General features: G+C 71.8%; 40 protein-coding genes, 2 pseudogenes and 1 riboswitch. Of the genes and pseudogenes, 20 read left to right on the plus strand and 22 right to left on the minus strand.

From position 1 onward, the window contains the following. The first annotated feature begins 291 nt into the window (after window positions 1-291). Window positions 292-840: a hypothetical protein gene (locus ACZ4FV_RS40305; RefSeq protein WP_402238518.1), complete on the plus strand. Its 549-nt coding sequence runs from the start codon at window positions 292-294 to the stop codon at window positions 838-840. A 92-nt stretch (window positions 841-932) separates the two neighbouring features. Here ACZ4FV_RS40305 and ACZ4FV_RS40310 read toward each other — a convergent pair whose 3' ends face one another. Then, window positions 933-1,115, minus strand: a complete 183-nt coding sequence (locus ACZ4FV_RS40310; protein WP_402238520.1) for a hypothetical protein — start codon at window positions 1,113-1,115, stop codon at window positions 933-935. Next, window positions 1,108-1,497 carry a VOC family protein gene (locus tag ACZ4FV_RS40315; RefSeq protein ID WP_465325677.1) on the minus strand — a complete coding sequence of 130 codons (390 nt, stop codon included), beginning with the start codon at window positions 1,495-1,497 and terminating at the stop codon, window positions 1,108-1,110. Before ACZ4FV_RS40315 ends, ACZ4FV_RS40310 begins: the two co-directional genes overlap by 8 nt. A 266-nt stretch (window positions 1,498-1,763) precedes the next feature. On the opposite strand from ACZ4FV_RS40315, the gene ACZ4FV_RS40320 reads away from it, so the two are divergent. Next, window positions 1,764-2,843, plus strand: a complete 1,080-nt coding sequence (locus ACZ4FV_RS40320) for an Lrp/AsnC family transcriptional regulator (RefSeq protein WP_395869838.1) — start codon at window positions 1,764-1,766, stop codon at window positions 2,841-2,843. A gap of 99 nt (window positions 2,844-2,942) precedes the next feature. On the opposite strand, the gene ACZ4FV_RS40325 is transcribed toward ACZ4FV_RS40320, so the two are convergent. The 3 genes from ACZ4FV_RS40325 to lanL all read right to left on the minus strand — a co-directional run bounded on the left by ACZ4FV_RS40325 (window position 2,943) and on the right by lanL (window position 7,184). Further along, entirely contained in the window at window positions 2,943-4,220 is a 1,278-nt protein-coding gene (locus ACZ4FV_RS40325) for a lanthionine synthetase C family protein (protein WP_465325680.1), read from the minus strand. 97 nt (window positions 4,221-4,317) lie between these two features. Next, window positions 4,318-4,467 carry a hypothetical protein gene (locus tag ACZ4FV_RS40330; protein ID WP_395869842.1) on the minus strand — a complete coding sequence of 50 codons (150 nt, stop codon included), beginning with the start codon at window positions 4,465-4,467 and terminating at the stop codon, window positions 4,318-4,320. A gap of 29 nt (window positions 4,468-4,496) precedes the next feature. Continuing rightward, a complete protein-coding gene (gene lanL, locus ACZ4FV_RS40335) occupies window positions 4,497-7,184 on the minus strand; it encodes a class IV lanthionine synthetase LanL (RefSeq protein WP_465325682.1) in 2,688 nt (895 codons plus the stop codon). Between the two features lie 453 nt (window positions 7,185-7,637). On the opposite strand from lanL, the gene ACZ4FV_RS40340 reads away from it, so the two are divergent. Continuing rightward, complete coding sequence (locus ACZ4FV_RS40340) at window positions 7,638-8,480, plus strand: lysostaphin resistance A-like protein (protein WP_465325684.1); 843 nt, start codon at window positions 7,638-7,640, stop codon at window positions 8,478-8,480. 871 nt (window positions 8,481-9,351) lie between these two features. On the opposite strand, the pseudogene ACZ4FV_RS40345 reads toward ACZ4FV_RS40340, so the two are convergent. Further along, window positions 9,352-9,615 (minus strand): annotated as a pseudogene (locus ACZ4FV_RS40345) (hypothetical protein); the annotation flags it as partial. A gap of 66 nt (window positions 9,616-9,681) precedes the next feature. On the opposite strand from ACZ4FV_RS40345, the gene ACZ4FV_RS40350 reads away from it, so the two are divergent. Then, window positions 9,682-10,146: a GNAT family N-acetyltransferase gene (locus tag ACZ4FV_RS40350; protein ID WP_395869850.1), complete on the plus strand. Its 465-nt coding sequence runs from the start codon at window positions 9,682-9,684 to the stop codon at window positions 10,144-10,146. Between the two features lie 125 nt (window positions 10,147-10,271). Beyond that, window positions 10,272-10,589 (plus strand): hypothetical protein, encoded by a 318-nt coding sequence (locus ACZ4FV_RS40355; RefSeq protein ID WP_395869852.1) that lies wholly within the window; start codon window positions 10,272-10,274, stop codon window positions 10,587-10,589. A gap of 293 nt (window positions 10,590-10,882) precedes the next feature. On the opposite strand, the gene ACZ4FV_RS40360 is transcribed toward ACZ4FV_RS40355, so the two are convergent. Together ACZ4FV_RS40360 and ACZ4FV_RS40365 are read right to left on the minus strand one after the other, a co-directional pair. After that, the gene (locus tag ACZ4FV_RS40360; protein WP_395870007.1) at window positions 10,883-11,335 is read right to left on the minus strand and encodes an iron chaperone; all 453 of its coding nucleotides are present in this window, start codon (window positions 11,333-11,335) and stop codon (window positions 10,883-10,885) included. Window positions 11,336-11,618: 283 nt separating this feature from the next. Next, on the minus strand, window positions 11,619-11,852 hold the full coding sequence (locus ACZ4FV_RS40365; protein WP_395869853.1) for a hypothetical protein: 234 nt from the start codon (window positions 11,850-11,852) through the stop codon (window positions 11,619-11,621). Window positions 11,853-11,883: 31 nt separating this feature from the next. On the opposite strand from ACZ4FV_RS40365, the gene ACZ4FV_RS40370 reads away from it, so the two are divergent. After that, window positions 11,884-12,102: an SIP domain-containing protein gene (locus ACZ4FV_RS40370; RefSeq protein WP_395870009.1), complete on the plus strand. Its 219-nt coding sequence runs from the start codon at window positions 11,884-11,886 to the stop codon at window positions 12,100-12,102. Between the two features lie 258 nt (window positions 12,103-12,360). On the opposite strand, the gene ACZ4FV_RS40375 is transcribed toward ACZ4FV_RS40370, so the two are convergent. Together ACZ4FV_RS40375 and ACZ4FV_RS40380 are read right to left on the minus strand one after the other, a co-directional pair. Beyond that, window positions 12,361-12,747: a VOC family protein gene (locus ACZ4FV_RS40375; RefSeq protein WP_395869855.1), complete on the minus strand. Its 387-nt coding sequence runs from the start codon at window positions 12,745-12,747 to the stop codon at window positions 12,361-12,363. Further along, window positions 12,744-13,037 (minus strand): ArsR/SmtB family transcription factor, encoded by a 294-nt coding sequence (locus ACZ4FV_RS40380; RefSeq protein WP_395869857.1) that lies wholly within the window; start codon window positions 13,035-13,037, stop codon window positions 12,744-12,746. The genes ACZ4FV_RS40375 and ACZ4FV_RS40380 overlap by 4 nt, the downstream gene beginning before the upstream one ends. Window positions 13,038-13,131: 94 nt before the next feature. Between ACZ4FV_RS40380 and ACZ4FV_RS40385 the strand changes: the two genes are divergently transcribed. Beyond that, window positions 13,132-13,476, plus strand: coding sequence for a hypothetical protein (locus ACZ4FV_RS40385; RefSeq protein WP_395869858.1), 345 nt, complete (start codon window positions 13,132-13,134; stop codon window positions 13,474-13,476). Window positions 13,477-13,496: 20 nt separating this feature from the next. On the opposite strand, the gene ACZ4FV_RS40390 is transcribed toward ACZ4FV_RS40385, so the two are convergent. Together ACZ4FV_RS40390 and ACZ4FV_RS40395 are read right to left on the minus strand one after the other, a co-directional pair. Then, window positions 13,497-13,844: a DUF1330 domain-containing protein gene (locus ACZ4FV_RS40390; protein ID WP_465325686.1), complete on the minus strand. Its 348-nt coding sequence runs from the start codon at window positions 13,842-13,844 to the stop codon at window positions 13,497-13,499. Window positions 13,845-14,046: 202 nt separating this feature from the next. After that, window positions 14,047-14,424, minus strand: coding sequence for a nuclear transport factor 2 family protein (locus tag ACZ4FV_RS40395; protein WP_402238185.1), 378 nt, complete (start codon window positions 14,422-14,424; stop codon window positions 14,047-14,049). Between the two features lie 267 nt (window positions 14,425-14,691). Here ACZ4FV_RS40395 and ACZ4FV_RS40400 point away from each other — a divergent pair, with 267 nt between their 5' ends. From ACZ4FV_RS40400 to ACZ4FV_RS40435, 8 genes are all read left to right on the plus strand, one after another. Continuing rightward, window positions 14,692-15,528 (plus strand): hypothetical protein, encoded by an 837-nt coding sequence (locus tag ACZ4FV_RS40400; RefSeq protein WP_402238182.1) that lies wholly within the window; start codon window positions 14,692-14,694, stop codon window positions 15,526-15,528. A gap of 197 nt (window positions 15,529-15,725) precedes the next feature. After that, window positions 15,726-15,895, plus strand: a riboswitch (cobalamin riboswitch). Window positions 15,896-16,097: 202 nt separating this feature from the next. Further along, the gene (locus tag ACZ4FV_RS40405; protein WP_395869867.1) at window positions 16,098-17,597 is read left to right on the plus strand and encodes a CoA-acylating methylmalonate-semialdehyde dehydrogenase; all 1,500 of its coding nucleotides are present in this window, start codon (window positions 16,098-16,100) and stop codon (window positions 17,595-17,597) included. A gap of 4 nt (window positions 17,598-17,601) precedes the next feature. Then, window positions 17,602-18,744, plus strand: coding sequence for an acyl-CoA dehydrogenase family protein (locus tag ACZ4FV_RS40410; RefSeq protein WP_402238178.1), 1,143 nt, complete (start codon window positions 17,602-17,604; stop codon window positions 18,742-18,744). Further along, window positions 18,741-19,820 (plus strand): enoyl-CoA hydratase/isomerase family protein, encoded by a 1,080-nt coding sequence (locus ACZ4FV_RS40415; RefSeq protein WP_465325690.1) that lies wholly within the window; start codon window positions 18,741-18,743, stop codon window positions 19,818-19,820. The genes ACZ4FV_RS40410 and ACZ4FV_RS40415 overlap by 4 nt, the downstream gene beginning before the upstream one ends. Beyond that, window positions 19,817-20,743, plus strand: coding sequence for a 3-hydroxyisobutyrate dehydrogenase (gene mmsB / locus ACZ4FV_RS40420; protein ID WP_395869871.1), 927 nt, complete (start codon window positions 19,817-19,819; stop codon window positions 20,741-20,743). Before ACZ4FV_RS40415 ends, mmsB begins: the two co-directional genes overlap by 4 nt. Next, window positions 20,740-21,516, plus strand: a complete 777-nt coding sequence (locus ACZ4FV_RS40425) for an enoyl-CoA hydratase (protein ID WP_395869874.1) — start codon at window positions 20,740-20,742, stop codon at window positions 21,514-21,516. The genes mmsB and ACZ4FV_RS40425 overlap by 4 nt, the downstream gene beginning before the upstream one ends. An 815-nt stretch (window positions 21,517-22,331) precedes the next feature. Then, the gene (locus ACZ4FV_RS40430; RefSeq protein WP_395869875.1) at window positions 22,332-22,901 is read left to right on the plus strand and encodes a hypothetical protein; all 570 of its coding nucleotides are present in this window, start codon (window positions 22,332-22,334) and stop codon (window positions 22,899-22,901) included. Beyond that, window positions 22,898-23,518: a hypothetical protein gene (locus ACZ4FV_RS40435; RefSeq protein ID WP_465325694.1), complete on the plus strand. Its 621-nt coding sequence runs from the start codon at window positions 22,898-22,900 to the stop codon at window positions 23,516-23,518. Before ACZ4FV_RS40430 ends, ACZ4FV_RS40435 begins: the two co-directional genes overlap by 4 nt. Window positions 23,519-23,916: 398 nt before the next feature. Here ACZ4FV_RS40435 and ACZ4FV_RS40440 read toward each other — a convergent pair whose 3' ends face one another. The 3 genes from ACZ4FV_RS40440 to ACZ4FV_RS40450 are packed head-to-tail and all read right to left on the minus strand — an operon-like array spanning window position 23,917 to window position 26,985. After that, window positions 23,917-25,356, minus strand: coding sequence for a hypothetical protein (locus ACZ4FV_RS40440; RefSeq protein ID WP_465325695.1), 1,440 nt, complete (start codon window positions 25,354-25,356; stop codon window positions 23,917-23,919). Then, a complete protein-coding gene (locus ACZ4FV_RS40445) occupies window positions 25,353-26,603 on the minus strand; it encodes a beta-ketoacyl-[acyl-carrier-protein] synthase family protein (RefSeq protein WP_402238173.1) in 1,251 nt (416 codons plus the stop codon). The genes ACZ4FV_RS40440 and ACZ4FV_RS40445 overlap by 4 nt, the downstream gene beginning before the upstream one ends. 1 nt (window position 26,604) lies before the next feature. Further along, window positions 26,605-26,985 (minus strand): acyl carrier protein, encoded by a 381-nt coding sequence (locus ACZ4FV_RS40450; RefSeq protein ID WP_402238200.1) that lies wholly within the window; start codon window positions 26,983-26,985, stop codon window positions 26,605-26,607. Window positions 26,986-27,329: 344 nt separating this feature from the next. Here ACZ4FV_RS40450 and ACZ4FV_RS40455 point away from each other — a divergent pair, with 344 nt between their 5' ends. After that, window positions 27,330-28,202, plus strand: a complete 873-nt coding sequence (locus ACZ4FV_RS40455) for an SDR family NAD(P)-dependent oxidoreductase (protein WP_465325698.1) — start codon at window positions 27,330-27,332, stop codon at window positions 28,200-28,202. A 137-nt stretch (window positions 28,203-28,339) separates the two neighbouring features. Here ACZ4FV_RS40455 and ACZ4FV_RS40460 read toward each other — a convergent pair whose 3' ends face one another. The 5 genes from ACZ4FV_RS40460 to ACZ4FV_RS40480 all read right to left on the minus strand — a co-directional run bounded on the left by ACZ4FV_RS40460 (window position 28,340) and on the right by ACZ4FV_RS40480 (window position 34,445). After that, window positions 28,340-29,473 carry an ABC transporter ATP-binding protein gene (locus ACZ4FV_RS40460; RefSeq protein WP_395869885.1) on the minus strand — a complete coding sequence of 378 codons (1,134 nt, stop codon included), beginning with the start codon at window positions 29,471-29,473 and terminating at the stop codon, window positions 28,340-28,342. Further along, window positions 29,470-30,510: an ABC transporter ATP-binding protein gene (locus tag ACZ4FV_RS40465; RefSeq protein ID WP_395869887.1), complete on the minus strand. Its 1,041-nt coding sequence runs from the start codon at window positions 30,508-30,510 to the stop codon at window positions 29,470-29,472. Before ACZ4FV_RS40465 ends, ACZ4FV_RS40460 begins: the two co-directional genes overlap by 4 nt. After that, a complete protein-coding gene (locus ACZ4FV_RS40470; protein ID WP_465325702.1) occupies window positions 30,510-31,484 on the minus strand; it encodes an ABC transporter permease in 975 nt (324 codons plus the stop codon). The genes ACZ4FV_RS40465 and ACZ4FV_RS40470 overlap by 1 nt, the downstream gene beginning before the upstream one ends. A gap of 118 nt (window positions 31,485-31,602) precedes the next feature. Beyond that, complete coding sequence (locus ACZ4FV_RS40475; RefSeq protein ID WP_395864734.1) at window positions 31,603-33,369, minus strand: ABC transporter substrate-binding protein; 1,767 nt, start codon at window positions 33,367-33,369, stop codon at window positions 31,603-31,605. A 71-nt stretch (window positions 33,370-33,440) separates the two neighbouring features. Then, complete coding sequence (locus tag ACZ4FV_RS40480; RefSeq protein WP_465325704.1) at window positions 33,441-34,445, minus strand: ABC transporter permease; 1,005 nt, start codon at window positions 34,443-34,445, stop codon at window positions 33,441-33,443. 380 nt (window positions 34,446-34,825) lie between these two features. Here ACZ4FV_RS40480 and ACZ4FV_RS40485 point away from each other — a divergent pair, with 380 nt between their 5' ends. The 3 genes from ACZ4FV_RS40485 (at window position 34,826) to ACZ4FV_RS40495 (ending at window position 38,189) form a co-directional block, all read left to right on the plus strand. Then, complete coding sequence (locus tag ACZ4FV_RS40485; protein ID WP_465325709.1) at window positions 34,826-35,686, plus strand: dihydrodipicolinate synthase family protein; 861 nt, start codon at window positions 34,826-34,828, stop codon at window positions 35,684-35,686. 173 nt (window positions 35,687-35,859) lie between these two features. Next, window positions 35,860-37,269, plus strand: coding sequence for an aldehyde dehydrogenase family protein (locus ACZ4FV_RS40490; RefSeq protein ID WP_395864738.1), 1,410 nt, complete (start codon window positions 35,860-35,862; stop codon window positions 37,267-37,269). 155 nt (window positions 37,270-37,424) lie between these two features. Further along, on the plus strand, window positions 37,425-38,189 hold the full coding sequence (locus ACZ4FV_RS40495) for a GntR family transcriptional regulator (RefSeq protein ID WP_402238161.1): 765 nt from the start codon (window positions 37,425-37,427) through the stop codon (window positions 38,187-38,189). Between the two features lie 79 nt (window positions 38,190-38,268). Here ACZ4FV_RS40495 and ACZ4FV_RS40500 read toward each other — a convergent pair whose 3' ends face one another. Both ACZ4FV_RS40500 and ACZ4FV_RS40505 read right to left on the minus strand, forming a co-directional pair. Further along, complete coding sequence (locus tag ACZ4FV_RS40500; protein ID WP_465325705.1) at window positions 38,269-39,390, minus strand: glycosyltransferase family 4 protein; 1,122 nt, start codon at window positions 39,388-39,390, stop codon at window positions 38,269-38,271. A 306-nt stretch (window positions 39,391-39,696) separates the two neighbouring features. Then, window positions 39,697-41,196, minus strand: a complete 1,500-nt coding sequence (locus ACZ4FV_RS40505) for a N,N-dimethylformamidase beta subunit family domain-containing protein (RefSeq protein ID WP_402238156.1) — start codon at window positions 41,194-41,196, stop codon at window positions 39,697-39,699. Between the two features lie 168 nt (window positions 41,197-41,364). Between ACZ4FV_RS40505 and ACZ4FV_RS40510 the strand changes: the two are divergent. Further along, window positions 41,365-41,971 (plus strand): annotated as a pseudogene (locus tag ACZ4FV_RS40510) (short-chain fatty acyl-CoA regulator family protein); the annotation flags it as partial. Window positions 41,972-42,113: the final 142 nt, after the last annotated feature.

The following is a 42,113-nucleotide window of genomic DNA, read 5'->3' on the forward strand; positions in this document are numbered from 1 at the left end:
CTTCCCCCCCACAAAAACACAAGAGCAACGGGGGGGGGGACCCGGGGGCCCCCCCCCCCCCCCCCCGGCCACCCGACACGAGCCGGTCCCTGCCGGGGGCCGACTCGACGACGTCGGGTTCCGCCCGCGCGGGGGCCCTGTGCGCGAGCAAGCCGCAGGTGCGTACGGATGGCACATGTGACCGACGTCGGTTGGCTCCGAGACAACCGATGGAAGCGATGGAACCGATCGCAGTCGGTGCACGTCCGATCGACGCAGGTCGTTCGAGAAGACTTGGGGGTGGGGTGCACGGTGAGGACATGGAACCGCGGGGTGTGGACGGTGCTCGTCGCGACGGTGGTGCTGATCACGGGGGCCGCGACGGGGGCGTGCTCGGACGACGGTTCCTCCGGGCCGGATGTGGTCCGGGACAACGGGGAGTTCACCCACCGTGCGGCGCGGATCTGCGGTGACGTACTGAAGCGGCGCGCCGGCGATGCCGACTACCGCAAGGACCGCGACGCGATCGTGACGGCACTGGTCACGGTAATCAAGAAGCAACGCCCTCCCGCCGAGGTGGCCCAGGCGCTGACCCGCACCATCGAGGAATACGAGCGCACCACGCGCGACCTGGGCAGGATCACCTCCGCCGACCCGAAATGGGCCGAGGCCTGGTCCCAGGTCGCCGCGGCGATCACCGGGGACGCGAAAACATACCGCGATCGGCGTGACGCGCTGGTGAGCGAGGACTCCGCGCGGTTGGCCGCACAGTTCCGCCCCGGTGGCCTCACCTCCGACATCAACGCACCCTTGACCGTCCTCGGCCTCAACGAACGCGACTGTCGTCTCCTCCTGCAATGACGACCGCCGACTCGCACACCACACCGGCCGTCCCGCCACCGGCGCACCGCACGCGCCCGACATCGCCGGAAGCGGTCCCTTCGTGAAACACGTCAGGTGAACCCGAGCCGACGAAACATGCCCACCGCGGCACCCGCCATCCCCGCCCGGCCCGCGGGTGCCGCCGCGAGCGCGGGCGACGCCGGAGTCGGTGAGACGATGCCGATGTCGACACCGCTCGCCGGCAGGCCGGGCGGGAGCACCGGCCCGCCCGATGGTGACGGTACGTCAGTCACGCTCTTTCTTCAGGGCCGCCGCCGAGCGGCGAACGGTGTCCGGGTCGATCTCCTGGATCTGTATGGTGACGCCGTCGGGGTCGACGACGCGGATGCTGCGCCCGAAGTCCTCGCCGACGAGTTCGAATTCCTGACCGGCGTCGGCCAGTCTCATGGCGACGTCCTCGAGCCTCTCGTCCGTGGCGAAACCCAGTTCGACCGTGCCGGGCGGGCGCCCCTTGGACACGGCCGCGTCGTGGATCCCCAAGGCGCCCGCGTCGGCGGACAGTTGCGCCCACACGTCGACACTGAGCTCCGGCCGGAAGGCGAGACCGAGCCCGGCGTAGAAGCGCCGTGAGGCGTCCACATCGGTCACATACCTGATCGGAAGTACGGTCAGCAAGGTTGCTCTCCTTGGATCGTCTGGAGGGTGCGGCATCCGGTCGTCGCGCGTGGTTCGCACGCTCGGGACCGCCCGTCGGTCGGCCCGTGCCGCCCCGACGCACCGCGCGGCGGTCGAGTACGCGCGCCGCGGCCCGCCGATTCCCGGGAATCGGGAGCGGTGGCCTCGTGTGCGTTCGGTGCTGCCAGTATCGTCACCGGCGATCCGGCACCGGATGCAATGGCCGTCGAGTTCATCGGAATCGGACGTTCGAGGAGGCGAAACCCATGGAATCCGTCACGTTCGACGATCTGGATCGCCGGCTGATCCACGCTCTGCAACTCGACGGACGCGCCTCCTACAGCCGCATCGCGGCGGTGCTCGGGGTCCCCGATCGCACGATCGCGCGCCGCTACCTGCGCCTGCGCTCGCGGCTGATCGTGCGTGTGGTCGGCAACATCGACAGCCGCCGCATCGGCATGCTCGACTGGTTCGTGCGCATCCGCTGCCTGCCCGCGACCGCGGAGGCCCTCGCCCAGACGCTCTCCCAGCGCGCGGACACCTCCTGGATCGCCCCGCTGGTGGGCGGAACGGAGATCACGTGCATGGTGCGCACCCCCTCGGGGGAAGACGAGGCGCGCCCTTCGAACGAGGCACGCCCCTCGTTCTTCGACCAACTGGGGCGTACCCCCGGCGTGCGGGACGTGCTGGCGTCCTGTGTGCTGCGGCCGATCGTGGGAGTCGGCGGTTGGAAGGGACGCATGCGGGCCCTCGACGCGTCCGAACAGGTTCGCCTTCGTCCTTCGACACCCCTCGAAGCACCCGAGGCACCCGAAGCGGTGGATCTCGCGCGGGGCACGATCGTGTGGAGCGACGGCGACGAGCGCCTGGCCCGGGCGCTCGCGGAGGACGGCCGTGCGGCCCTGTCCCACCTGCGGAGCGCCACCGGATGGTCGGAGTCCACCGTTCGGCAGCGCATCACCCGGTTGCGTGACGCCGGGGTTCTGGACTTCGAGGTGGAGGTGCATCCCGGGTTCTTCGGCCGCTCGGTCGAGGCGATCGTGTGGCTGGAGGTGGCGCCGGGTCAACTGATGGCCGTCACCGAGGCGTTGTCCCGCCACGACCTGGTCGCGTATGCCGCCATCACCACCGGCCAGGCGACCGTCGTCGCGATCCTGGAGTGCCGCGACACGGACGCCCTGTACGAGTACCTGGCCACCGACCTGGCCGACGTCGCCGGCATCGGCCGCGTCGAGATCTCCATCGCGCAGCGCCGCACCAAACGCGCCGGACCGGTGGCTCCCGTGGCGTCCCGGCCGCCACGCACCCGATCCGACGACTCGACGAAGTCGTCCCGTCCGGCGTGAGGGAAACCGCCGACCGCACCCGGGAGCGCTCTCCCGACCGGGAGGCGGCCCGCCGGACTGGGGTCGAGCCCAGAGGGCGTCGTCGACCGGGAGTCCGGGTCAGCTAAGCAGCAGGGTCCGGTCCCATGTGGGGGGAACATCGGTGGCGGCGGCCAGCAGGGCCAGGATGGTGCCCGCCACGCCGTCGAGGAAGCCCGGTCCCGCGGCCGGCAGGGCGTCGCGCAGGCGCAGGAGGTGTCCGGTGAGGCCGCCCGCGGCCTCGACGAACGCGGGGTCGCCGGTGTCGTGGGCGAACCGCAGGGTGATCTGCAACAGGCCGGCGACACCGTGGCACAGGCCGGGCGTGTCGTCGACGAGCCGCGCCGACGCCGGGCGGCGATACACGGCCTTCAGGGTCCGCGTCGCGAGCTCGCACAACGAGGCGTCGCCCAGTGCGGACCCGGCCAGCCACAACGCCCGCGCGATGCCCGGGCTGCCGTAGCACCACGAGGCACGCGCGACGCGGGTGTTCGCGGGAGTCGGACGCGAGGATCCGGGCGCCCCCGGGGGTTCGGGTACGGCGACCATCGCCACCCAGTTCGGCCCCCACGCGTCGTCGGTCCGGTGCTCGGTCAGCCAGCGCGCCGCGGTCGTGACGACCTCGCGTTGGCCCTCGACCCGGACACCGGCCTCCAGGGCCAGCGCCAGCAGCGCGAGCGGACCGGAAATGCCGTGCGACATACCGCAGTTGAGCGTGCCGTAGGGGAACATCGCACGCACCTGCGGGTCCTTCGCGGCCTCGACCGGCGTGTACCAGTGCGGCGTCCCTTCCCGCTCGGCGCACAGCGCCACCAGGGCGGTCAGAATCGCGCGGAGCGCCGGGCCCGAGGCCGGGTCGGCCGCCGACTCCGGGTCCGAGTCCGCGGCGCGGCGCAGCAGGTAGGCGCCGGTTCCGGTCAGGCCCGAGATGACGTCGAACTCCCGCACCGGTAGCCCGGATCGGCGCGCGCCGAGCGCCCGGGCACGGGTGACCGCGTCCGCCACGACCCGGTCGTGCGGCATCTCGCGGCCGTCGCCGTCGGGTATTCGCTCCGACGTCCAGGCCGCGAAGGCGGGGCCGGCGAGGCCGCCGAACAGGCCGGGTGCGCAGGCGCCCACCCGTTCCGCACCGGCGGTCGCCGCGGTCAGCCAGCCGTCGGCCGTGGCGCCCCAGCCCCGTCCGGGCAGGCACAGGTCGAGTTGCCGGTACGCCAAGGCGAGGCCCGTGCCGCCGCCGGCGAGGTCGTGTCGCACGGCGCGGGGAAGCTCGCGCGGCCGCCCCGCCAGGGCGACAACGTGGTCCAGCACGGCGGCCGACGTCGCGCCGGGCAACACCGTCCTCCATCGCGCGTCGCCCAAGGCGTTTCCTCCCACGACCCGGCCGGTGCCGTGCGGGCGGCGCTGCCTCGTTCGCCCGCGCCACGCCCGCACGGCACCACGTGCGTCGAACCGAGCGTCAGCCGTGGCAGCGCGGCGGTTCCGTACAGGTGTCCGTGCAATCGAAGCTGGTGTGCATCGTGTCGCAACACATCACCGGCTCCAGCAATTGCTCGTCCGTTTCCGGCAGTTCCTGCAGCTCCAGCACCAGAGTCTCCGTGGTTTCCATGGTCGGCGTCCTCCCTTCGGGGGTGATCCTCACGCGTGGTCGTTCGGCCGCGACGGCGATCGGCCGGCATCCACCAGCCACGAACGATCGCCGCCGAGTCTGAGGCGCAGCAGGAAGTCCAGGACGCCGGCCAATCCGACGTTGTAGCTCGCGCAGACCTCCCGCATCGTGTCGTCGGGGACCAGCAGCCGGCCGTTCCTGCGCGTAGCCCGCACGAACAGGCAGTGCGCCATTTCGGCCGCTTGGACTCGATGCCGGTCCTCGCCCGTCGCGTCGGCAAGGTCCAGGAGCAACTCGGCGTTTCCGGCGACCCCGTGGCAGGTGCCCGGGCCGAGCCGCCAGCGGTCCCGGTATGCCGCGAGCGCGGCCCGTTCGGCGTACTCGCGAAAGCACGGGTCGCCGGTGGCCCGCCACAGACGGACCAGGAACGTGCCCACCCCGGAGGTGCCGTTGCACCAGAGGTTCAGCCCGACGCCGTCGGTTCGGCGTGGCCCCTTCGGCCACCGGGCTCCGTCGCCGCGGCGCTCGGCGACGGCGCACAGGAGACGTCCGCCGCCGACCGCCGTCTCGGTCCACTCGGGCCGCTTCAGGTCGCGTCCGGCGGCAAGCAGGAAGGCCGCGTTGCCGGCGACGCCGTGCCCGAAGCCGTACAGGACCGAGCCGCGCAGGTCGTCGGGGTACTCGGGGCCCAGGGGCCAGTCGACACCGGTTTCGGCGTTGCGGGTGATCCGGACCAGTCCCTCGGCGCACCGTGTCACCCGGTCGGCGAAGCGTTCGTCGCCGCTCGCGTGCCACAGATGCAATTGGGCCATGCCGGCGCCGGCCAGTCCGTGGCAGATGTCGGGGTTGTTCCACTCCAGCGGGATGCGCAGTGCGTACTCGCCCGCCCGTCGGGCCAGTTGCCGGTCGCCCAAGGTGTGTGCCGCGTCGTACAGGGCCCAGGCCGTGCCGGAGCGACCGAAGTACAGGCCGGGCAGGACGCGGCTGGGCAGGGTCAGGCGTCGGTCGAGCCAGTGGGCGGCGGCGGCGAGCGCGGGCTCGGCCCTGGTGTATCCGTGTCGCACCGCCCGGTCGAGGACGGCCAGCACCCCTGCCGCGCCGACCTGCACGTTGCAGGCGTCCCCGTACGGGAGCGAGCGCGGGCGCGCCCACAGGTATTCGCCGGCCGGGTCGATCGTGTCGCCGAGGTGGGCCAGGCCGTCGTCGATCAGCCGGTCGAGGTCGGCGTCGGCCGCCGTGGGCCCCGCGCATACCGGCCCCGCGGCGGGTTCGCGCTCGAGGAACGCCGCGGCCCTGGGGAACGGCCAGCGGGCCCGGCCGTCGGCGGTCAGCCCCAACACCAGTGGGGCGAGCGCCCGCAGCGCGGGGGACGCGGGCGCCGCGGCGTGCACGATGGCCGCGATCCGGTCGCCGAACGACCTGACGGGCGTGGTATCCGCGGCCTGCACCGGGTTGATGCCGGTGGTGACGTACAGGAGTGTGGCGCCCAGGCTGTACGCGTCGACGTCCGGGCCGGGCGCGGGCGGGGCGGTGTGCGCGTCCCGGCCGGGGCCGTTGAGGTATTCCGGTGCGGTGAATCCCTGGGTGCCGGCGACGTGCGCGGGCTCGTCGAGGCGGACCGTGCATTCCATGTCGACGAGTACGGGCGCGTCGCCGGGAGCCATCACCACGTTGCTCGGCTTGAAGTCACGCACCACGAAGCCGGCGGCGTGTACCTCGCCGAGGAGTCGGACGAGTTCGCGGGCCAGGCGCCACGCGAGAGGCACCGGCAGGCGACCGTCCGCGTCGTTCAGCCGGTCCGCGGCCCACTGTTGCAGGCTCTTGCCGTCGATGAGGTCCTCGACGAGGAACACGTGGCCGGCGCTCTCGAAGACCTCCCGTACGGCGGGCGTGACCCCGCGCGGCGCCAGGCGGGTGAGGATGTCCGCCTCGTAGCGCAGCCAGTCGCGGGCGTCGCGGCCGGCGAGATCGGCTCCGACGTGCGGGCGGGCCTCCTTGAGCAGGACGTCGTCGCCGGTGTGTTCGTCGAGCGCGCGGTAGACGCCGCCGCGGTTGGAGTGCCGGATCGCCTCCTTGACGAGGTAGCGCCCGCCGATGCGCACGGGATCGCCGCGCCGCCGGCCGGGGACGGCGGGGGCGGGCGGGTCGAAGGGCGGGCGGGCCCACGCGGGCGGCGAGAACCACGGGTCGCGCCGGTCGGGTACGAGCGTCCCGTCGGGGGCTTCGAGGCGCCCTTCGTAGAAGCCCTCGTCGGTCAGCTCGCGAGGTCGGGCGAAGCAGCCGAAGCGATAGTGGACCAGGCTGTCGGGCCGGTAGCGCCGGTCGGAGAGGATGGCCGGGCCGGGCAGACCGAGTGTCACCGCGTGCAACCGCTCTGCCAGTAGCCGCAGTTGGGCGTCGTCGGCCGGGTAGGCGGTGAGGAACTTCCCGGACTGGGCGCGGTTGGCCCGAACCGAGTTGATCTCGGCGGTGAATCGCGGCGTCACCGCGAATTTGAACGCGCATTCGTGCGCCACCAGGACCCGGGCCGCGTGCTCCAATACCGCGGGCGCCGACGCGGGAGTGGCCGAGATGTGCAACTTCCAGCCCTGCGAACGGCGTTCATGGTGCGGTGGAGTCACCATGCACCAGGATTCGCCGTCCCGGATCCGCCACGCGCCGGGCGGGCTCACCGCACTCAGGATCTCTTTCGTGATCGACTGATAGCTGCGTGTCACGGCACAAGAATGGCACCGGCAAGGTTGGTCCGGGAGAGCAGCCACCGGAAAGTCCGAAAACCGACGGTCTGCGGACGGGATCCGGGAATGTGAGGGACATCCCGACCGGGCCCGGCCGACGGCGATCGCACTGTGGTCGGCTCCGATTCCCCTGCCCCGGGCAGGGGAGAGGCCCTACCTCGACCGATCGGCTCCGATTCCCCTACCCCGACAGAGGGAGAGGCCCTACCTCGACCGAGGCGTCACCGCCGTCCCGGGCGATCGGCGCAGGTCGTGTCGAGGCTGGTCGCGGGGCACGGGCGTGGACGAACTCGACGTTTTCGGCGCGCCGTTGCGCCTCGTTGCGGCGGGCGCTCCCGAATCCGGATCGGGGACCACCCGGAGAATTGATCCAGGGACGGGTCGGGGATGTCACCGATAGTGGCCCGGGGCGTGGACCGGCACGCTCGAGGCATGACAATCTCACCCGGCTCGACCCCGAACCCCTATGACATACACGGGAGTTCCACCACATCGACGACAGCGCTCAGAGGCGGCCCGCACGGCACCGCTTCCCCGCCACCACTCCCCCAGTACTCCATCGCCGCGGTGCTCACCGTCTGGGCCGCGGCCGTCGTCCCGATGGCACTGCTCGCCTGGGTGGTGACCCCGATGGTCGCCGGCGACGACGCCTCGAAGGGGCGGTTCGCCACGGTCCTGATCGCCGCCCTGACCTGTGGCCTGGTCTGGCAGACAATCCTCGTCCTGGGCTTGGTCGCCCGCGAACAGGCAAGCCTGCGTTGGTCGGTACTGCGCGACGCGTTGTGGTTGCGGGCCCCTTCGGACGACCGAGGTCGGCGGGGAGGCGGACTGTGGTGGTGGGTGGCGGTGTTCGCGCTCGGCTTCCTGCTGGTGCAACTCGTCCCCACCGGCCTGTCCGAGCCGTCCGACCGCAGCCTCGGCGCGTTCCTGGAATCGACCGAAGGACAGGACTACGTCAGCGGCGCGTGGGGGTGGCTGGCGCTGGTCGCCGTGATGATGACGTTCAACAGCGTCCTGGGCGAGGAACTCCTCTTCCGTGGTCTGCTGTTGCCGCGCATGCGCGGGGCCTTCGGCCGACACGACTGGTGGGTGAACGGTCTGCTCACCGGCCTGTATCACGTGCACCAACCGTGGTCCATGCCCGGCGCGGCGGTGGCCGGCGGCCTGTTCGCCTACCCGAGCAAACGATTTCGCAGCGCGTGGATGGGAATCGCGATCCACTCGATCCAGAACGTCGTCCTGATCGTGCTGATCCTCGCCCTGGTCGTGCGCTGAACCGGCCCTCGCCGTGTACGGTCCTCTGCACCGCCCTGCTCCTCACCGCCCTCGCGCACCGGCGACGCTCGGCCGGCACCTGCCCCCGCTGCGGCCGAACCCACGCCGCCGCCGACCACGACGTGTCGCTCGTGCATCCGTCGCCGTCGACCGCGTCCCGCCGAACCAGGAGAACCCGGCGCGGAGCGACCGGCCGGACCCCGGACTCGTAGGGGACGCGCGACCAGCCCCGTAGGAAGCCGAGCACCGGTCGGCCCGACCGGTCGCATGCCCGCTACGCGGTCACGGTCGGCCGTCCGCTACGCGCCCGGGATGCACGTCCGCTACGCGCCCGCCACCCCCACACCACCAACCCGCCCCGCAGCGCCCAGCCCGGCCCCGGCCCCGGCCCCGGCCCCGGCCGCGCAGCGGACGTGCGACCCGCCCCGTAGGGGCCGAGCAACCCGGCTCGGAGAGACCGGCCCGACCCCGAACCCGTAGGGGACGCGCAACCGGCCCCGCAGGAACCGAGCACCGGTCTGCCCGACCGGTCGCATGCCCGCTACGCGGTCACGGTCGGGCCGTCCGCTACGCGCCCGGGATGCACGTCCGCTACGCGCCCGCCACCCCCACACCACACCACCAACCCGCCCCGCAGCGCCCAGCTCGACCCCGGCCCCGGCCCCGGCCGCGCAGCGGACGCGCGACCCGCCCCGTAGGGGCCGAGCAACCCGGCTCGGAGAGACCGGCCCGACCCCGAACCCGTAGGGGACGCGCAACCGGCCCCGCAGGGACCGAGCAACCCAGCGCGGAGCGACCGGCCGGACCCCCGCCGCGCAGCGGACGCGCAACCGGCCCCGCAGGGGCCGAGCCGCCCCGCGTGCGGGGCGGCTCAGGCTCGGGCCACCGCCTTGGCCAGCACCTGTTCGGCCAACTGCTCCGGGTCGGTCACGGGGGCGTCGCAGGTGAAGTGCCGACACACGTACGCCGCCGGCAGGCCGCCCACCAACGGCCGGTCGCGCAGCAGCGGCACCGGCGACTCCTCGGCCGGGTCGCCCATCGCAACCACCGCGCCGGGGGCGGTGGACATCAGCGCGGTCAGGTAGAGCGCCCAGGTCGCGTCGTCGTCGCGAGGGCCGACACGGGCCTGCGGTCCGATTCCGGTGCGTTGAGGTGCGTTGAGGTGCGGTGCGCCTCCGGTACGCGCCGGCAATATGGGCTCGTGAACACAGGGAACGTCGGCGAGTTCGTCGTACGCCGCGCGCGGGAGTCGGACTCCGACGCACTGGTCGGAATCGACGCGGTGGCGATCGAAGGCGACGTCGCGCGTCGGGCGAGCATCCGACGGTGGTGCCGGGAGGGCCTGGCGGTCGTGGCGGAGGACGCGTCCGGCGTGCTCGGCTACTGCGTCGTCGAGTACACGTTCTTCGAACAGGGCTTCGTCACCATGCTGATGGTCGCCTCGTCGGCGCGCGCACAAGGCGTCGGGCATCGGTTGTTGGACACTGTGGCGGCCTCGTGCGCGACACCGAAGCTGTTCACCTCGACCAACGTCTCGAACCAGCCGATGCAGCGACTGCTCCAACGGGCCGGCTGGAGTCCGGTCGGTCTGGTCCACGGCCTCGACGAGGGTGACCCCGAATTGTTCTACCTCCACCGACCGCAGGCCCAGCAAACGCATTCCTGACCCGCTACTTCCGGGCGCATCGCGCGAGTTCATCCGATGGACACATAGTGTGCTCGATCGAACTCGTATCGCGACACGCGTGTTTGCGTGTGCCGAACGGCGTGCGACGGACCACACTGGCACCCATGAAGGATCACGAGGGCTCGGCAGTCGTGGTCCTGCCGAGCGGACGGCGAATCGGCGTCCACGCGATCGTGGACGCCGACGAAGAGCGCCTGTACGACCCCGGGCCGGAGGCGACACCGATCGGCTGGAGCGCGACACTGAGTCCCAGAAGCCCGGCGTCCCGCACAGACCTGCACGAGATCTACCGGGCCGGCCACGGAAGGTTGTGCCTGCCCTGTGGCACGCGCGAGAACTTCCTGGTGGTCGGCATTCGCATCGGGGCCGGCCAGGGGGATCGGGTCGACATCCAGGGCACGGGCGCGCCTCCGAGCGAGTGACGCCGCCGAGGAGCCTCACGATTCCCGCGTTCCGACCCCTGCCGGTCCGTCCCGCTCCGGACGCCGCCGGCCCTACCGTCTCGGCGGCGCGTCGGCGGCGCGCGTCGGCCCGGACCGCGGAAGTGGGGCCGTCGACGCCGCGTGCCCGACGACCCGCAGGTCGACGACCTCGGCCCCTGTACGCGGCGATCGCCCGCGCCATGGACCACGACGTCTACGGCCCGGACCCCCTCAAGGCCGCCGAGCGCCGCGCGTACGGAGGAAGTCGCCGGTGTCCGTTCGCCGGACGGGCCTCAGCCGACCGCCCGCTTCACGAGTGCGGCGATCCGCGTCTCCACCTCGGCCGTCACCTCGACCAGCGCGAACCCGGACGCCCACATGGGGCCTTCGTCCAGCTTCGCCAGGTCGCTGAACCCGAGCGTCGCGTAGCGCGCCTTGAACTTCTCCGCGCTCTGGAAGAAACAGACGACCTTGCCGTCCAGCGCGTAGGAGGGCATGCCGTACCAGAGCTTCGGCGCGAGCACCGGGGCGTTGGCTGTGATGACGGCGTGCACGCGCTCGGCCATGACCCGGTCCGAGTCCTGCATCTCGGCGATCTTCGCGAGTACGTCCCGCTCCGCCTCCGCCGCCTTGTCCGCGCGCGAGCTGCGGCGCGCGGCGGCCTTCCCCTCCTTGGCGTGCTCCTTCATCGCGGCCCGCTCCTCGGCCGTGAAGCCCTCGTACGTGCCGCTGTCGTCGTTGCCCATGACAGACCTCCCCCGTCGATGATCATGCTGTGAATGATCTTGAAATGGGACCTTATCCCGGCGCCGAGGCAGCGACCAGTACCTGACGCGCGGGCGGATCGGGCGTCGCCGACTCTCCCGTTTCCGCGGAACGTCGACCGGGCATCGGCACCGGCCGAAGCCCCGTCGGTGGTGTGGGCCGTGCCGGCCGAGGGTCTGCACGGGGGTCGCGCCCGGGCGGCTCCATGGCGGTGGTCGGCGGCTGGTCGGACCCCGGCCGCCGGCCGGGCTCATCAACGCCGCGTCAGCCGACCGGCCGAGGCGGTGCGTCGGGGAGTTCGCGGCGGACGCCGTCGAGAATCAGCCGCACGCCGTAGGCGAAGCGTTCGGCCGGGTCCGCATCGAACGCCGACGTCAGCGCAGTGCGCGCGTACTCGGAGTCCGGCCGCCCCACCACCAAGGCATCCTTCCGGTCCTTCCAGATCCCGTCCGCGGACAACTGAGCCTGGGCCTGTTCCTCGATGGTGTGGCCCAGCACGTAGTGGCCGAGGCTGAGGGCCGGATATGCGCTGGATCCACGGTCGGGCGGCGCACGAGACGCCGGGACGACGGGCTCTGCGGGCCCTGGCGGACACCGACATCCCGCCGCCGCCCCGTACGCCTGGATCGCAGGCGAAAGCGGGCTGGTCAAAGGGGCGCGGCGACTGCTCGTCCGGGAGCACGGTGTTCCCCGGACGGCCATCACCTGCACCGACTACCGGAAGGAAGGACGCGCGGCGGCGAGTTGAGAACCACCGAGCCTCCCCAAGAAGAGAAGGATGGTTATGGACACGACCGAGTACCGCTACCGGCGCCTGACGCCCGAAAACGTGCGCGCGTTGATCGGTAGCCCCAAATCCGATGGCGAAAGCCGAGAAGCCGGACCGGATCGACTCGTACTTCCACCGATTCATCGCGCCCTCGCCGCTCGACGCCGCGAGCGGCGTGGTTCGGGCGGGTCGGCGCGGGCGCGGGCGCGTGGGTGGGACCGTGCCTGCGTGGGGTTCCTACGCGCTGTGCACGATCTGGATCAGGTTGCCGCAGGTGTCGTCGAAGACCGCGGTGGTGACCGGGCCCATCTTCAGCGGGTTCTGGGTGAACCGCACGCCGAGTTCGTTCAGCCGGTGGAACTCCGCGTCCACGTCCGCCACGGCGAAGGACGCGGCCGGGATGCCGTCCTCGACCAGCGCCGACTTGTACGGCTTCACCGCGGGATGGCCGTCCGGCTCCAGCAGCAGTTCGGTCCCGTCGGGATCCTCCGGCGAGACCACGGTCAACCACCGGACCTCGCCGAGGGGGACCTCGGCCTTCTTCACGAAGCCCAGCACGTCCGTATAGAAGCGCAGGGCCTTCTCCTGATCGTCGACGAAGACGCTGGAAAGGTGAATCCTCATGGCGTGCTCCCGGATGCGTCGGGCTTGAGCCAACGGGTCACGATGCGCTCAAGGGGCTCGGTGGTCAGCTCGTGGAACTTGTAGCGGCCCTGACGCCGCGAAAGCACAAGACCCGCGGATTCGAGGACGGCCAAGTGCTGGCTGACCGCCTGGCGGGACAAGGCGAGACCGTGCTTGGTCACCAACCGGCTGCATATCTCGAACAGGGTCTGGCCGTCCCGTTCCACCAGCTCGTCGAGGATGCGCCGACGGGTGGGGTCGGCCAGGGCCTTGAAGACGTCCTCCGTCATGCCCACCACCATAGGCAAGTATCCACTTGCCTATCAAATCGAGAGGGGCGCGATCGGACCACGAGGGTTGTCGTGGTGTCGTAGGCTCCGGGACATGCACAGCAGCCTGACGGAGCACGCACGCTGCCTCTACGGCGACGAGTACCGACCCACGCCGCCGTGCGACCTCGAACACCGCGAGTCCTACTTCGTCGAGGAGTTGACCTTCGCCGACGCGGATTCGATCCTCGCCATGCTGCGCGAGTTGTCCCCGCACCTGGTCGACGGCCGCCTGCCGGTCTGGATCCGCAACCTGTCCTACCGGCTCGTGCTCCTGCAACGCCCGGACGAGCCGGCGCTGATGCGCGAGGCCGCCGAGAACCTGTGGCTGCACGGACCCGACTGGGACCACATCGCCGCGGACCTGACCAGGGCGGCGGACGCTCTGGGCACGGGCTGACCACCAGCCGAACCCGAGCGCTACTCGGCGCGCAGGGCCTCGCGCAGGGCCTGTACGGCGCCGCTCGGGTCGTACCCCTCCGGCACGCCCTCGATCAGGATGATGTCGCCCTTGATGTGCCGCGAGCGCAGTGGCGCGATCCTGCGGTACGCGGGCGAGTCCCACCAGGCCCGCGCCTCGGCGACCCCGGGGAAGCCGATCATCACGACGCTCCCGGCCCAACTGCCCTCCAGCACCTCGTGGGACGTGACGTGCACGAGGTAACGGCCGCCGTAGGGCCGGAAGGTGCCGGGGAGTTGTTCGATGTAGTCGGCGATCTCGGGGTGCGGGGCGGCGTCCTGCAGGTTGGCGATGATGTAGGCGGGCATGGCTACTCCTTCGGGGGGTCGATTCCACGAGCGGTGGGGGCATTGCGTCGGGGTCGCTGCCGGGCGACGGGCCGACGGGCAGCCGGTCCGGCAGGTGCGTTCGGGTTCCTCGGGGGACGCGGATCCGGGAAGGGAAGGGCGCCGCCCGGACCCGCGGTATGCGGGCGCGCGTCGATCGGTCCGGGCCGCGGCGGCCCGTGCGTCACAGACCGGCGGGGACCTTGTCGAGAAAGCCGTGTACGGCCTTGATCCGGCCCGTCGCATCCAGGACCGCGACGTCGAACCCGACGACCGGCGCCTCTGCGCCCTCGGGGCCGAGGTGCCACTGGAACCGGACGACGTCGTGGTGCCCGTCCACCGGGCCGCCGAGGGTGAACACCAGTCCGGCGAATTGGCCCTGGACCACGCCGATGAGGCCGGTGATCCCGTCGTGCCCGACCACGGCACCCAGCGGGTCGGTATACGTGGCGTCCTCGGTGAACGCGGACGCCACCAGCGCGCGGCGCTTGTCCGCGTCCGGCTCGTTCCAGCCGGCCAGGTAGTTCTCGACGGTGGCGGTGTAGTCGATGGCGGCGCTCATGGCGTCCGTCCTTTCCGGGTCGCTCCGCCGGGCGTGCCCGACGGGTTCCAGTGCTTTGTCCTGCGCGGTTCCAGTCCTGCTTTCCGCAGGTCAAGACGTTACGGACGATCGAGCGCCTCGGAATCAGTCACGCATCAGTACTTGCATCGGTATGCGACACCCCATGGGGCGGCGGTCCGTGCGGACAGGTCTGCCGGAAACCATCGGCACCGCATGTCGTCCGCGCCCGGTGACCCCCATACTCTCGTCGTGCGCATACTTGTTCGGGTGATTTTGCCGCTATCCCTCGCGGCCTCCTTCGCGGTCCCGTTTCTGCTGGTCCGAGGTCCCTCGGGGATCGTCGCGGGGCTGCTCTTGGGCTACCTGGCCTTCCTGGGGCTGGGAATGCACCAACGAGCCGGTGTGGGGTTGCCGCTGTTGCCTTCCAAGGCGGACCGGGTCGCGCTGAAGCGGAACGCGCAGGTGATCCGCGCGCTGCGTCGTGGTGACGTCGAGGGGGCGCACGAGCACAGCAAGGGCTTTCCCGACACGCCTGTGGGTCAGGCGCTCGGGGCCGTGTCCCAGTGCATGGTGCTCTTCGCGCGAGGACACGGCCCGGCGGGGGCGGAGGTCGTGCGCCGGTGGTCGGCGGCGCATCCTCGCGACGACGCGCTCGGCCGCATGATGTCGCACGCGCACACCGACTTCTCCGCGATGCTGCTGGTCCAGGGTTCGGCGGACGCGGCCGCGATGTTGCCCACACTGCGCCCCGCCGTGGCGGGTTCCGGGCGGGCCCATCGCCGCAGGGGCTGCGTGGCCGAGTTCGCCTTGGACCTGTACGAGGGGCGCGTGGAGCGGGCGGCGGCGCGGGCTCGCCGATGGCGTCGGCGCGCCGCACGGCAACGGAGTCGCTGGATGGGCGCCGAGTGCGAATGTCTGCTTGCGATCTGTTCGGCCGCCGCGGGCGACCCGGACGCCGCCCGCGCCGCACTGGCGAACGCGGAGCGTCTGGCGTACGCCCACCCGGCCATCGGACTTGCCCGCGCCCGAGTCGAGGCGTGCGCCGCTGCGGCGGTGCGGCTCGAACCCACCACGGCCGTCACGGAGCCGAAGCACATCCGATAGCCGCGCAGGCGGGCGCAGATCCCCCTCCGGCACGGCAAGGCACCGGCACCACACGTCGAACTTGCGCACGCGTGCACCCGCCGCCCCCGTTCCGGCGGTGACGTCCTCGCGATGCCCGGACCGCCACCTCGTCACGCTCCCGCACGCGATCAAGCTCGATCGGCGCTGGACTTACTAGGACGTCCGACTATATCGTCTTGAACTACAAGGTCCGCGGTGCAGGGAAGTCGGTGTGAATCCGGCACGGTCCCGCCACTGTGACCGGGGAGTGCGCTGCCGAGGCACCACGCCACTGGCGAAAGCCGGGAAGGCGGGCGGCGTGTGTCGATCCGGAAGTCAGGATACCGGCCGCGGGTATATCCGTGTTGTCCACGAGGATGGAGCAAACACGCATGACGCCGGTCTGCGCACTCGCCCCGGACGATCTTGCGAACGTCGAGGTCGTCGGGCTCGCCTGACCACCCTCACGTGCCACCCGACCTCGGCAACCCCGCTCCCCGAAGCGGCGGTTGCCGTGGTCGGGTCGTTGCCCCGCCTCCGGATCGCACCTGACGAGAGACAGGTCGTTCATGGTCCGCGAGCTTTCCCACTTCATCGGCGGCAAGCACGTCCAAGGCGCGTCCGGCGCGTTCGGCGACGTGTACGACCCCAACACCGGACGCGTGCAGGCGCGCGTCCCGCTGGCCGACCGCGCCGACACGCTGGCGGCGATCGCCGACGCCGAGCAGGCACAACCGGCGTGGGCCGCCTGGAACCCGCAAAAGCGCGCCCGGGTGCTCTCCCGATTCCTGCAACTGGTCGAGCCCGAACGCGATTCGCTCGCCGAGCTGTTGTCGGCCGAGCACGGCAAGACCATCGCCGACGCCCACGGTGACCTGCAACGCGGCCTGGAGGTTGTGGAGTTCGCCGTCGGCATCCCGCACCTGCTCAAGGGCGAGTTCACCGACAACGCGGGTACCGGCATCGACGTGCACTCGCTGCGCCAGCCGCTCGGTGTGGTCGCCGGCATCACCCCGTTCAACTTCCCGGCGATGATCCCGCTGTGGAAGATCGCCCCGGCCATCGCGTGCGGCAACGCGTTCGTCCTCAAGCCGTCCGAACGCGACCCCTCGGTACCGCTGCGCCTGGCCGAGCTCTTCCTCGAGGCGGGACTGCCGCCGGGTGTGCTGAACGTGGTCAACGGCGGCAAGGAGTCCGTCGACACACTACTGGAGGACCCGCGCGTCCAGGCGCTGGGCTTTGTCGGCTCGACCGCGATCGCCGAGTACGTGTACACCTCGGCCACCGCGCGCGGCAAGCGCGCCCAGTGCTTCGGCGGCGCCAAGAATCATCTGATCGTGATGCCGGACGCGGACCTCGACCAGGTCGTCGAGGCCCTGATCGGCGCCGGATACGGCTCCGCGGGCGAGCGCTGCATGGCGATCTCCGTCGCGGTTCCGGTCGGCGCGGAGACCGCGGACGCGCTGGTGGCCAAGCTCGTCGAGCGCATCGCCACGCTGCGGGTGGGCCCCTCCCACGATCGCGACGCCGACTTCGGCCCGTTGGTGGGTCGGGACGCGCTCGCTCGGGTGCACGACTACCTGGACATCGGCGTGCGCGAGGGCGCGAAGCTGCTCGTCGACGGCCGTGACGTGCGCGTCCCCGGCCACGAGGACGGCTACTTCGTCGGCGCGTCGCTGTTCGATCACGTCACGCCCTCGATGCGGGTGTACCGCGAGGAGATCTTCGGTCCGGTCCTGTCGGTGCTGCGCGCGGCCGACTACGAGGACGCGCTGCGACTGGCGAGCGAGCACGAGTACGGCAACGGCGTGGCGATCTTCACCCGCGACGGCGACACCGCCCGCGACTTCGGTCGCCGAGTGAACACCGGCATGGTCGGCGTCAATGTGCCGATCCCGGTACCGGTGGCCTACCACACGTTCGGCGGGTGGAAGCGGTCCGGATTCGGCGACCTCAACCAGCACGGACCCGACTCGATCCGCTTCTACACCCGGACCAAGACGATCACCTCGCGTTGGTTCTCCGGTGCACGCGAGGCCGCGAGTTTCACCATCCCCACGATGGGCTGACCCGATGAGCACCCTCACCGAGGATCAGCTCGCGATCGTCGAGACGACGCGGGACTTCGCCCGCGAGCACCTCGCCCCGCACGCGATCGAGTGGGACCGCACCAAGCACTTCCCCGTCGATGTCCTGCGCAAGGGCGCCGACCTCGGTCTCGGCGGCATCAACGTCCGTGAGGACGTGGGCGGTTCGGGTCTGAGCCGACTGGACGCCGCACTGATCTACGAGGCGTTGGCCGGCGGTTGCCCGAGCATCGCCGCCTACTACTCCATCCACAACATGGTCGCCTGGATGATCGACCGCCACGGCAACGCCGAGCAGCGCCACAGGTGGCTCCCGGACCTGTGCGCGATGCGCGGTCTGGCCAGCTACTGCCTGACCGAACCGGGCGCGGGGTCCGACGCCGCCGCACTGCGCACGCGCGCGGTGCGCGACGGGGACCACTATGTCCTGCACGGGGTGAAACAGTTCATCTCCGGCGCCGGGTCCTCGGCGGTGTACGCGGTGATGGCGCGGACCGGCGGGGACGGCGCCGACGGGATCTCCGCGTTCGTCGTGGAAGCCGACTCACCCGGGCTGTCCTTCGGCGCGAACGAGCTGAAGATGGGCTGGAACGCCCAGCCCACCCGCCAGGTGGTCCTGGACGGCGTGCGTGTGCCGGTCTCCCACCGGCTGGGCGCCGAGGGCGACGGCTTCCGGATGGCGATGGGCGGCCTCAACGGCGGCCGGATCGGTATCGCCGCCTGCTCGCTGGGCGGCGCGGGGGCGGCCCTCGACGCCGCCGTGGCTCACCTCACCGATCGGGAGGCATTCGGCGCCAAGCTGATCGACGCCCAGGCGTTGCGTTTCGAACTCGCTGATATGGCAACCGAGTTGGAGGCCGCGCGCACGCTGGTCCGGCACGCGGCGTCCTGCCTGGACCAGGGCGATCCCGCCGCGCCGCAACTGTGCGCGATGGCCAAGCGGTTCGCCACCGACACCGCCTTCTCGGTGGCCGACCGCGCGCTGCAACTGCACGGCGGCTACGGCTACCTCGCGGACTACGGCATCGAGAAGATCGTCCGCGACCTGCGGGTGCACCGCATCCTCGAAGGAACCAACGAGATCATGCGCGTGATCGTCGCGCGCGGACTGATCGGAGCGACCCGATGACCTCCACGACGGAGCAGGAAACGGTACTGACCCGCCGTCAGGCGGGCCTCGGCCGGATCGTGCTCAACCGGCCCCGGGCGCTCAACGCCCTCACCCACGCCATGGTTCGCGGGATCGACGCCGCGCTCACCGCGTGGGAGCACGACGAGGACGTGCGACTGGTGGTGATCACCGGCGCGGGCGAGCGTGGGCTGTGCGCGGGTGGCGACATCCGGGCCATCCACGCCGACGCCGTCGGCGGCGGCACCGGCAGTCTGGACTTCTGGCGCGACGAGTACCGGCTCAACGCCCACATCGCCCGCTATCCCAAGACCTATGTCGCGGTCATGGACGGCATCGTGATGGGTGGCGGTGTCGGTGTGTCCGCGCACGGCGGCCTGCGGATCGTCACCGAACGCTCGACGATCGCCATGCCCGAGACCGGCATCGGGTTCGTCCCCGACGTCGGCGGCACCCACCTGCTCGCCCGCGCGCCGGGCGAGTGCGGCACCCATCTGGCGCTCACCGGTTCGGCGATCGGCCCCGGCGACGCGATCGCCTGCGGGCTCGCCGACCACTTCATCCCCTCGCACCGGCTCGACGCGGCCCTGGAGGCGCTGGCCGGCCGCGACAGTGGCGAGGTCGTGGCGCGGTTCGCCGAGCCGGCGCCGGGCGGTGAACTCGTCGAGCGGCGTGGGTGGATCGACGCGTGCTATGCGGGCGACAGCGTCGAGGAGATCCTCGAACGCCTCGAGGCCGATGGGGAGCAGGCCGCGAAGCAGGCCGCCGAGCACATCCGGGCCAAGTCGCCCACCGCGCTCAAGGTCACCCTGGCGAGCCTCCGGCGGGCTCGCGAACTCGCCTCCCTGGAGGCCGTGTTGGATCAGGAGTACCGGGTCTCGACGGTGGCGCTGGGCACGCCCGACCTGGCCGAGGGCATCCGTGCCCAGGTGATCGACAAGGATCGCGCGCCGCGCTGGTCCCCCGACACGCTCGAAGCCGTACGGCCCGAGCAGGTCGCCGCATTCTTCGAACCGCTGGGCGCACGCGAGTTGGGCCTGGCGATCTCGCCCTCGACCGAGGAGGCCTGCCGATGAGCACCGCGATCGCATTCGTGGGATTGGGCAACATGGGCGGCCCCATGGCCGCCAACCTGGTCGCCGCCGGACACCGGGTCACCGGGTACGACCTGGTCCCGGAGGCGCTGGAGCGCGCGCGGGAGAGCGGTGTGCGCATCGCGGCCTCCCCCGCCGAGGCCGTCGCGGACGCGGATGTGGTGATCACGATGTTGCCGAGCGGGCCGCACGTGTTGGCCTGCTACCGGGGTTCCGCCGGCTTGTTGGCGGCGGCGCCCGCCGGTGCGGTGTTCGTCGACTGCTCCACCATCGACGTCGCGGACGCACACGCCGCGCACGAGGCGGTGGGCGCCTCCGGACGCCGGTCGCTGGACGCGCCGGTGTCCGGTGGGGTGGTCGGCGCGGTCGCCGGAACGCTCACCTTCATGGTCGGCGCCGCCGACGAGGACTTCGCCGCGGTCGAGCCGGTGTTGACCGCGATGGGCCGCCGCGTCGTGCACTGCGGCCCTCCCGGCGCCGGGCAGGCGGCGAAGATCTGCAACAACCTGATCCTGGGCGTCACGATGATCGCGGTCAGCGAGGCGTTCGTGCTGGGCGAGCAACTCGGGCTCTCCCACCAGGCGTTGTTCGACGTGGCCTCCGCGGCGTCCGGTCAGTGCTGGGCGCTGACCACGAACTGCCCGGTGCCCGGGCCGGTTCCGGGCAGCCCGGCCGACCACGATTACCGGCCCGGGTTCGCCGCGGCCCTGATGGCCAAGGATCTGCGGCTGGCGGCGAACGCGATCCGGGCCGGCGGGGTGTCCGCCGAGCTCGGGCTGCACGCGGCCGAGGTGTACACGGCGTTCGCCGAGAACGGCGGCGCCGAGCGCGACTTCTCCGCCGTCATCCACTCCATCAGAGACCACGCCGACACCGGCGCGAACGAAGGAAACCGCACCACATGAGCGACTACGAGACCATCCTGCTGGAGCGGCACGACCGCACCGCGGTGATCACCCTCAACCGCCCGAAGGCCCTGAACGCCCTGAACCTCCAGGTGATGGCCGAGGTCGTCGACGCCGCGACCACGCTCGACCGCGATTCCGACATCGGCTGTCTGGTGATCACCGGGTCCGCCAAGGCGTTCGCCGCCGGCGCCGACATCAAGGAGATGCAGCCCAACGACTACATGGACGTCTACCTCGCCGACTGGTTCTCCGCGTGGGACCGACTCGGCGAGGTCCGCAAGCCCACCATCGCCGCGGTTTCCGGCTACGCGCTCGGCGGCGGATGCGAACTCGCCATGCTGTGCGACATCCTCCTCGCCGCCGACACCGCCGTGTTCGGCCAGCCGGAGATCAAGCTCGGCGTCATCCCCGGCATCGGCGGCTCGCAACGCCTGACCCGGGCGGTCGGCAAGGCCAAGGCCATGGACCTGTGTTTGACGGGCCGCACCATGAACGCCGAGGAGGCCGAACGCGCCGGCCTGGTCTCGCGGGTCGTGCCCGCCGCCGACCTGCTCACCGAGGCCCTGGCCACCGCCGAGATCATCGCGGGCATGTCCGCGCCGATCGCGATGATGGCCAAGGAGAGCGTCAACCGCGCCTTCGAGACCACTCTGGCCGAGGGTGTGCGCTTCGAACGCCGCCTCTTCCACGCCACGTTCGCCACCGCCGACCAGAAGGAGGGCATGGCGGCCTTCACCGAAAAGCGCCCGCCTTCGTTCATCCACCGCTGATCCAAGGAGGTGGAGCGCGCTCGGCCCCGGATCAGGGGCCGAGCGGCCGGGCGGCCGTCGAGGACGCCCCGGACATCACCCCGCGGCCGTACCCGGTCACGACGGACAGCCCAGGAGCGGTTCTCGCGCCACCGCGATCCGGCCGAACCTGTCGGGTGCCGCCAAGCGGCATGACCGATGGTCCACTCTTTTGCGCGGTCCACGTCCGGTGTGTCGCCGGGCCATCCGGATGCGATGCCCGCGGTCCCATGTTTGCCTGAACGGGAGTCGTTCCGGTGCGTCGTGCGCGCCGGAACGCGCTTCGCCACGGCTCCGATCGAGTCGCGAGCCTGCTCTCCGGTCGGGGATACGCGGAAGGATCAGCGGTGGAAGAGTCCGAGGGTCCCACCCGGCGCCCGGCGCCCGGGCGGAGCCGGCGACTGATCGCGGTCTCGGGGTTGCTGGGTGCGCTGCTCTGCGTCGGAGCCGGCGTCATGGCGCCGATGGGCATCGCGCACACCCAGGTTGCACCGCCACCCCCGCCGCCTCCACCCCCGCCACCCCCGCCGCCTCCGCCTCCGCCGCCTCCGCCTCCGCCTCCGCCACCGCCGCCACCTCTGGCACCGGAGCCTCCCCCACCACCGAAACCGCCACCGGTCACCTATCCACCGGACGGTCCCTCCCCCGTGGTTCCGACCCCGCCCCCTCGCCCTCGGGGAACGACGGCTCCACCACCCTCCCAGAGCAAGCGGCCTCCCTCCCCGGGGACGACGCCTGCGCCTGATCCTCGATCCCGCCCCGCTCTGGTCCTGGCCCCCGTGAGGGGCAGTGCCGGCATGACGGTGGCGATCTCCGGTTCGGCCTTCTCCGCGTGCCGTCCCGGATCCCGGATCGACATTCGTTGGGACGGTGCCGGCGTCGCCTCCCTCGATGCGCCGGTTACCCCGAACGGGGGCAGTTTCAGCGTCCGGTTCGTGGTCCCCAAGGGCGCGTCGAAGGGGAGCCACCAGGTTTCGGCGCGATGTGCGGAAGCGGACGCCTCCGCCTCCTTCGAAGTCACCACGGGCACCGGACCGGGTTCTTCTCGGCAGCCGACCGCAACCCGCTCTCCGTCGTCGTCTGCGGTGCCCGGCACCGGAGCCGGCTCGAGCTCGGGCTCGGGCTGGGTGATCGGGGCGGTGGTGATTGGCGGTCTCCTGGTGGCCGCGCTCGCGGGCTACTTGGGCTTCTCCCACCAACGGCGGGGACCGCGATGGACCCGTCGACACGTCCGTGCGGTGCTGCGACCGGGTTTCGCGTCGGATGGGGTGCAGGACGTCAGGGACACGCGCGGAGCGAGCCGGACGGTACGGCTCGAACCTCGTTCGGACCCCGGTGAACAGACCATCAAGGAGGTGGACCCATGACCGACGCCGTGCCGCATCCCACGTCCGTGCGCGAACTGTTGTTCGGCGACGACGTCGAAGCCGCCACGGAAACGCTCGTCGACGCGGCTCGCGAACACGAGGTCGCCACGATCCTCGAGCGCGGAGCCCAAGGTCTCACGGACAACGCGAGCCGGACCGTCGAGCGTGAGGTCGCCTCGGTGGTCAACGGCTTCCTGAGCCTGGATCTCCTCGATCTCGTGGCCGCCGGATGGGCCAAGCACGGCGCGATGGTCGAGGCCGCGCGACGCACCCGTGCCGCCCCGGACACCGAGGAGGTCGTCGCTCTGGCAACCCACCAGGTCACGTCCACCCATCGCCCCTGCGTCGACCTGAGGGTCGACGGTGTCCGGGTCGGCACCCTGGAGATCGGCCTCACTGTCGCCTTCGACGTCGAGGGGATGCTGGCGGTCGTCCGCCAAGCCCACCTGACGTCGCTGCGCTGTGGCACCTGCACGACCACCGGCACGTTGGCGATGCAGGAAAGAGTCGTCGCCAGTCGCCACTGCAATCTGGACCTACCGGGCGCCATGCGCTTCAGGTCGGGTATCGCCCTGCTCCCGGCGCGGGATCAGGCGCCGCACGGCGACCCGGCATAGCCCCGACGCGCCTGCGACGCGCGCCGAGGTAGGCACGGCAGCTCGAAGCGCTCGGTTCCGACGACCTCGAACGGTTCACCGCGACCCTGACCACGGCGACACCCCCGGCCGAGGTCGGAATCGACCCCGCCCCGAAACGCCCGGGGGATTCGCCGCCTCGATGTGCCCATGGGCCGACACCCGCGGGGCAGATTCCGTCTATCGCCGCTGTTCGCGCGCAAGCGTCGCACCAACGCGCCGGTCGCCCGAGCGACCGTCGCGGCCGATTCCGGGAGTCGGCACGCCGCGGGCAGGACGGCAATCGCGCCCGTCCTGCCCGCCGGCGGAACACCCGCCCCGTTCGCCGGGGTTCCGTGGGCGGCAGTCACCACACCGTCCGCGTCACCGTCGCCGGATGGTCAGCAGGGCTGGTCGATGTGGTCCGGGTGGAAGCGCACAGCCCCCAGGCCGTTCGGGTCGAAGAGGTCCAAGAGGCCGCGCAGCGGCTCGTCGGGCTGCTCGGGTCCCCACAGTTCCAGGGCCATCTCGCCGTGGTAGAGCATCGGCCAGCGCACGTAGTGGCGGGTGTCCGCGGGGTCGTGCAGGGCCCGCGAGGCGGCCAGCGTGGAGCGGGCGACGTCGATCATCAGGTCCGTCCCGCAGCCGAAGCCGTACGGATAGTGCTCCCGGTCCGGCGGGATGGTCTCGATCAGGGCCGGGTCGGCGTACGAGACACCGACGTGCGCGTGCAGGCCCGCCCGGATGGCCGGTACCTCGTGGGTACCGTCGGGGTCCCACTGCCAATGCCCCGCCGCGTTCCTGCCGACCCGTACGGTGGGCGCCGCCTCGAACAGCGCGCACACCTCCCACGCCTCCACCGACGGCGCCATCGGCCGCGCGCCCTCGGGGGCCAGAACCCGCAACCGGCCCCGGTTCAGCCGGTAGTCGACGGCCACGAGGTCGGTGTCGGAGAGGTCCCGCTTGTCCACACCCCAGCGTCCGGACGCGGTGACCACGAGCGCGTTCAGGTCGGGATCGAACGCGAAGAGCATGCCCTCGCTGAATCCCTGCAGATTGAGGTACATCGCGTAGGTGCGGCTCAACCGGGGCGACACGAAGTCGCGCATCGCGTGTGGGGCCGGCAACAGCCCGAGGTCCCCCATCCGGGTCCCGGCCACGGCCAGGCTCCGCGGCGCGTGGGCCGCGGCCCACGCGCCGGCGGTGATGGCGTCGGGCACCACGTCGTGCCGGCCGGCCACCTCGTGCGCGCAGGCCGCGGAGACCAGCCGGTCGCAGATGCCCTGGGCGACCTTCTCGGTCTCGGTGGGGTGTCCGCCCTCCATCGTGCACAGCGTCGCCTCGGCGACCTCACCGGGCACCGTGCCGGGCGTGATGAACACGACGGTGAACACACCCACCCTGGCCATCAGGATCCGCGCGGCGCGCACCACCTCGGGGTGCGACATCTCGCTCAGCCGCTCGGGCACTTCCGCCACCGCCACCAGCCGCCCGACCGTGCCCTGCCGGCCCTGCTCCTTGCGGAGCTTGAGCATCAGCGGGGTCTGTTCCTCCACGATCCGGTCGGCCAGCGGCTCGGGGCCGTCGGGTACGGACACGCCCACCAGGACCACGTCGAACCTGGTCTCGTTCTCGCCCGGCGGGATCACCCGGTGCCCGCCGCGCTCGAACGCCGCCGCCAGGTCGTGCAGGAACGAGCGTGTCACGTCGGACAGTTCGGGAGCCGGGTCGATGACCCGGACCGTGCACGAACGCCACCAGTCCAACTCGTCGAGCCGTCGACCCGGGGCCGGGGCGGCGGATGGCGCCGATGTCGATTCCGCCCGGGTTACGGTGGTCATGAAGGAGCTCCTGACGTTGCTGTGCGGAAGGCGAGGACGGCGTTCTGCCCGCCGAACGCGACCGACGTGGAGATCGCGGTGTTCAAGCGGGCGGGGCGGCGCGGGGTCTTGGCGACCACGTCCAGGTCCGGATCCAGGTCCGGATCGGTGCGGTGGTGGTTGGCGGTGGGTGGAATGCTCCCGTGTTCGAGGGTCAGGACGGTCACGATCGCCTCGATTGCGCCACCCGCGCCGCCGGTGTGGCCCAGCACGCTCTTGACGGCGGTGATCGGTGGGCAGCGGTCGAAGGTGGCCGCGAGGAAACGCGCCTCGGCGGCGTCGTTGAGCCGTGTGCCGGTGCCGTGCGTGTTGACGTGGTCGACGTCGGCCGGATTCCAACCGGCGTCGGCCAGGGCCGCGAGGGTGGCCAGTCGCGCGCCGCGGCCGTCGGGGTGCGGCGCGGTGAGGTGGTGGGCGTCGTTCGCGGCGCCGTAGCCGGACAGCAGGGATCGCACCCGGGCGCGGCGGGCGCGTGCGTGCTCCGGGCGCTCCAGCACCACGACGCCCACGCCCTCGCCCAGGACGAATCCGTCCCGTTCGGCGTCGAACGGCCGGCAGGCGTGCGCCGGGTCGCCGGGGTGCGTGGACAGGGCGCCCAACTGGGCGAAGCCGGCCGCGGTGAGTGGGTTGCACATGATGTCGACACCGCCGGCGAAGACGATGTCCAGGGTGCCCGCGCGTAGCAGGTCGCGGGCGACGCCCAGTGCCGTCGCGCCGGAGGCGCAGCCGGCGGCGGGCGCGAAGTTGGTGCCCTGGGCGCCGAGGTCGAGGCCGACCTCGGTGGCCGCGGTGTTGGGCAGCGAGCGGGGCAGACCGGCCGGGGAGATGGCGGTGACCCGGTCCGTGAGCAGCCTCTCCATGCAGGTCAGCAGGGATTCCATGGACGGTCCGCCCGCGCCGATGACGACGCCGACGCGGGTGGGGTCCCAAGTCCCGGGATCCAGCGCGGCGTCGGCCAGGGCCTCGCGGGCGGCGACGACGGTCATCTGCGCGCTGCGGTCCATCCGCCGGGACAGTCTCCGGCCGAGGATGGCGTCCGGGGCGAAGCCGGGCACCCTGCAGGAGATGTCCACGGGCAGACCGGCCAGCCCCGGGTCGCGGCGAGCGGTGGACAGCCCCGCGCACAGGGTCCGCCAGGTGGCTTCGACTCCGATCCCGCCGGCGGTCACCAGGCCCAGGCCGGTGACCGCAACCTCGGAGGAGGTCATCTCAGCTCGCCGGGGACGCGACAGGGGCCGGAGGCTGTGCCGGGGCCGGGACGGGGGGCGAGGCCGACTCGGCGGCGGGCGCGGTGGCGGCGGGCGCCTCGGAGGTGGGTTCGGTGGCGGCGGGTGCGGTGGCGGAGGGCGGGGCGGTCCGGACGAACGGTTCGGCCTGTGGGGCGGCCTCGAACGCGGCGACGGCCTGGGCCAGCGTGGTGTCCTTGCCCAATTCGCCGAGCCTGCTGAAGTCCTTGCCCGTCTGGTCCGCGATGATGACGGCCAGCTCCGCCATCGACAACGAGTCCAACTCCAGCGCGCTGAAGGTCGCTTCCGGAACGACATCCCCGGCGTCGATGCCGAACTCCTCGACCAGCAACTCACACAGCATCGCGTACACGGGGAATGCCTTCCTGCTCGGTGGGACCGCGCACACCCGGCGGCGCGTGCTCGTACGGCACCGATCGGGTATGCGATCGAGCACCTTGTGTATCGGTGGCGAAGGCTCGGGCAAAATTCCCGCCACGCGTCTCCCATAGCCCCGGAACCGCCCTCCACCTGGGGTGATGCACTGGGAACAGGGCCGGACGACGCGTTGATGTTCACCCGCAAGTACGCAGCCGCACGTGCCCGGACCGGGGCCGCGGCGGCGGCGCGTGACCTTTCCGGGGCCCGTTCGGTTAACGATCCCGGACACCTCGGAACGAAAACCCTCGGAGAGAAAGTAGGGCAGCGATGTCCACGGCCCTGGTCACCGGCGCCAGTCACGGCATCGGTGCCGACCTCGCGCGCGCTCTCGCCGCCCGCGGCCACGATCTGGTGCTGGTCGCCCGCGGCGCCGAATCGCTGGACGCTCTCGCGGTCGAGTTGGAGAAGGAGCACGACGTGTCGGTGCGCGCGCTGCCCGCCGACCTGACCGTCGAGGACGACCTCGAACGGGTGGCCGCCGCGGCGCGTGACGTCGACATCCTGGTCAACAACGCCGGTGCGAGTCTGGGCACTTCGTTCGAACGTACGGGCTGGGCGGACGAGCGGCGCCTGCTCGACCTCAACGTGGTCGCCCCGTCGCGGCTCGTCCACGCCGCGCTGCCGGAGATGCTCCGGCGGGGCAACGGCCGCATCCTGACGGTGTCCTCGGTGTCCGCTCTCGCCCCGGTCTGGCAGGGCACGGCGTACGGCGCGACGAAGGCGTACGAACTGGTGATGACCGAGTCGTTCGCCTACTCCCGGCGCGTGCGCACGTCACCGGTGGCGTTGACCGCGCTCGTACTCGGCTACACCGCCTCCCGGTTCCACCTCGGTGCCGGCATCGCCGCGCCGCCTTCTTCGCTCACGCTCGCGTCGCCGTACGTCGCGGAGCGGGCGGTGCGGGCCATTCACCGACGCCGCCCGCCGGTCGTCTGCGTGCCGAGCCTGCGCTACAAGGTGCTGGCGGGCCTGTTGCGGCACACCCCCCGCCGGCTCCTGACCCTGCCCGGTCTGGCCAAGGACTTCACCACCCTCACGGGTGCCGTCCACGGCTCCGCCGCCACCGTGCGCGAAGCGCGGAACGTGCCCGACGTCTCGGTGGAGGCCCGCGTCCCCGGCCCCATGGAGCCACGGCCGTAGGCCCCCGGCCGAGCCTTCCGGTCACGCGGCGCGGCCTCCCTCCGCGGCGGCAGGCTTGGATGGACCCGGTGTTGCTCCGAGTCGTTATCGGCGCGAGAGCGGCAGGGTGCGGGGTAAGTCGGCGGGGGCTCTTCGGGTCACGGGTGCGCGGCCTTTCCGGTGGGTGGCGACTGCCCGGCTGTCGCCGGCGCCAGGGTTTCGACGGTCCCACGATCCACGGACCGGCGCCGCACGGGCCCGGTCGTCCGCACGGGCTGCGTCTTGACCGGCTCCGGGAAGTGGCAGGCCACCTCGTGTCCGGGTCGACCCTCCAGCGTGATCAGCGGCGGTTCGGTCGTCGCGCACACGTCCTGCGCCTTGTGGCAGCGGGTGCGGAACCGGCAACCCGAGGGCGGGTCGATCGGGCTGGGTACGTCCCCGCTCAGCCGGATGCGCTCGAGCCGGGTGCCGTCCGGGCCGGTCGCGCCGGGCACGGCGGACAACAGCGCGTGGGTGTACGGGTGGTGGGCCCGTTCGTACAGCGAGTCGCGGTCGGCGCTCTCCACGACGCGCCCGAGGTACATCACCATCACCCGATCGCAGAAGTGCCGGACCACGGCCAGGTCGTGCGCGATGAACACGAACGCGATGCCCAGATCGCGCCGCAGATCCCCGAGCAGGTTGATCACCTGTGCCTGGATGGACACGTCCAGTGCGGACACCGGTTCGTCGGCCACGATCAGGCTGGGCCCGGCGGCGAGCGCCCGGGCGATGCCGATGCGTTGCCGCTGCCCGCCGGAGAACTCGTGCGGGAAACGGTTGCGGTGTTCGGGGTTGAGGCCGACCGTCTCCAGGAGTTCCCCGATCCGGCGCTCGCGTCCGCCGGGTGGATCGATGTCGTTGACGTCCAGCGGGGCGCGCAGGATGGTGCCGATGGTGTGGCGCGGGTTCAGGGACGAGTACGGATCCTGGAAGATCATCTGGATCTGCGCGCGGATGGGCGCCAGTTCGCGGCGCGAGGCGTGTGTGATGTCGCGGCCCCGGTAGGCGATGGTGCCCGCGCTCGGCTCCAGCAGTCGGGTGATCAGGCGCCCGGTCGTGGACTTGCCGCACCCGGACTCGCCGACCAGGCCGATGCTCTGCCCGGCGCCGACGGTCAGGTCGACGCCGTCGACAGCGCGCACGGCCCCGGTGCGACGGCGCAGCAGGCTTCGGCCCGTGGGGAAGTGCTTGGTCAGTCCGCTCACCCGGAGCAGCGGCGCCTCGGGCGCGTCGAGTGACTCGGTCTTCATGGGGTGGCTCCTCGCAGGTCCGTCGGCGCGGCGGTGCCCGGCGCCCCGTCCAGATGGCAGGCGGCGGCGTGCTCGCTGCCGCCGGGTCCCGCGTGCACGCGCTCCAACAGGGGGAGCACCGTGCGGCACGGTGTCTCGGGGCTGTCGATCACCTGCGCGCAGCGCGGATGGAAGGCGCAGCCGGGCGGCGGCGCGAGCAGGCTGGGCGGCGAGCCCGGCACCGGTCGCAGCGGCCGGTCCAGGGCGTCGGACAAACGCGGGACCGAGGCGAGCAGACCTCGGGTATACGGATGCCGGGGCGTGTCCAGGACCTCGCCGACCGCGCCGAACTCGACCGCGCGGCCCGCGTACATCACCAGCACGTCGTCGGCGACGTCGGCGATCACCCCGAGGTCGTGGGTGACCAGGATGATCGCGGTGCCCAACTGCTCCTGCAACTCCGCGAGCAGGTCCAGGATCTGGGCCTGCACGGTGACGTCGAGCGCGGTGGTGGGTTCGTCGGCGATCAGCAGGTCGGGTTCGCACACCAGCGCCATCGCGATCATCGCGCGTTGGCGCATGCCGCCGGAGAACTGGTGCGGGAACTCCCGGGCCCGGCGGGCGGGTTGCGGAATGCCGACCCGGTCGAGCATGTCGACGGCGCGGGCCGTGGCCTCGCGTCGGCCGGCGCCGGTGTGCCGGCGGTAGGTCTCGACGATCTGCGCGCCGACCGTGAAGTACGGCGACAGGGCGGTGAGCGGGTCCTGGAACACCATCGACACGCGTTGCCCGCGCAGGTCCCGCAGGACGCGTTCGGGGGCGCCGACCAGCTCCGTCCCGTCCAGGATCGCGCTGCCCTCGATGGTGGTGCGCGCGGGGTTGTGCAGACCGAGCAGGGTGAGGTTGGTGACGCTCTTGCCGGAACCGGACTCGCCGACGATGCCGAGTGTGCGGCCGCGTTCGACGTCGAAGGAGACGCCGTCGACGGCCTTGACCACGCCGCCCTCGGTGGCGAAGCGCACCCGCAGATCACGGACCGCGAGGAGGGGAGGGGTCATCACACACGCACCCGGGGGTCGATGACGGCGTACACGGCGTCCACCGCGACATTGGCGAGCACCATCGCGGTGGCGGCGATCAGCACCACGCCGGTGATCATCGGCAGATCGGAGTTGGCGACCGCGTTCACCGCGAGTTTGCCGATGCCGGGGATGTTGAAGGTGGTCTCGGTGACCACCGCGCCGCCGAGCAGGACGCCGAGTTCGATGCCGTAGACGGTCACCACCGGGGTGATCGCGCCCCGCCACGCGTGTTTGGCGTAGACCTGACGGGAGGTCAATCCCTTCGCCCGCACGGTGCGTACGTGGTCCTCGCCGAGTGCGTCGATCATCGACGCCCGGGTCAGTCGTGCGTACACCGCGGCCTGTACGCAGGCCAGCGTCAGCCAGGGCAACAGCAGCCCGCCCGTCCATCCGCCGGGGTCGTCGAGGAGCGGGATGTACTCGGGTTTGGGCAGCCAGCGCAGTTGGTCGACCAGGACGTAGCGGGCGATCACCCCGAGGAACTGGATGGTCACCGAGGCGCCGATCAGCGAGAACGCCATCGTGGCCTTGTCCAGCCAGGTACCGCGGCGCAGCGCCGCGAGCATGCCGATCATGATGCCGACGCCGAGGAAGATCACCGAGGCGCCCAGGGCCAGCGACAGGGTGGCGGGGAAGCGGTCGAGCAGGGTGTCGAGCACGGGCTCGTGGTTGACGAACGAGTAGCCCAGGCACGGTGCGGAGCAGTGCGAGGAGCCGAAGTCGCGGCCGGCGAAGACGCCGACGATGTAGTGCCAGTACTGCATCGGTACCGACTCGTCCAGGCCCAGGTCGCGTCGGATCAGGGCGAGCGTCTCGGGCGTGCAGGTCTTGCCGCAGGACAGCCGGGCCGGGTCGTCCGGCATCGCGAAGAACAGGAAGAAGGTGACGGTGAAGACGACGAAGAGGATCAGCGCCGCGCCGAGCAGTCGCTGCACCAGGAATCGGAACATGGGGCCCTCACTGGAGGTCGGACCGGGGAGCGGCCGGGCGGCCCGGCGGCGCGGGCGGGAAGGGGCGAGCCTTCCCGCCCGCGCCGCCGGTCGGAGCCGAAGCCGCCCCGCCCGGGGGCTACTTGACCCAGACGTCGATCGGATAGGTCGAGCCGATGAAGCCGACTCGTACGCCGCCCAGACCGGGGCCGTACAGGGTCAGTTGGCGCCGGTACACGAACGGCACCACCGGGGCCTCGGCCATGATCTTCTTCTCCAGGTTCGACCATTCCTTGCCGGCCGCCACGACGTCCGACATCGCGGTGATGCGGTCCATCTCGGTGCTCATCGCCGGGTTGTTGTAGAGGCTGTAGACGGAGCCGTCGTCGATGATCTTGCGGCCGTCGAACTTGGCCGGGAGCACGGTGGCGGCGCTGGGCCAGTCGGCACCCCAGCCGGACCAGTACAGGTCGTACTTGTTGTCCATGCGGCCGATCTCGGTGTAGTAGCTCTTGTCGTTGATCGGCTGCGGAACCACCTTGAAGCCGGCCTGTTGCAGGGCCTGGACGATGGTCACCGAGACCTGTTCCCACAGCGGGGTCTGGTTGTACGCGTAGGTGATGCTGGGGTTGGGGGTGCCGGACTCGGCGAGCAACTGCTTGGCCTTGGCCGGGTCACCGGTGTTCGGCACACCGGCCAGGTCGAAGGGTTCGAAGCCGAGCACCGTCGCGCCCATCAGCGTGGTGGCGAACTCGCCGTACGCGGGGCCGCCCAGGATCTGCCGCACCTGTTCCTTGGGGAACGCCGCGATCAGCGCCTGGCGTATCTTCGGATTGGTCTGGCGCCGGTTGTTGATCTCGAAGTACTCGGTGTACGGGGTGGCCGCGTCCGCCGTGCGAGCCTTCAAGTCCGGTGTGGTGAGCACCTGTTGGGCGACCTCGCGGCCGACCGCGACGCGGAAGGTCATCGCCGTGCGGTCACCACCGTTGGCCGCGATCAGCCGCTCGTTGATCTGCTGGTTGGACGCGCCGAACTCGAACTTCCACTGGTCGGGGTAGGCGTGCCGGACCGCGTCGGTGTTCGGGTCCCAGTGCTCGTTGCGGACCATGGTCATGGACTTGTCGATCTCGCGGGTGGAGATCTTGTAGGGGCCGCTGGAGAACGGGCGCTTGTCGTATTCCAGTTTCGTGTCCTTGGCCCGCGGCACCGGGGTGCTGGTGTGCATCGCCACCGCGAACGGGAAGTCGCCGCGCGGGGCCGGGAGCGCGAAGGTGATGGTGCGCGCGTCCGGGGTCTTGATCGCGTCCAGTTCGCGGCCGGCGTAGGGGCCGTCGTACACCGAGCGGAAGTCGGCGTTGCCGACGAGCCATTCCTGGATCCAGGTGGGGCCGCCGGTGATCTCCTTGGCGAACGAGCGCTCGACGCCGTACTTGACGTCCTGCGCGGTGATCGGCGACCCGTCCTCGTACTTGAGCCCGTCCTTGAGGGTGAAGGTCCAGGTCTTGCCGCCGTCGGGGCTGGTCCCGGTGTCGGTGGCCAGGTCGCCGACCAGGGTGGTGTGGTCGCCTTCCTGCTTGTACGTGGTGAGCTGACGCGAGATCAGCAGTTCCGCCGTCTGCTCGTGCGAGACGTAGACGCGGGCCGGGTCCAGGTGGTTGAAGTCGGCGCGCTCCAGGACCGTGGCGGTGCCGCCGGGCTTGGCACCGGGGAGTTCCTTGGCCGGGCCCTTCGACTCGGCGGCGGCGCCGATCGACACGGCGCGGACCTGGGCTTTGGGGGCGCCCTTCCCGGGCTCCTTGTTGTCCGGGGTGCCGCCGCCGCCGGAACAGGCGGCCGCGCCGAGGGCGAGGGTGAGCGCGGCGAGCGCGGTTCGGGTGAGGCGAGTGGGTCTGCGCCGAGGGTTCATGGTTCCTTCCGAGGGTTGCCGTGCGAGTGCGGTGTGGCGAAGGGACCGGCGCCGGACGCGACGTCGGGGGCTCAGCGGTCGCTCTTGGGGTCGAGTGCGTCGCGGACCGAGTCGCCGAGCAGGTTGAAGGCGACGACGAAGACGAGCATCGAGATGCCGGGGACGCACATGTAGGTGATGTCGGTCCGGTAGACCTCGGCGCCCTTGAGCAACATCCGCCCCCAGTCGGGGGTGGGTTCGACCATGCCCACACCCAGGTAGGACAGGGCGGCCTCGGTGGTCACGTACGCGGGCACCGCCATCGACGCGCTGACCAGGATCGGTGTGACCAGGTTGGGCAGCAGCTCGCGCAGCACGATGCGGCCGGGCGAGGCGCCGATCACCCGCGCCGCCTCGACGTATTCGCGAGCGCGCAGCGAGAGCACCTGACCGCGCAGCAGTCGGGCCACCGAGGCCCAGCCGAACGCGGAGAGCACCGCGACGATGACCGCCCCGCGCAGCAGCGGCGACATCTGCTCGCCCGGGCGGGTCAGCAGCGAGGTGACCACCGGGGTGAACGCGATGAAGAACAGCGTCGCCGGGAAGCTGAGCATGACGTCGATCAGTCGGCCCACGAGGAAGTCGGTACGTCCGCCGAGGTAGCCGGCGGTCACTCCCACCAGCACGCCGAGCACGGTGACGATGGCGACCACGGCCAGCGAGATGAGCAGCGAGGTGCGGATGCCGTACAGGAGTTGGGTGAGCACGTCCCGGCCCAGGCCGGGTTCGAGGCCGAGCCAGAACTCGCCGGACATGCCGCCGTTGGGTGCGATCGGGAAGCCGAACTCGTTGAGCAGGCCGGGCCGGTTCTGGCCGTAGGTGGTGTAGGGGTCGTGCCCGTACCACCGGGCGAACAGCGGTGCGCCCAGGCCCGCGACGACGAAGACGGCGACGACGCAGGCGGCGACGATCCCGGTGCGGTCGCGCCGGAAGCGACGCCAGGCGAGTTGCGAGGGGCGCAGCCCGGTGGGGGCGGTGCCGACGGCGGGCGAAACCTGATCCGCCGGCGGATCCGTGGGGGGCGCGAGCGTGGTCATGGTGGCGGGCCTCTCGGGAGGCGGCGGGGTGGGGTGGTTGGTGGGGAACTCTGCCCACGGGCGATGCAATGGTCAAGGTTTGCAACGTGTCACATTTGAGGTGCGACATTGTATTTGCATTCCCTTTACCATTCACCTGCGGTTTTACCGCTTCCCTCGTTTGCCGATGCGATCGAAGTCGGGTCTGGCGGAACAGTAAAGCAATGTGACATTGTACTGAGGTGGCCACGGTGGAAACGTGTGCCACCACCGCGATGCCCGCCACCGCCGACGGCGACCACGACGTCCCCGTCGCCGTCACCACTGCCATCGACACCCGAGGAGCCCCCGTGTCCGGCCCGATCCCCACCGACCACATCCGCCGGCCGTGGCGCGGCCTGATGGTCGCCACCACGCTGCCGCTGCGCGCGGACCTGAGCATCGACTACGACGCCTTCGCCGACCACGTGCGCGGGCTCGTCGACGCGGGCTGCGACGGCGTCGTGCCCAACGGTTCCCTGGGCGAGTACCAGGTCCTGACCGCCGAGGAACGCGCCGAGGTGGTCCGCGTCGCGGTCGATGCCGTGGGCGGCGACCGGGTGATGCCCGGCGTCGCCGCGTACGGCTCGGCCGAGGCGTGCCGCTGGACCGAGCAGGCGGCCCGGGCCGGCGCCGAGGCCGTCATGCTGCTGCCGCCGAACGCCTACCGCGCCGACGATGCCGAGGTGCACGCGCACTACGCCGACGTGGCCTCGGTCGGCCTGCCCGTCGTCGCCTACAACAACCCGTTCGACACCCGGGTGGACCTGGCCCCCGAACTGCTGGCGAAGCTGCACGCCGACGGCCACATCGTCGGCGTCAAGGAGTTCAGCGGCGACACCCGCCGCGCCTACCGCCTCGCCGAACTGGTCCCCGGCCTGGACCTGTTGGCGGGTGCCGACGACGTGCTCCTGGAGCTGGCCGTGGCCGGTGCCAAGGGCTGGATCGGCGGATTCCTCAACGTCCTCCCCCACTCCTGCATCGAGCTCTACCGCGCCGCCGTCGCCGGCGACCTGCCCCGGGCCCGGGAGTTGTACGACGTCCTGCACCCGCTGCTGCGCTGGGACACCCGCACCGAGTTCGTCCAGGCGATCAAGCTGTCCATGGACGTGGTCGGCAAGCCCGGCGGCCCCTGCCGTCCGCCCCGCCGGCCACTGAACGCCGAGACGCGGGAAAGCGTCCGGCTGGCGACCGAGCGGGCCGTCGCGGCCGGATTGAGCTGAACCGGCCCCGCCGCACCCACCCGACACGACGCCGACTCCCGCCGGGCCGTCCGGCCGACCGATCGTCCGATCGGCCCGGCCCCGGCCCCGGCCCACCGTCACCAAACGCGCCCGGATCACCGCCCCCGGCGGCCCGGTCGATCCACCGACCCCTTCCCGAAGGGCTTCCCGCCGTGACCACCACGTCCGCCGCACCACCGGTGCGCAGCCACAACCCGGCCGACCCCGACGAACTCGTCGCCGAGGCACCGGCGGTGTCCCCCGCCGACGTGCACAGCGCCGCCGAACGCGCCCGCGCCGCCCAACGCGATTGGTGGGCGGCCGGGGCCTCGGCCCGTTGCGCCGCGCTCGGCGCCGCCGCCGACCGACTCGCCGACACCGCCGACACCTTCGCCGACCTGATCGTGCGCGAGGTCGGCAAGCCGATCGGCGAGGCACGGGGCGAGATCGCCCGCGCCATCGCGATCCTGCGCTACAACGCGCAGCAGGTCTACGACCCGGTCGGCTCGGTGCACGAACCCGCCTCGGGCCCCGGCCTGCTGCTGACCCGACGTCGACCGTACGGCCTGGCCGGGCTGGTGACACCGTGGAACTTCCCGCTGGCGATCCCGCTCTGGAAGGCCGCGCCCGCGCTCGCCACGGGCAACGCGGTACTGCTCAAGCCCGCCCCGCAGGCGCTCGGCTGCGCGCTGCGCCTTGCCGAACTGCTCGACGCGGTGTTGCCGGCCGACCTGTTCACCGTGCTGCCGGGCGAGGCCGCCACCGGTGCGGCCGTGGTCGAGGCCGCCGATGTGGTCTCGTTCACCGGTTCGACCGCCGTGGGCCTGGACGTGGTCCGCGCGGCCACCGCGCGAGGGCTCCCCGTACAGGCCGAGATGGGCGGGTGCAACGCCGCGCTGGTCCTGCCGGACGCCGATGTGCGGTCCACCGCCGCGCAGTTGATCGCGGCGGCCTTCGGCTACGCGGGTCAGAAGTGCACCGCCACCCGGCGGATCATCGTGGTGGGCGATCCCGATCCGCTGCGCGAGGCGCTGGACGCCGCCACCCGGGCGCTGCCGGTGGGCGACCCGGCCGACGCCGCGACGGTATGCGGGCCGGTGGTGACCGAGGCGGCACGCACCCGGGTGCGCGCCGCGCTCGACTCGGCGCTCGCCGCCGGCGGCCGAGTGCTGACCGCGGGCCGCGCGTACGACGGCGCGGGATGGTTCGCCACCCCGACCATCCTGGAGCGGGTGCCGACCGGCCATGCCGCGCTCCACGAGGAGATCTTCGGCCCCGTCGCGGTCCTGCAACGCGCGAGCGACCTGGATCGGGCCATCGAGCTGGCGCGGGCCGTGCCGCACGGCCTGGTCGCGTCGGTGCACACCCGCGACCTGGACGCCGCGCTCGCCGTGGTCGACCGGATCGACACCGGCCTGGTCAAGGTCAACGCGCCCACCACGGGTGTCGACTTCCACCTGCCCTTCGGCGGAACGAAGGCCTCCAGTCACGGGCCGCGCGAACAGGGCCGCGCCGCGGCGGACTTCTACACCGCCACCCGCACCGTGAGCCTGCTGCCGGCGAATCCGACGGGCGCTGCGTGAGCACGCGGGAGCACGCGGGCGCCGCGATGCCGGGGCACCGGGACATGGCGCGTCGGGGACGGAACGGGGAGGTGGTGGGCACAATGCCGAACAGACTGTAACATTGCACATTGCACAGGTTTCGAGGTGCACCCGGCCTCGAGGAAGGACACCCGATGAGAGCGCACGCCGAAGTGCCGACCGAGCCGACCGGCGAGACCACCGCCACGGCGAACACGCTGGAGCGGCCCCTGGATCTGCCGTTCGTGCAGGAGCGCCGCAGCCTGCGCGACCAGGTGACGCACGCCCTGCGCGCCGCCCTCATCGCCGGTGAGCTGCGCCCGGACGTCATCTACTCGGCGCCGAGCCTGGCCGCCCAGTTCCGCGTCTCGGCGACCCCCGTGCGCGAAGCGATGCTCGACCTGGTCAAGGAAGGTCTGGTCGAGGTCGTCCGCAACAAGGGCTTCCGGGTCACCGCGCTGTCCGGTCGCGACCTCGACGAGTACACCGAGATTCGGTCGATGATCGAGATCCCGGTCGTCGTGGGCCTGGCCGAGACCGCCGACCCCGCCGCGCTGCAGGCGCTGCGCCCGGTGGCCGCCGCGATCGTGGCCGCCGCCGAGCGACGCGACCTGATCGGCTACCTGGAGTCCGACCGGCAGTTCCACCTCGGCCTCCTCGAACTCGGCGGCAACCAGCGCCTGGTCGAGGTCGTCGGCGACCTGCGCAAGCGCTCGCGCCTGTACGGACTCACCCAACTCGCCGAACGCGGCGCGCTGGTGGCCTCCGCCCGCGAACACGAGGAAATCCTCGACCTGTTGCTCGCCGGGGACGGCGAGGGCGTGCGGGCGGCGATGAGCGAACACCTCGGCCACATCCGCTCGCTCTGGTCCGACCCGGCCCACGAGCCCGCGCCCGGGTCCGGATCCGCACCCGAGTAAGGCGCGTCGTCGGTGTGGTGGTCGGGAACCCACTGCGGTTCCCGACCACCACACCGAACGCGAACCTCCCCGATCACCCTCACCGGTCGAGGTTCGCCAGCACCCGGTCGGCACGGTGGCGCCACGTGTGGTGCGCGTGCACTCGGCTCCGGGCCTCGCCGCCGAGCGCGCCGCGCAGTGGTTCGTCGGCCAGGAGTTCGGTGATCGCCCGGGCCCAGGCCGATGCGTCGGTGGGTGGCCGGAGAAGGCAATTGATCCGGTCGTGAAGAATCTCGCGCAGGACGGGCAGGTCGGACGCGACGATGGCCCGCCCGTGGGCCATGTACTCGAACATCTTCATCGGAGACGCCCAACGGCCCGTCTCGCAGTGTCCGTCGGCGGTGTAGACCTTGCTCTGGTAGGGGGCCAGGACCACGTCGAACAGCGGGTAGTAGGCGCCGACGGTCGCGGGCGGCCGGTGCCCGTGGAAGTACGCGTTGGCGACGCGACGACCGGGGCCGGTCCAGCGCGCGAGGTCCTCGGGGGTGCCGCCGACGAGGTGGAAGTCGAGGTCCGGGAGCCGGCGTGCGAGGTCGAGGACCAGGTCGATGCCGCGCCCCTCGTAGAGGTGTCCGACGTAGCCGATCCGTGGAGCGTGTGCCCGCCCCGGGAGTTCCGGTGGGCTCTCGAGGCCGGCGCGGGTATCGGGCGGGTCGGCGCCCTCGGGGGCGACCAGGAGCGGAAGCGGTGCGACCGCGCCGTACACACGCCGGTATTCGCGTTCGAGCGCGTGCGTGATCACCACGATCCGCGCGAGCACGCCCGCGTGCAGCAGCTCGTGTTCGATGCGCAGCGTGTTCGGGTCGTCCCGCAGCCGATGGGTCTCGTACACCAGCGGTGCGACGCCGACCGCGGCGGTGAGGGCGTACAGGTCGTGGCCGTAGATCAGATCGGGGGCGTCGCGTACGAGGAGCACTCGCACTCGTTCGGCGCGTACCCGGTATCCGGCCGGGGTGTAGTCCGGGCTCGGCACCCTGTGAATGGGGAAACGGTGCCGGACGCCGTAGTAGGCGTGCGCGTCATCGACGTCGAACGAGCCGGGCGCGGTGTAGAGGGTCACCTGGTGACCGGCCCGGGCGAAGGCGTCGCACATGCGCATCGCGTGCACGCTGTTGGCGTAGAGGGAGGGGATGCTGCCGGGGTGCAGATAGGCGATCCGCATGCCCGTCTACGCCCGGGCCGATGCGACAGGTGAACGCCCAGTCGCGCGGCGCGGCAACGTCGTGGGAGCCCGCTTCCCCTCGGCCTGTCGTTCGGCCCGAGCGTCCGGGCTCGGTACGAGGTCGTCCCGCATGTCCGGGCCCCCTTCGAATGGCCGACTTCCCCGCCGTCGGCGCGGAACCTCGGAAGCGCCATGGTGTGGGCGGGTCGGCCCCGAGGACAAGACGTGGCACGAGATCGACACGAGGCCGAGCGGTCGGCGCGGGGCCGCGGTGGCGGATCGTCCCGGATCCGCCGGCCTGGCGGGTCATCCGGGTTCCGCCGGCACGGACACATCCTTCGGACCACACGACGCGGGCCCGGGGTTCCGGGACAACATCGTGATCACATTGTGGGTGATGGTGCGCACCTGCCGGTCCAGGGGAAGCACACGCGGCCAGTCGACGGTGGCGGCGGTGAATACGGTGCCGCCTCGGGTGTACAGGCCCAGTGTCGCCATTCGTGCGCACCCGTCGCTCTCGCGCGCGGCGTGATGCCAGCCGGCGGCCGGGTCCGCGGGGAGTTCGGCGACGCCCAGGATCGTGAAGTCGACCGGTGTGCCGTCCTCGCCGGTGGCCACGGCCGCTCCCGACGCGTCGCGGCGCGTTGCCGCGCCGTCGCACTCGTAGCCGACCAGGGCGTGCTCGGCGCCGAGGAGGTCCCCGTCGCGCAGTCCGGTGCCGGTGAAGATCGGGTGCTGGGCGTGTTGCACGGTGAAGCCGAGCGGGGCTCGGGGCCCGAGCCAGTGGCCGCCGCCGTTGCGGTAGCTGACACCGGTCAGCGTGTTCTCCGGTTCGGTTTCCCACCAGTGGTCGGGGACGCCGCGGAGCGCGTCGAGGTCGACGCCCAGCGGTGCGCCCGGTGGGAATTTGGTGCAGGCCAGGGCGGTGCCGTCGTCGGTCACCGTGACGCGCCACCAGCAGGTGTTCGCGCCGAAGTTGGCGATGTTGCCGCCTCGGTCGCGAAAGGCGGTGACGTGTCGGCGGGTGGGCGCGCTCCAGTACTCGTCGTGGCCGGCGGAGAGCAACAGCCGGTGTCCGTCGAGGGGTTCGGGCGACTCGTGCAGATCCAGGTCGGTGCAGTAGTCGACCGTGTGACCGTTCGCCTCCAGCCAGGCGATGAAGGGGGCGTCCCAGTGCGCGAACGTCTGGCGCGGGGTGCGTGGATCGTGGGCGTCCGGGTGCCCCTTCACGGGACCGCCGATGCCACCGCCGGGACGTCGCAGACCGACGATCCTGGTGCCGCCCGGCGGCGGGGTCGCGAGGTGGTGGGTCGAGCGGTACAGGCTCCCGCCGCCGCTCTCGTTGTAGGCGTGGTAGGTGAACACCGGCACCTTGTAGAGGATGCGCGCGGTCGGCACTCGGGGCGTCACCACGAACAACATCCGTCCCGCGCGCGCGTCCACCGCCTCGGTGCTGTCGGGGGCCGGATCCGGCGGCCCGTCCGCGTCCGCCCGCAGGATCGCCACGTACACCCCCGAGGGCCACTTCGCGGGAACGGCGAAGTCGTAGCCGGGCCAGCACCAGTCCTGCTCGGGTCGACGTGCGGGGGCGTGGCGGCCGTCCGCGATCAGGAAGGCCATGTGGCGCAGGGTCTCGCCGCACCGGTACACGTCCATCCGGAACCGGTCGGCACGGGTGGACACATGCAGCCGCAGCGTGTCCCCCGCGCGGACCCCCGGCCGGGCGGGATATCCGTCGACGACCGGCTCTCGGGTCGAGGCCGCGATGTCGGGCCCGGGCCGCGCGTGCGGTGGTGAACCGGTCATCGGATGTGTCACCCCTCGGATGCGTACGTAGACCGGGATGCCTTCCTGCCACGTGGCCCACTCGACGCGGCGTTCTCCCGCCGGTGGCGGCCGCATCCCCGCCGACACGCCTCCCGCCGGCTTCGACCGCACTCGAAACCTAGCCACGCCACAAGGTCCATAACCCTGATGGTCATGCCCTACACCGCCTTCCACGCCGCGGCCGAGGAGGTGCGCTACGACATCGACCTGCTCGGGACGCGCTTCGGGGGCGGTTTCGAGACCGTGTGCCATCGGTTCGGCACACTCCAGCGCCCGCGCGGACGTGGGGTGCCGTTCGTGTTCCCGCGGGTGGACCGGGCGGGCAACGTCTCCAAGCGGCAGTCCGCGACCGGCTTCCGCTTCTCCCGCTGCGGCGGCACCTGCCCGCTGTGGCGGGTGTACGAGGCGTTCTCCGCGCCGGGCCGCGTCCTCACCCGGATCGCCACCATGCCCGACGGTCGCGCCTACTTCCGGATCGCCCGTACGGTCACTCGCGGGCGGCGCGCGTGGGGCGGTGCCGGGGCCGGCTTCGCGGTCGCCCCGGGTTGCGAACTCCGGCACGCACACCGGCTGGTGTACACCGACGGCCTCGCCCTGAACGACGCGGGCGGCGACGCCGATCGGCCTGGGATGTCGCGTGTGCGAGCGCCGCGACTGTCCCCGGCGGGCCTGTCCCGCCGCCGGGCACCGGCTCGCCGTCGACGAGAACCGCACCACCCTGGTCCCCTACCGGGTCGACTCCCCCGGAGTGTGACCCCGAAGGCCCCGGGTGCGCGCGGCGCCGGTTTTCGGTCGAAATGTGTCGTGGGGGGGGGGGGGGGGGGGGGGGGGGGGGGGGGGGGGGGGGGGGGGGGGGGGGGGGGGGGGGGGGGGGGGGGGGGGGGGGGGGGGGGGGG

Source organism: Embleya sp. NPDC025285 (assembly GCF_055558835.1).

Excerpts from the sequence above, each read along its gene's own strand:
- ACZ4FV_RS40320 (WP_395869838.1), top strand. The coding sequence starts at position 1,764 with ATGGAATCCGTCACGTTCGACGATCTGGATCGCCGGCTGATCCACGCT.
- ACZ4FV_RS40330 (WP_395869842.1), bottom strand. The coding sequence starts at position 4,467 with ATGGAAACCACGGAGACTCTGGTGCTGGAGCTGCAGGAACTGCCGGAA.
- ACZ4FV_RS40340 (WP_465325684.1), top strand. The coding sequence starts at position 7,638 with ATGACAATCTCACCCGGCTCGACCCCGAACCCCTATGACATACACGGG.
- ACZ4FV_RS40355 (WP_395869852.1), top strand. The coding sequence starts at position 10,272 with ATGAAGGATCACGAGGGCTCGGCAGTCGTGGTCCTGCCGAGCGGACGG.
- ACZ4FV_RS40360 (WP_395870007.1), bottom strand. The coding sequence starts at position 11,335 with ATGGGCAACGACGACAGCGGCACGTACGAGGGCTTCACGGCCGAGGAG.
- ACZ4FV_RS40375 (WP_395869855.1), bottom strand. The coding sequence starts at position 12,747 with ATGAGGATTCACCTTTCCAGCGTCTTCGTCGACGATCAGGAGAAGGCC.
- ACZ4FV_RS40380 (WP_395869857.1), bottom strand. The coding sequence starts at position 13,037 with ATGACGGAGGACGTCTTCAAGGCCCTGGCCGACCCCACCCGTCGGCGC.
- ACZ4FV_RS40385 (WP_395869858.1), top strand. The coding sequence starts at position 13,132 with ATGCACAGCAGCCTGACGGAGCACGCACGCTGCCTCTACGGCGACGAG.
- ACZ4FV_RS40390 (WP_465325686.1), bottom strand. The coding sequence starts at position 13,844 with ATGCCCGCCTACATCATCGCCAACCTGCAGGACGCCGCCCCGCACCCC.
- ACZ4FV_RS40395 (WP_402238185.1), bottom strand. The coding sequence starts at position 14,424 with ATGAGCGCCGCCATCGACTACACCGCCACCGTCGAGAACTACCTGGCC.
- ACZ4FV_RS40405 (WP_395869867.1), top strand. The coding sequence starts at position 16,098 with ATGGTCCGCGAGCTTTCCCACTTCATCGGCGGCAAGCACGTCCAAGGC.
- ACZ4FV_RS40410 (WP_402238178.1), top strand. The coding sequence starts at position 17,602 with ATGAGCACCCTCACCGAGGATCAGCTCGCGATCGTCGAGACGACGCGG.
- ACZ4FV_RS40415 (WP_465325690.1), top strand. The coding sequence starts at position 18,741 with ATGACCTCCACGACGGAGCAGGAAACGGTACTGACCCGCCGTCAGGCG.
- mmsB (WP_395869871.1), top strand. The coding sequence starts at position 19,817 with ATGAGCACCGCGATCGCATTCGTGGGATTGGGCAACATGGGCGGCCCC.
- ACZ4FV_RS40425 (WP_395869874.1), top strand. The coding sequence starts at position 20,740 with ATGAGCGACTACGAGACCATCCTGCTGGAGCGGCACGACCGCACCGCG.
- ACZ4FV_RS40430 (WP_395869875.1), top strand. The coding sequence starts at position 22,332 with ATGACGGTGGCGATCTCCGGTTCGGCCTTCTCCGCGTGCCGTCCCGGA.
- ACZ4FV_RS40435 (WP_465325694.1), top strand. The coding sequence starts at position 22,898 with ATGACCGACGCCGTGCCGCATCCCACGTCCGTGCGCGAACTGTTGTTC.
- ACZ4FV_RS40440 (WP_465325695.1), bottom strand. The coding sequence starts at position 25,356 with ATGACCACCGTAACCCGGGCGGAATCGACATCGGCGCCATCCGCCGCC.
- ACZ4FV_RS40445 (WP_402238173.1), bottom strand. The coding sequence starts at position 26,603 with ATGACCTCCTCCGAGGTTGCGGTCACCGGCCTGGGCCTGGTGACCGCC.
- ACZ4FV_RS40450 (WP_402238200.1), bottom strand. The coding sequence starts at position 26,985 with ATGCTGTGTGAGTTGCTGGTCGAGGAGTTCGGCATCGACGCCGGGGAT.
- ACZ4FV_RS40455 (WP_465325698.1), top strand. The coding sequence starts at position 27,330 with ATGTCCACGGCCCTGGTCACCGGCGCCAGTCACGGCATCGGTGCCGAC.
- ACZ4FV_RS40460 (WP_395869885.1), bottom strand. The coding sequence starts at position 29,473 with ATGAAGACCGAGTCACTCGACGCGCCCGAGGCGCCGCTGCTCCGGGTG.
- ACZ4FV_RS40465 (WP_395869887.1), bottom strand. The coding sequence starts at position 30,510 with ATGACCCCTCCCCTCCTCGCGGTCCGTGATCTGCGGGTGCGCTTCGCC.
- ACZ4FV_RS40470 (WP_465325702.1), bottom strand. The coding sequence starts at position 31,484 with ATGTTCCGATTCCTGGTGCAGCGACTGCTCGGCGCGGCGCTGATCCTC.
- ACZ4FV_RS40475 (WP_395864734.1), bottom strand. The coding sequence starts at position 33,369 with ATGAACCCTCGGCGCAGACCCACTCGCCTCACCCGAACCGCGCTCGCC.
- ACZ4FV_RS40480 (WP_465325704.1), bottom strand. The coding sequence starts at position 34,445 with ATGACCACGCTCGCGCCCCCCACGGATCCGCCGGCGGATCAGGTTTCG.
- ACZ4FV_RS40485 (WP_465325709.1), top strand. The coding sequence starts at position 34,826 with ATGGTCGCCACCACGCTGCCGCTGCGCGCGGACCTGAGCATCGACTAC.
- ACZ4FV_RS40495 (WP_402238161.1), top strand. The coding sequence starts at position 37,425 with ATGAGAGCGCACGCCGAAGTGCCGACCGAGCCGACCGGCGAGACCACC.
- ACZ4FV_RS40500 (WP_465325705.1), bottom strand. The coding sequence starts at position 39,390 with ATGCGGATCGCCTATCTGCACCCCGGCAGCATCCCCTCCCTCTACGCC.
- ACZ4FV_RS40505 (WP_402238156.1), bottom strand. The coding sequence starts at position 41,196 with ATGACCGGTTCACCACCGCACGCGCGGCCCGGGCCCGACATCGCGGCC.